The 57,671-nt window shown below is 51.2% G+C and carries 49 protein-coding genes and 2 pseudogenes (2 of these 51 only partly in view); 18 read left to right on the top strand and 33 right to left on the bottom strand.

What is annotated here, in order from left to right:
- Positions 1–21, bottom strand: the 5' portion of a protein-coding gene (locus IPG31_09580; protein ID MBK6618587.1) for a CreA family protein. Its footprint begins 498 nt before the window's first position; the window shows 21 of its 519 coding nt (coding positions 1–21); its start codon is at positions 19–21; the stop codon falls past the left edge of the window.
- Positions 22–186: 165 nt separating this feature from the next.
- On the opposite strand from IPG31_09580, the gene IPG31_09575 reads away from it, so the two are divergent.
- The 6 genes from IPG31_09575 to dacB are packed head-to-tail and all read left to right on the top strand — an operon-like array spanning position 187 to position 8,549.
- Positions 187–975 carry an aldolase gene (locus IPG31_09575; protein ID MBK6618586.1) on the top strand — a complete coding sequence of 263 codons (789 nt, stop codon included), beginning with the start codon at positions 187–189 and terminating at the stop codon, positions 973–975.
- A gap of 2 nt (positions 976–977) precedes the next feature.
- Positions 978–4,655, top strand: coding sequence for a response regulator (locus tag IPG31_09570; GenBank protein MBK6618585.1), 3,678 nt, complete (start codon positions 978–980; stop codon positions 4,653–4,655).
- Positions 4,652–5,845, top strand: a complete 1,194-nt coding sequence (gene sucC, locus IPG31_09565; protein ID MBK6618584.1) for an ADP-forming succinate--CoA ligase subunit beta — start codon at positions 4,652–4,654, stop codon at positions 5,843–5,845. The genes IPG31_09570 and sucC overlap by 4 nt, the downstream gene beginning before the upstream one ends.
- A complete protein-coding gene (gene sucD, locus IPG31_09560; protein ID MBK6618583.1) occupies positions 5,845–6,720 on the top strand; it encodes a succinate--CoA ligase subunit alpha in 876 nt (291 codons plus the stop codon). The genes sucC and sucD overlap by 1 nt, the downstream gene beginning before the upstream one ends.
- Positions 6,721–6,751: 31 nt before the next feature.
- Positions 6,752–7,081, top strand: a complete 330-nt coding sequence (locus IPG31_09555; protein MBK6618582.1) for a hypothetical protein — start codon at positions 6,752–6,754, stop codon at positions 7,079–7,081.
- Positions 7,082–7,112: 31 nt separating this feature from the next.
- On the top strand, positions 7,113–8,549 hold the full coding sequence (gene dacB, locus IPG31_09550; GenBank protein MBK6618581.1) for a D-alanyl-D-alanine carboxypeptidase/D-alanyl-D-alanine-endopeptidase: 1,437 nt from the start codon (positions 7,113–7,115) through the stop codon (positions 8,547–8,549).
- Positions 8,550–8,982: 433 nt separating this feature from the next.
- Here the strand turns inward: dacB and IPG31_09545 are convergent, their stop codons facing one another.
- Complete coding sequence (locus IPG31_09545; protein MBK6618580.1) at positions 8,983–9,279, bottom strand: type II toxin-antitoxin system RelE/ParE family toxin; 297 nt, start codon at positions 9,277–9,279, stop codon at positions 8,983–8,985.
- Complete coding sequence (locus tag IPG31_09540) at positions 9,264–9,497, bottom strand: addiction module protein (protein ID MBK6618579.1); 234 nt, start codon at positions 9,495–9,497, stop codon at positions 9,264–9,266. Before IPG31_09540 ends, IPG31_09545 begins: the two co-directional genes overlap by 16 nt.
- 137 nt (positions 9,498–9,634) lie before the next feature.
- Here IPG31_09540 and IPG31_09535 point away from each other — a divergent pair.
- Positions 9,635–9,790, top strand: a pseudogene (locus IPG31_09535) (IS91 family transposase).
- Positions 9,791–10,016: 226 nt separating this feature from the next.
- Here IPG31_09535 and IPG31_09530 read toward each other — a convergent pair.
- From IPG31_09530 to argH, 6 genes are all read right to left on the bottom strand, one after another.
- The gene (locus IPG31_09530) at positions 10,017–10,283 is read right to left on the bottom strand and encodes a DUF2442 domain-containing protein (GenBank protein MBK6618578.1); all 267 of its coding nucleotides are present in this window, start codon (positions 10,281–10,283) and stop codon (positions 10,017–10,019) included.
- Positions 10,243–10,482, bottom strand: a complete 240-nt coding sequence (locus IPG31_09525; GenBank protein MBK6618577.1) for a DUF4160 domain-containing protein — start codon at positions 10,480–10,482, stop codon at positions 10,243–10,245. The genes IPG31_09530 and IPG31_09525 overlap by 41 nt, the downstream gene beginning before the upstream one ends.
- A 97-nt stretch (positions 10,483–10,579) precedes the next feature.
- Positions 10,580–11,086, bottom strand: coding sequence for a hypothetical protein (locus IPG31_09520; GenBank protein ID MBK6618576.1), 507 nt, complete (start codon positions 11,084–11,086; stop codon positions 10,580–10,582).
- Positions 11,087–11,315: 229 nt separating this feature from the next.
- A complete protein-coding gene (locus IPG31_09515; GenBank protein MBK6618575.1) occupies positions 11,316–12,764 on the bottom strand; it encodes a dynamin family protein in 1,449 nt (482 codons plus the stop codon).
- A gap of 92 nt (positions 12,765–12,856) precedes the next feature.
- Positions 12,857–13,762, bottom strand: coding sequence for a fructosamine kinase family protein (locus tag IPG31_09510; protein MBK6618574.1), 906 nt, complete (start codon positions 13,760–13,762; stop codon positions 12,857–12,859).
- 7 nt (positions 13,763–13,769) lie between these two features.
- The gene (gene argH, locus IPG31_09505) at positions 13,770–15,155 is read right to left on the bottom strand and encodes an argininosuccinate lyase (protein MBK6618573.1); all 1,386 of its coding nucleotides are present in this window, start codon (positions 15,153–15,155) and stop codon (positions 13,770–13,772) included.
- Positions 15,156–15,356: 201 nt separating this feature from the next.
- Between argH and IPG31_09500 the strand changes: the two genes are divergently transcribed.
- A complete protein-coding gene (locus IPG31_09500) occupies positions 15,357–16,022 on the top strand; it encodes a hypothetical protein (GenBank protein ID MBK6618572.1) in 666 nt (221 codons plus the stop codon).
- Positions 16,023–16,093: 71 nt separating this feature from the next.
- Here the strand turns inward: IPG31_09500 and murA are convergent, their stop codons facing one another.
- The gene (gene murA, locus IPG31_09495) at positions 16,094–17,353 is read right to left on the bottom strand and encodes a UDP-N-acetylglucosamine 1-carboxyvinyltransferase (protein ID MBK6618571.1); all 1,260 of its coding nucleotides are present in this window, start codon (positions 17,351–17,353) and stop codon (positions 16,094–16,096) included.
- An 84-nt stretch (positions 17,354–17,437) separates the two neighbouring features.
- Between murA and IPG31_09490 the strand changes: the two genes are divergently transcribed.
- Together IPG31_09490 and recG are read left to right on the top strand one after the other, a co-directional pair.
- The gene (locus IPG31_09490) at positions 17,438–17,836 is read left to right on the top strand and encodes a RidA family protein (protein ID MBK6618570.1); all 399 of its coding nucleotides are present in this window, start codon (positions 17,438–17,440) and stop codon (positions 17,834–17,836) included.
- Positions 17,837–17,872: 36 nt separating this feature from the next.
- Positions 17,873–19,939 (top strand): ATP-dependent DNA helicase RecG, encoded by a 2,067-nt coding sequence (gene recG, locus IPG31_09485; GenBank protein MBK6618569.1) that lies wholly within the window; start codon positions 17,873–17,875, stop codon positions 19,937–19,939.
- On the opposite strand, the gene rapZ is transcribed toward recG, so the two are convergent.
- The 7 genes from rapZ to IPG31_09450 all read right to left on the bottom strand — a co-directional run bounded on the left by rapZ (position 19,924) and on the right by IPG31_09450 (position 26,204).
- On the bottom strand, positions 19,924–20,793 hold the full coding sequence (rapZ, locus tag IPG31_09480; protein ID MBK6618568.1) for an RNase adapter RapZ: 870 nt from the start codon (positions 20,791–20,793) through the stop codon (positions 19,924–19,926). The genes recG and rapZ overlap by 16 nt on opposite strands.
- Before the next feature lie 104 nt (positions 20,794–20,897).
- Positions 20,898–21,665, bottom strand: a complete 768-nt coding sequence (locus tag IPG31_09475; GenBank protein ID MBK6618567.1) for a hydrogenase maturation protease — start codon at positions 21,663–21,665, stop codon at positions 20,898–20,900.
- Positions 21,656–22,969, bottom strand: a complete 1,314-nt coding sequence (locus IPG31_09470) for a Ni/Fe hydrogenase subunit alpha (GenBank protein ID MBK6618566.1) — start codon at positions 22,967–22,969, stop codon at positions 21,656–21,658. Before IPG31_09470 ends, IPG31_09475 begins: the two co-directional genes overlap by 10 nt.
- Positions 22,962–23,735, bottom strand: a complete 774-nt coding sequence (locus IPG31_09465) for an oxidoreductase (GenBank protein ID MBK6618565.1) — start codon at positions 23,733–23,735, stop codon at positions 22,962–22,964. The genes IPG31_09470 and IPG31_09465 overlap by 8 nt, the downstream gene beginning before the upstream one ends.
- Positions 23,732–24,559 (bottom strand): FAD/NAD(P)-binding protein, encoded by an 828-nt coding sequence (locus IPG31_09460; GenBank protein MBK6618564.1) that lies wholly within the window; start codon positions 24,557–24,559, stop codon positions 23,732–23,734. The genes IPG31_09465 and IPG31_09460 overlap by 4 nt, the downstream gene beginning before the upstream one ends.
- 5 nt (positions 24,560–24,564) lie before the next feature.
- Positions 24,565–25,026, bottom strand: a complete 462-nt coding sequence (locus tag IPG31_09455; protein MBK6618563.1) for a cyclic nucleotide-binding domain-containing protein — start codon at positions 25,024–25,026, stop codon at positions 24,565–24,567.
- A complete protein-coding gene (locus IPG31_09450; protein MBK6618562.1) occupies positions 25,023–26,204 on the bottom strand; it encodes a 4Fe-4S dicluster domain-containing protein in 1,182 nt (393 codons plus the stop codon). The genes IPG31_09455 and IPG31_09450 overlap by 4 nt, the downstream gene beginning before the upstream one ends.
- A 450-nt stretch (positions 26,205–26,654) precedes the next feature.
- Here IPG31_09450 and IPG31_09445 point away from each other — a divergent pair, with 450 nt between their 5' ends.
- On the top strand, positions 26,655–28,295 hold the full coding sequence (locus IPG31_09445) for a hypothetical protein (protein ID MBK6618561.1): 1,641 nt from the start codon (positions 26,655–26,657) through the stop codon (positions 28,293–28,295).
- A 190-nt stretch (positions 28,296–28,485) separates the two neighbouring features.
- On the opposite strand, the gene IPG31_09440 is transcribed toward IPG31_09445, so the two are convergent.
- The gene (locus tag IPG31_09440; GenBank protein MBK6618560.1) at positions 28,486–30,201 is read right to left on the bottom strand and encodes a proline--tRNA ligase; all 1,716 of its coding nucleotides are present in this window, start codon (positions 30,199–30,201) and stop codon (positions 28,486–28,488) included.
- Between the two features lie 240 nt (positions 30,202–30,441).
- Here IPG31_09440 and IPG31_09435 point away from each other — a divergent pair, with 240 nt between their 5' ends.
- From IPG31_09435 to IPG31_09425, 3 genes are all read left to right on the top strand, one after another.
- A complete protein-coding gene (locus tag IPG31_09435; GenBank protein ID MBK6618559.1) occupies positions 30,442–31,002 on the top strand; it encodes an RNA pyrophosphohydrolase in 561 nt (186 codons plus the stop codon).
- Positions 31,003–31,077: 75 nt separating this feature from the next.
- Entirely contained in the window at positions 31,078–32,070 is a 993-nt protein-coding gene (locus IPG31_09430) for a cytochrome-c peroxidase (protein ID MBK6618558.1), read from the top strand.
- 353 nt (positions 32,071–32,423) lie between these two features.
- On the top strand, positions 32,424–33,290 hold the full coding sequence (locus IPG31_09425; protein ID MBK6618557.1) for an HDOD domain-containing protein: 867 nt from the start codon (positions 32,424–32,426) through the stop codon (positions 33,288–33,290).
- Here IPG31_09425 and ubiE read toward each other — a convergent pair.
- The 9 genes from ubiE to IPG31_09380 all read right to left on the bottom strand — a co-directional run bounded on the left by ubiE (position 33,287) and on the right by IPG31_09380 (position 41,645).
- Positions 33,287–34,021, bottom strand: coding sequence for a bifunctional demethylmenaquinone methyltransferase/2-methoxy-6-polyprenyl-1,4-benzoquinol methylase UbiE (gene ubiE / locus IPG31_09420; protein ID MBK6618556.1), 735 nt, complete (start codon positions 34,019–34,021; stop codon positions 33,287–33,289). The two genes, IPG31_09425 and ubiE, sit on opposite strands and share 4 nt — an antisense overlap.
- Positions 34,022–34,035: 14 nt before the next feature.
- Positions 34,036–34,416, bottom strand: coding sequence for a DUF971 domain-containing protein (locus tag IPG31_09415; protein ID MBK6618555.1), 381 nt, complete (start codon positions 34,414–34,416; stop codon positions 34,036–34,038).
- Positions 34,417–34,418: 2 nt separating this feature from the next.
- Positions 34,419–35,021 (bottom strand): DedA family protein, encoded by a 603-nt coding sequence (locus tag IPG31_09410; GenBank protein ID MBK6618554.1) that lies wholly within the window; start codon positions 35,019–35,021, stop codon positions 34,419–34,421.
- A gap of 30 nt (positions 35,022–35,051) precedes the next feature.
- A complete protein-coding gene (gene secF, locus IPG31_09405) occupies positions 35,052–35,984 on the bottom strand; it encodes a protein translocase subunit SecF (protein MBK6618553.1) in 933 nt (310 codons plus the stop codon).
- A gap of 20 nt (positions 35,985–36,004) precedes the next feature.
- Positions 36,005–37,849, bottom strand: coding sequence for a protein translocase subunit SecD (secD, locus tag IPG31_09400; protein ID MBK6618552.1), 1,845 nt, complete (start codon positions 37,847–37,849; stop codon positions 36,005–36,007).
- A gap of 79 nt (positions 37,850–37,928) precedes the next feature.
- Positions 37,929–38,435: a preprotein translocase subunit YajC gene (gene yajC, locus IPG31_09395; protein ID MBK6618551.1), complete on the bottom strand. Its 507-nt coding sequence runs from the start codon at positions 38,433–38,435 to the stop codon at positions 37,929–37,931.
- 77 nt (positions 38,436–38,512) lie between these two features.
- Complete coding sequence (tgt, locus tag IPG31_09390; protein MBK6618550.1) at positions 38,513–39,601, bottom strand: tRNA guanosine(34) transglycosylase Tgt; 1,089 nt, start codon at positions 39,599–39,601, stop codon at positions 38,513–38,515.
- Positions 39,598–40,632 (bottom strand): tRNA preQ1(34) S-adenosylmethionine ribosyltransferase-isomerase QueA, encoded by a 1,035-nt coding sequence (queA, locus tag IPG31_09385; protein MBK6618549.1) that lies wholly within the window; start codon positions 40,630–40,632, stop codon positions 39,598–39,600. The genes tgt and queA overlap by 4 nt, the downstream gene beginning before the upstream one ends.
- A 98-nt stretch (positions 40,633–40,730) precedes the next feature.
- Positions 40,731–41,645 carry an FAD:protein FMN transferase gene (locus IPG31_09380; GenBank protein ID MBK6618548.1) on the bottom strand — a complete coding sequence of 305 codons (915 nt, stop codon included), beginning with the start codon at positions 41,643–41,645 and terminating at the stop codon, positions 40,731–40,733.
- Between the two features lie 204 nt (positions 41,646–41,849).
- On the opposite strand from IPG31_09380, the pseudogene IPG31_09375 reads away from it, so the two are divergent.
- A pseudogene (locus IPG31_09375) lies at positions 41,850–42,783 on the top strand (AAA family ATPase).
- A gap of 96 nt (positions 42,784–42,879) precedes the next feature.
- On the opposite strand, the gene IPG31_09370 reads toward IPG31_09375, so the two are convergent.
- The 6 genes from IPG31_09370 to IPG31_09345 form a co-directional block, all read right to left on the bottom strand.
- Positions 42,880–43,665: a hypothetical protein gene (locus tag IPG31_09370; GenBank protein ID MBK6618547.1), complete on the bottom strand. Its 786-nt coding sequence runs from the start codon at positions 43,663–43,665 to the stop codon at positions 42,880–42,882.
- A 279-nt stretch (positions 43,666–43,944) separates the two neighbouring features.
- Complete coding sequence (locus IPG31_09365; protein ID MBK6618546.1) at positions 43,945–44,559, bottom strand: hypothetical protein; 615 nt, start codon at positions 44,557–44,559, stop codon at positions 43,945–43,947.
- A 78-nt stretch (positions 44,560–44,637) separates the two neighbouring features.
- Positions 44,638–45,099 (bottom strand): hypothetical protein, encoded by a 462-nt coding sequence (locus IPG31_09360; protein ID MBK6618545.1) that lies wholly within the window; start codon positions 45,097–45,099, stop codon positions 44,638–44,640.
- A gap of 147 nt (positions 45,100–45,246) precedes the next feature.
- A complete protein-coding gene (locus IPG31_09355; GenBank protein ID MBK6618544.1) occupies positions 45,247–45,852 on the bottom strand; it encodes a HEAT repeat domain-containing protein in 606 nt (201 codons plus the stop codon).
- Positions 45,853–46,106: 254 nt separating this feature from the next.
- Positions 46,107–46,874 carry a hypothetical protein gene (locus tag IPG31_09350; protein MBK6618543.1) on the bottom strand — a complete coding sequence of 256 codons (768 nt, stop codon included), beginning with the start codon at positions 46,872–46,874 and terminating at the stop codon, positions 46,107–46,109.
- A 297-nt stretch (positions 46,875–47,171) separates the two neighbouring features.
- Positions 47,172–49,655 carry a TonB-dependent receptor gene (locus tag IPG31_09345; GenBank protein ID MBK6618542.1) on the bottom strand — a complete coding sequence of 828 codons (2,484 nt, stop codon included), beginning with the start codon at positions 49,653–49,655 and terminating at the stop codon, positions 47,172–47,174.
- Between the two features lie 317 nt (positions 49,656–49,972).
- Here IPG31_09345 and IPG31_09340 point away from each other — a divergent pair, with 317 nt between their 5' ends.
- The 3 genes from IPG31_09340 to IPG31_09330 all read left to right on the top strand — a co-directional run.
- Entirely contained in the window at positions 49,973–55,867 is a 5,895-nt protein-coding gene (locus tag IPG31_09340) for an SDR family NAD(P)-dependent oxidoreductase (GenBank protein MBK6618541.1), read from the top strand.
- A gap of 117 nt (positions 55,868–55,984) precedes the next feature.
- On the top strand, positions 55,985–56,440 hold the full coding sequence (locus IPG31_09335) for an acyl carrier protein (protein ID MBK6618540.1): 456 nt from the start codon (positions 55,985–55,987) through the stop codon (positions 56,438–56,440).
- Positions 56,433–57,671, top strand: the 5' portion of a protein-coding gene (locus IPG31_09330) for an aminotransferase class I/II-fold pyridoxal phosphate-dependent enzyme (protein ID MBK6618539.1). 99 nt of this gene lie beyond the right edge of the window; only the first 1,239 of its 1,338 coding nucleotides appear in the window; its start codon is at positions 56,433–56,435; its stop codon lies off the right edge, out of view. Before IPG31_09335 ends, IPG31_09330 begins: the two co-directional genes overlap by 8 nt.

Genomic DNA, 57,671 nt, shown 5'->3' with positions numbered 1-57,671 from the left:
TTTGAAATATTGATATTTCATGGAAGTACTCCTGTATTTGTGGTAGAAAAGGGAACAATGTATCTGCGGGATGGCAAGCTGTGCTGGATTCTACCATTACAGATAGGGGCGTAATACACTTTGCCAGGTACTGATTTACCTTGCTGACAGGTTGAAATTATCACCAAAATAACGGAGAACCTCGCCATGGCTGAAGATACCTTCCATCTTAACAAACAACAACTGATGCAACGCAGCATCGAGCAGATGGCCGATGCAATGCCAGCTGCAAATTTTACAACCGTTGAGAAAGTAGCGTTGACTTGTCGCATCCTATTCGACAATGGACATGATTCAGGATTGGCTGGGCAGATTACCGCGCGCGGTGATCTGCCAGGTACATTTGTCACACAGCGACTTGGGTTGGGGTTTGATGAAACGGGTGTCAGCAATCTGCTGCTGGTTGATGAAAACTTACGGGTTCTGCAGGGTGATGGAATGCCTAACCCAGCCAACCGGTTTCATGCATGGGTATACCGTGCGCGACCGGATGTCAGCTGTATCATTCATACCCATGCCGCCCATACGGCAGCACTTAGTATGCTCGAAGTACCGCTGGTAATTTCACATATGGATAACTGCGTACTCTATGACGACGTGGCTTTTTTGGCCGAGTGGCCGGGAGTACCCGTCGGCAACGAAGAAGGGGAGCGAATTGCTCAGGCGTTGGGAACAAAGCGCGCTTTGCTGCTGGCGCATCATGGATTACTGGTCGCATGCAGCGGCGTCGAGGAAGCTTGTCTGCTGGCGCTCGCATTCGAACGAACGGCACGCCTGCAATTACTGGCGAGCGCGGCGGGTAATATCAAACCAATCCAGCCAGAATTAGGACATGAGGCACATGATTGGATTTTACAGGCGCAACGCACCGCGAGCGCATTTGCCTATTATGCAAGACGTTCATTGAAACATCATGCAGACTGTTTGCGCAAATGAAAATCAACATTACTTCGCTCACGCATCGCTTTGCTATCTGGTTTGCGCTGGTTGCCTTACTGCCGATTGCACTGGTTGGCTATGGACTGTTGCACTACTCTGAAAAAGCGGTGCAGCAGTCAACGGTTCTGAAAATTTCAGCTATCGCTGACAAAAAGGTTGAACAAATTGATGCCTATTTGCAAGGCCGCATTCTTGACGCCAATATTATTCAGGCGTCAGGAACCACCCACGAGGCTATTGGCAGACTTAGTGAAGCTTTCAAGCAGGAAGGCGTTGATTCAGAGAATTACCAAAAAATGGACGGACGTTACCGTAGTCATTTCACCCGCTTTCTCGAGAATGCCGGTTACTATGATCTCTTTCTGATCTCTCTCGATGGCTGGCTGGTTTTTACGGTCAGCCATGAGGCGGATTTTGCCACCAATCTGATTGATGGCCCTTATCGCGATACGGGTCTCGGGCAAGCATTTCGTAAAACGCTGGAAACGCAGGAAAACAGCTTGTCAGATTTTGAGTATTACACCCCGTCTCATGGTGCGATTGCCGCTTTTATTGCGGTGCCGATCATTGTTGAGGACAAGCTGCAGGGTGTGCTGGCATTACAGATATTCAGCGAACATGTGTTCAGCGTGTTGACAAACAATGTCGGATTGGGTCAAAGCGGTGAGACAGTGGTAGTTCGCAAGCAGGATGCCCAATCCGTACTGGTCATGGCTCCATTGCGAGCTGATCCAGAAGCTGCCCTGAAAAAAACCATTTCGCTGGATGAGCCTTCATTTTCTTTGGCGATACAAAACAGTCTGCAGAATTTGCCAGGGCAGGGTCTCGTTGCTGATTATCGGGGGGTGCCCGTTGTGGCGGCGTGGCGGCATTTACCACGCATGGACTGGGGTGTAGTGGTCAAAATGGATGCAAAAGAAGCCTTTACTTCCCTGGCGCAAATGCACGTCATCGGCCTGACGGCGCTCGGCCTGACATTCTTGTTGGCAGTGATGGGCGCATTGCTATTTAACCGGCGGGTGGTAATGCCACTGAAGACATTGAATGCCTGCGCGCAGGAAGTCGCTGCTGGCAATCTGCGCCATCATGTTCCCAGCGAAGGCTGGAACGAAATCGGACATCTCGCCCATGCCTTCAATGCGATGAGCGAACGGCTGAATATCAGTTATCAGCATCTGGAAGCGCGCGTGGCGGAACGAACGGCCAGGCTGGAGGAAGTCAATGCCGAGCTGGCGATCAAGGAAGAGGAAACCCGCTCAGTCGTCGAACATATGGTGGACTGTGTGGTAACAACCGATGAGCGGGGCGTGATGCTGTCAGTCAATCCCGTCATAAAAAAACTGTTTGGATATGACCCTTCAGAGGTAATCGGACAAAATGTTTCCATCTTCGTGCCTGAGCCAGACGGCAGCAAACATGAATTCTATATGCAACGTTATTGCGAAACCGGGCATGGGCAGCAGTACGTGGGACAGCATTTTCAGCCAGAGAGGCACAGCGTCGGCCTCGGGCGTGAAGTGGTTGGCGTGCATAAGGATGGCACATTGATTCCCACTTATCTGGCAGTGAGCGAATATTTTGTCTCAGGCAAACGGCATTTTACTGGGGTGATGCGCGATATCCGTAAACATGTAAAAATCCGGCAGGATCTGGAGCAGGCAAAACTGGAAGCAGAACAGGCCAATCAGGCCAAATCGGCTTTTCTCGCTGCCATGAGTCACGAAATACGCACGCCGATGAATGGCGTTATTGGCATGATCGATGTGTTGAGTCAGACCAGTCTGAGCGGTTATCAGAAAGAGATGACCGATCTTATTCGTGAATCAGCTTTTGCCTTGCTTGAAATTATTGAAGATATCCTTGATTTTTCCAAGATTGAGGCTGGCAGGCTGGAAGTCGAGCAGGTGCCAATATCCCTGGTTACGGTAGTGGAACGTGCCTGTGGCATGCTCGAGCATCTGGCGGTTGTCAAGGAAGTGGAATTGACGCTGTTCATTGATCCCGGTGTCCCCGGGAATGTGCTGGGAGATGCCTTGCGTCTGCGGCAAGTGCTGGTCAACCTCATCAACAATGCCATCAAATTTTCCAGTGGATTACCGCGCAGGGGGCATGTTGCGGTACGGGTGACAGTGGCTGAGTCTGCTGGGGATACCGTAACGGTTTCGTTTCAAATAACCGATAACGGTATCGGCATGGATGAAACAACCCAACAACATTTATTCACCCCTTTTTCCCAGGGAGATGCCTCCACAACACGCCGTTTTGGCGGAACGGGGCTAGGTTTAACCATTTGCCAGCGCCTCGTGACCTTAATGCAAGGCAAAATACGGGTAGATAGCGAACCTGAAAAAGGTTCGGTATTTACTTTGTTGCTACCTCTCAAGGTGTTGCAGGAAAAATCCGAACGTGATCAGACACGTGCGGTTGATCTGACCGGCCTGTCCTGCCTGGTATTGAGCTCTGAAGATGGACTGGGACAGGATTTGGCACTGTATTTACGATATGCAGGCGCATCGGTCAAATTGCTGACAGATTTTTCAGCCGCGCCCGAACATATCAAAGCGCTTTCGGACGGCCCATGGCTGCTGGTTATTGACGCAGGCGATGGAGAACCACCGTTTGAAACATTTCGTGCGCAACTCGATCACGATTTAGGCCATGGTCTCAATTTTGTAGTGGTACGGCGTGGACGGCGCCACCGTGGGCGGCTGGAAAATAACGGCGTAGTCACGCTCGATGGCAATATTCTCTATCGCCAGGCGTTTCTACATGCCGTGGCGGCGGCGGCTGGACGTGAAAAACTGGAGCGGGACCAATCGATCGTTGTCGGCGAGCTTGAAAAAGTGGTGCCACTGACACGTGATGAGGCAATCCGTCAGGGGAACATGATCCTGGTTGCTGAAGATAATGAAATCAACCAGAAAGTCATCCGCCAACAGCTTGCCTTGCTCGGCTATGCAGTCGATATTGCCACTAATGGACGTGAGGCGTTGCGGCGCTGGGAGAGCGGGGTGTATGCGCTGATACTGACAGATTTGCATATGCCGGAGATGGATGGCTATGAATTGACAAAAATCATTCGCGCCAATAAGTCAGACGGCAATCGTATTCCGATCATCGCTCTAACGGCCAATGCACTCAAGGGAGAGTCTGATAAATGTCGTGCGCTGGGCATGAATGATTATCTGACCAAGCCCGTGCAGCTCGAACAGCTCAAAACGGTATTGGAGAACTGGCTCGGTAAACCGTCACATCCGATTGTTGTCAGCGCAACCGAAGGGCAGCTTCACACCCACACGAACCAGACTGCCGTGCTGGACATTGAAGTACTAAAAAAACTGATTGGTGATGATCCGGCGATGATTGCCGAGTTTTTGCAGGATTTTCGCCTGAGTGCTGCTGCAATAGCCGAGCAAATCACTCCTGCCCTCAGAAATGGTCAGTTTGAGGCAGTGCAGGCAGCGGCACATAAACTTAAATCCTCGGCACGCTCAGTCGGTGCGCTGGTGCTGGGTGATTGCTGTGCGGCTATGGAATCAGCCGCCAAAGAAAGAGACGCAAACAGGTTGAATGAGCTGTTGCTCAGTTTTACTGCGACATTGGCTGAGGTAAAAACCCGTATTGCAGCCATGCTGGAAATCCATTCAGCTAACAACTTCCAGAAGGAGGCAAAATGAAAATTCATGAGTATCAGGCCAAGCAGATTTTAGGGCGATATGGTGTGGCTGTCCCGTCAGGAGTAGCTTGCTTCAGCGCTGATGAAGCGGTTGCTGCTTCCCGGGAACTGGGTGGCAATCAGTGGGTGATCAAGGCGCAGATTTATGCTGGTGGACGCGGCAAAGGGGGTGGGGTGAAACTGGCAACCACATACGCAGATGTTCAAGAAATTGCCACTGCGATGCTCAATCATACCCTGGTGACGCCACAAACCGGACCAGATGGCCAGATGGTTAAGCGGTTGTATGTGGAACAGGGTGTCGAGATTGCGCATGAGTATTATGTGGCGCTGGTGGTGGATCGCGCAATGCAATGTATCAGTCTCATTGCCAGTGATGCAGGGGGGATGAATATCGAGCAGGTTGCCGCACAAACTCCAGAAAAAATTCACAAATTGGCCATCAATCCGCTGATTGGAGTAAACACTGAGGCCATCAAAGGGATAGCTCAGGAACTTCACCTGCCGCAAGCGAGCTGGCCAGATTTTGCTCGATTGATCGCACAACTTTACCGGGCATTCGATGAAAATGATGCATCATTACTGGAGATCAACCCCTTGGTCATTACAGATAATGACCAGTTACTGGCGCTCGATGCCAAACTCAATTTTGATGACAATGCCCTGTTTCGTCATCCGGAGATTGTGGCGTTGCGAGATCTGAACGAGGAAGATCCGCTCGAAGTCGAGGCAGCCAGGCATGAATTGTCCTACATCGCGCTTGACGGTAATATTGGCTGTCTGGTCAATGGTGCGGGACTTGCGATGGCAACGATGGATATCATTAAGTTATATGGCGGCAATCCGGCGAATTTTCTTGATGTCGGTGGTGGCGCAACGGCAGAAAAAGTAACCGAAGCTTTCAAGATCATGTTACGCCATCCAAACGTTGCAGCTATTCTGGTCAATATTTTTGGCGGCATCATGCGATGTGATGTTATCGCCGAAGGAATCGTGCAAGCAGCTCGAGAGGTGAAGCTGGCCGTCCCACTGATTGTTCGCCTGGCAGGTACTAACGCCGAAATGGGTAAACAAATTTTGGCACAATCTGGTCTTTCGGTAATTTCTGTCGGCAACATGGCAGATGCAGCCAGGCAAGCAGTAGAGTTGACCGCAAGCTCAAGCTCGACACAACTGGGGAATATAAACTGATGGCTATTCTGATCGATCGTAATACACGCGTCATGACACAGGGTATGACCGGCAAGACGGGGCAGTTTCATACCCAGCAGTGTCTGCAGTATGCTTATGGGAGGGACGGTTTCGTCGCGGGAGTGAACCCCAAAAAAGCTGGAGAAAAATTTGAAGGTATTCCGGTGTTTGCAACTGTACAGGCCGCTAAACAGGCAACGGGTGCGACCGTATCGGTCATCTATGTACCCGCTCCTTTTGCGGCGAGTGCAATCGATGAAGCGGTAGAAGCCGGGCTTGATCTCGTGATCTGCATCACGGAAGGCATTCCGGTGAAAGACATGCTACGGACACGCGCACGCATGCTGGGCAGAAAAACCCTGCTGGTTGGACCCAATTGTCCGGGCATCATCACACCGGATGAATTGAAGATTGGCATCATGCCGGGGGCGATTCACCGGAAAGGCCGGATTGGTGTGGTATCCCGATCCGGCACGCTGACATACGAAGCTGTTGCACAATTGAGTGAACTTGGTTTGGGGCAATCGACCTGTGTCGGCATTGGCGGTGATGCCATTAACGGATTAAAGCATCTCGATGTACTGCGGTTGTTCAATGATGATGATGAAACCGAAGGTGTCCTGATGGTGGGTGAAATTGGCGGATCGGATGAGGAAGATTGCGCGCGCTGGGTGAAGCAGCACATGCGTAAGCCGGTGGTAGGATTCATTGCGGGTGTGACCGCACCCGCAGGTAAACGCATGGGGCATGCAGGTGCGATCATAGCGGGCGGCAAGGGGACAGCACAGGAAAAAATTGCAGTGATGGAAGCATGCGGTATTCGTGTCACGCGCAATCCAGCTGAAATGGGTAAATTAATGCAATCTGTACTGTAGCGAGAATTTGATGGGGACTCCAAATGTGGTGGTGTTACGTATTTTTTTTGGCGCAGCAATGCTGCTTCTCACCGGGTGTGTCACTCGACCCTATCCTGATCCGAAAGCGGATTATCCAGTTCATAAACCATCCACGGATCCGGCTGCTGTTCAACGCCCTGCCGGCCCCTTGCCACCGAGCGCTCGTCCGGTCTATAACCTGACGGGTTATCCGGCGGCGACCCAGGAAGGATACATAGATGGTTGTGAAACAGCCAAACAAAGCGCATACGCTTATAAAGATGCCAAGCGGTATAAGGCTGACGGACAATACCGCATGGGGTGGGATGATGGATTTTCGATCTGTCGCAAAACGCGTTAGCGTAAAACAGCAAGCCAAGAGGTATGGAAAATTGACAAGAATTCTGAAAATCGCCTTTGTTGCCACGATAGCTGCTCTGCTGTCACCGGCACACGCAAGCAATTTACCCGCATCTATCAGTCAGCTGTTGCAGAAAGCTGGAATACCGGAGGATGCCATTTCAGTTTTTGTCCAGCCAGTCGATGCCAGCCAACCCTCACTGACAGTCAATGCCGATAAAGCCATGAATCCTGCTTCGGTGATGAAGCTGGTCACCACCTATGCCGGCCTCGAATTACTTGGCTCTGGTTATACCTGGCGGACGGAGGTTTATACACAAGGCAATATCCGGGATGACCGACTGCAGGGCGACCTGATTATTAAAGGTTATGGCGATCCCAGTTTGAATCTGGAAAATTTCTGGCAGTTAGTGCGCCAGATTCGCCAGACGGGTCTACGTGAAATCAGCGGCGATCTGGTATTGGATTACAGCCATTACAACCTGGCGCCTGCCAGCCCCGCCGCCTTTGATGGTGAGCGCTACAAACCATATAACGTTTTACCGGAAGCGCTGCTGGTTAATTATCGGACTTCCGCTTTACATATCATGCCGGATGGACAGCGTGACCAGATTAGAATTGTTGAGGATCCCGAACTACAGTTAATGGATTTGCATAATCAGATGCAATCAACCAGAAAAAATTGTGGAAACTGGCGTCATCACATCCGGACAGAAATTTTGGAAAACGGAGTTGGAAGCAAGCGTCCTTCCGTGAAATTCAACGGCAACTATTCACTTCATTGTGGACATAACACCTATTATCTAAGCCTGCACGACAGCGAGCATTATATTCATGGCTTATTCAAGAGTTTCTGGCAGCAATCTGGTGGCAGTTTTAACGGCAGAGTCAGACGGGAAAAGATTCCTGGTGGGACAATGCCGATCAGGACTTTTCACTCCCCGCCACTCGCCGACGTGATTCGGGGCATCAACAAATTCAGCAATAATGTGGCAGCAAGGCAGCTGTATCTGTCTCTGGGAGAGAAACAGACAAATGGCAATCAGTCGCTCTCAATGGATCTTGCGCACGCGGCAATACGACAGTGGTTATTCACCAAGCGCCTAAACTTTCCTGAACTGGTGATAGAAAATGGATCGGGCCTGTCACGTAAGGAAAGAATCAGCGCGCGTCATTTGGGAAAATTACTGGTAGACGCATTTCATTCCCCGGTCATGCCTGAATTCATGTCGTCATTGGCAGTGATGGGTATCGATGGAACAACACGAAATCGTCTCAAGAAAACAGGGGTTGTCGGCAGGTCTCATCTAAAAACAGGCTCATTAAGAGATGTCTCAGCCATTGCCGGTTATGTGCTGGATAATAAAAACCGGCGTCACGTCTTTGTTTTTGTGGTTAATCACCCCAAGGCAGCCAGCGCCAGGGCCGCCATGGACACCTTCATTAAGTGGATCCACGTCAGCAGCTAGTTGCACTTTTCCTGAATTATCAGGAGCCGTGAAGAAATAAGGGTAGCAATTAGGCGCGTCTGGCGGGATGCAAGGCGAAAGGGGGCGTCATAGCCTGGCTATGGCGACGACGAACAACACCACAGTGCGCCCACCGGACGCGATCTAAGTATTGCCGTTAATTCAAGTATTACAGTTAATTGAACGAAGCCGCTATCGCGGAGAAACACCCCTCAGCAACCAGTTTTAATAAGCCAAGTGTATTTAGCAAACTGTCACCGTAATTTCACCGTAATTTCCGAATGTGAGAGCAATGGCAATAGCAATGGCGCTCAGGATTTCTTTGTAAGGCACGATTCCCATGCTATTGATCGCCTAACGTAGCATTAACCGGCGCTGCGCGGCTTTATCGCGCAGCGCCCAGCGACTGAAAGAAGCGAGGTTCAGCGCCATGTTAGCGGTTTTTTGACCAACGTTTCGGATCACGAGCATCATGTAACACAGCGAAAATATGTATGAGATTGCCCCGTACCGCATAAAACAAACCGTAAGGGAATCGCGGCAGGAGAGCTCGGCGAACATCAGGAATTACCTCAGCATAAAGCAGAGGTGCTTGTTCTAGCCGCTTTAGCTGTAACTCCATTGCGGCGATGAACTCTTCACCGAGACCAGGGCTTTGCAATTCATACCACTCTTGAGCTTCGCCAATTTCACGCAACGCCCGCGAAGAAAATTTTAGGCGGAACGCCATGAGCCATCTTTAAGGCAGGATTTCACCTGCTCCCAAGAATAACCAGCTTCCGGGTTTGCCTCAAACTCTGCCATTCGTGCTTCGAGCTCAATCTTCAGTTCAGGCGAAACCTTCACGGCTTCAGGCACAGCTGCAACGCTGTCCCAAATAAGCTCAACAAGACGAATACGCTCCTGTATAGGAAGCTCAAGAATATCGGAAATAGAAATATTGTTCATGTCGGGCATTGTATCCCTTTTCAGCCCGCGTAGCTCCGATTACGCTAACGCTAATCGGACCCACGGCCCTGCCCACTCCGACGCATACTCGCCCTGGTGTTCTCGCAATAGTCGGACAGCGCGTTCCCGTACTTCCGGTACCACTGGCGCAACTGATCAAACGTGTCGTGCTCCCTCCACCGCAACCACGCTCGATGAGTCGCTGCAAATGTTGTGACGGGGTGATGAAGATTGTCCGTACCCAACCTGCCGGACTTGGCAGGCTGGGGCGCACTCGCCCTGCGAAAGGGTGAAATCAGGTGAAAACGCATCAAGAATGGCAGGTTGCGCAGAACAGGTTGCTGCAATGGCAACTTTTAGCGGTGAAATTTTGGGTATGACGCGGAATAGAACCCGATAGCGCCGCACCGGTCAGAGAGATATTTCCATAACAAGCAGAATCATGACAGCCCCACCGGGCTTGTCCAACAATCGGTTCAGATTGTGGCTCGCTTCGCGATCACAATCTAACCTTACTCGTTATGTGCTCTTTGCTTTATTTGGGAACCGTTCTGGATGTTCAATAATTTCTTCCGTGAGGTCCACATCGATATCAGGCCAATAAAAGTGACCGGGTGAGGGTTCCTCAACATTCATAATTACCTTTACTGGTTGATTCTTGAACCAAGTAAATTCATCGTACGGCAAGAATAGCTCTCGGTCATGAACCAACAACCAGATTCCGTGACTGGAAATATTTGTTACTTCAACCGCCGAAGTAATGTTTCCATGCGCCGATAAGCTCATGATAGTGTTCCTCGATAAGTGACTCTATTTCTTCCAACTGCTGCCGATTGTAACGATAGTTTTTCGCAAGCAGGAGTTCCGGCTCAAGCCAGAACTTCGCTTCGCCATCCCCGGACACCACATGCACGTGCATCCGTGATTCCTCACGCGAGAAAAAGAAGAACCTATATCCCTTCTCTCTGAATACCGTAGGACTCATCTATTTTCCTTGCACATAACTACTGGCATGTGGGGCTGGCAACCGCAAAGCGAAGCGGCGCGGTTGCCAGCCCCACACGATGCCATTGTTAGGTACTTTAATTCACTCTCTTCATTTGGTGACGCAGTTCTGACGGCACATCCTGAATCAAAACAATAGATATACTTCCATCAGTTGTATTATTGTTGTGAGCTACTTTTTCATCCAAGGTTGATGTTATCTGTTCAGGGGATAGCGTATACATCGCACCATTTAGTGGATCAACGATAAACCAACCGATGAGTCCCCCAAAAATAAAGTTTCCACCAATGTACCATCCGTTTGCACGGGCAGTGATTGGGATCACTTGCTTTTCATAACCTGCTTTAGTAATTTCTACAGTAAAGCTCTTTTTGCCCCAGTAACTGCCATCACTTTTTTGTAGCGTAACACTTGTTGGTGTTAAGCCCTTAAATACTTGAATCCCTTTTTCATCAGTAATGAGTATCGTTGCATCACTTGGGGTGCTGGATATTGGAACAAGTTGAATTTTGTCCCCAACAATTGTTGCACAACCGCCAAGCAGCGTTGCTGACAGTATTAATATAAATACCGATTTTTTCATATTTTTTCCCAATGTCTTGTCCTTTTTTCTTCGGTTAAGTGCCGGACGAACACCTAACGCAGTAATAACGGGCGGCGACGTCCCGTGGAACTACTCGTTATAAACGCCCCCTGACGCATGAGCCGGACAAATATCCAAATCATGCACCAAGGAGTCTGCACAGCAGATTGCGCCAACCATTATCACCAGAAGATCCATCGTATCAAAGACATTTAATGGCAGCGTGATATCAACGATCCTGCTGATGTCCAGATGGGTCGGTAAATTGATCATTCAGGAGCTGGATATAATCGTTGGCATCATCTTTTACCTGCGCCAGTACCCGCCGATTATCGGAATTCCAGCCAGCCGGCTTCTGTAAAAACAGGGGCCGATAGCCTGCGGTACTCTTGCTAAAAGCCTGACTGAATTGTTTGATAGCGTTATGGTCGTGCCCAAATTCATTGGGTATTTTTTTCAGCATGCTGCCTGCCACCCTGCCACGGATTGTGAAATGGATATAACCGGCGAAGATGAGTGAAAGTCCGGCCATCAGTACCGAGGAAGTTTCACCGGCGGTCAGGCCATTTACGCAATCCCTCACGAGATGCCAGCTATCTGTCAGGGTCAGCGCCGTGCCAGCCAGCACCAGCAGTAAGCCGAAGATAATCCCATCAAACAGGAACACCTTGCTTTTCCATTGATCCAGCATGGCTTTCAACTTACCGACCGTCTGATTTTCGATGGTATCAGCAGTCTGTTCGAGCATGGCAGCAATACGATAAGAACGTTCGATTTCAATTTGTTGCATTCGTGCGTAGATGTCGGTCATATCTTCCTCACGTTTTTTCTCAAAACGCTCGCGTACTTGAAGGTCTTCGATTGGCATCGCGGCTTCTTTATCATAAATCCGGTAAAAACGCCCCGCCAGCAATCCGGACTGCGCCAGTGAACGCTGCCAGGCCGAGACCACTTCCTCAGGATTATCTTCTCTGGCGGTGACGTCGATCTGATTGAGAATATAAAGAAATTTGTTGGCATCCGGGCGATTGATGGTCGAAGTAACCAGATATTCCAGGGTGTCATGCATGGCACCAGGCTCCGGATGGCGCGCATCAAAGAACACCAGCACCAGATCAGAAAGATCGATAATGTGCTGCGTCAACCGCAGGGTAGAAGAACGTTGACTGTCCGCATCAAACCCTGGCGAATCAATCAGAATTTTGCCACGAATTTTTTCTGATGGGCAGGTCTTGAGTTGTATGTAGGCATCAATACGCTGCGGACCAGCCTCGGCAATTTCATCAATACTGCGGCTAATCTGGTAGAACGGAAAGCGCGGATCCGCATCCAGTGCCACACCGGGCAAGGTCTTGATTTCATCATGACGGCTATAGCATACGACCGTAAACTTGTCATCGACGGCCTGATTGCCGGTTCGTTGCAGATGCAGGTCCAGATAAGAATTGATGAAGGTTGATTTTCCGGATGAAAAAGTGCCGAGTACCGCAATCATTGGCCACCAGGTCACTGAAGTTGCATAGGTTTCATCCCGGTTCAACAGACCAAGATCCTGTGCGACCTGATCCAGTTTTCTGAAACTGTGAACAGCCTTGGCCAGCACCGGATTATCCGGATGCTCTTCAGCCAGGTGTTTCTCAAGATTGGCAAGATGCCTGATGACATTGGCTTCGCTCATATTTAACGTTCCTTATAGGTTAGTTGACAGAAAATCCGCAATTCTGCACCTTTTTGAAGATTGCGGTGTTCTTGTTGTCGGATGACGAGAGATCAGTGTATTTCGGCCAGCAACTCGCTCATGGTCACTTCTGCCTGATGCAGATAATGCCCTCCAAATAAATTGAGGTGATTGAGGATATGATACAGATTATAGAGTTGCTTGCGCACGCGATAACCACCATCCAAAGGCCAGGCCGCCTGGTAGGCAGCATAAAAATCGGCTGAAAACCCTCCAAACAGTTCGGTCATGGCCAGATCAGCTTCACGATCACCGTAATAAACGGCAGGGTCGAATACTACCGGCTGACCCCCATCGTCAAAAGCATAGTTACCGCTCCATAAATCACCATGCAGCAGGGAGGCAACTGGTGTCGTATCAAAGAAATCCGCCACATCCTGCATTAACCGTTCCCCGAGTCGCTGCAGATGACCACCATAGCCATTTTTTTGAGCCAGTCTGAGCTGAAAATTCAGGCGATGCTCTCGCCAGAATGCAATCCAGTCAAGAGACGGGGTATTTTTCTGCAAGGTTGCGCCAATCGTATTGTCATGCTTCCAGCCAAACTGGTCGGCAGTGTGGCGGTGCATGCTGGCAAGCGCAGTGCCCAGTGTTATCTGATTTCCATGATTTTGTAACGGAATAAATTCAAGCGCAAACCAGGCATGATCCCGCTCAATACCATAACATAATGGTCGTGGCACGCGCAGCGTTGCGGATTGCCTGATTTCATCCAACCCCGCGCTTTCGCTGGAAAACAGGGGCAGGCAATTGGCGGAGTTAACTTTGATAAAGAAACGTTGCTGACTACCCTCAAAACAGAAGGCTTGACTGATACACCCCCCACCAATAGATACGATGCGTTTAGCTAAAAATTCCGGTTCAACTTCTTCTGCCAGCCGGGCCGCAATCCCTGGCCAGGGGGGCTCCGTTAATGAAAGACTCGGCGCGCGCGGCATGGCAACATCATTCGGCCACCAGTTTTCTTGCCTGCATGATTGCCTGGCGAACCTGGTCAGGTGCCGTGCCGCCTGGATGATTGCGGCTCTGCAGCGAACCTTCCAGAGTCAGAATGGCAAAAACGTCAGCTTCGATGATGGCCGAGAATTGTTTTAACTCCGGCAATGAAAGCGTACTGAGGTCACACTGTTTGCTTTCAGCGGCACGAACCACGTTTGCCACGATTTCGTGCGCATCACGAAACGGCATGCCTTTTCTGACCAGATAATCGGCAAGATCGGTTGCCGTGGCGTGCCCACGTAACGCCGCCTGACGCATTGCGGCCTGATTGACCTGTACGCCTGTCATCATGTCAGCGTAAATACGCAAGGTATCCCTCAGCGTATCGACAGTATCAAACAGCGGCTCCTTGTCCTCCTGATTATCCTTGTTATACGCCAATGGCTGCGATTTCATCAATGTCAGTAATGCCACCAGATGGCCATTGATCCGACCGGTTTTACCCCGAACCAGCTCCGGCACATCAGGGTTTTTCTTCTGCGGCATGATCGATGAACCGGTGCAGAAACGGTCAGCCAGTTCAATGAAGCCAAATGAAGGGCTCATCCACAGGATCAGCTCTTCCGAGAAACGTGACAAATGCGTCATGATAAGCGCAGCGCAGGCACAAAATTCAATGGCAAAATCCCGGTCAGAAACCGCATCAAGCGAATTCCGGCATATTCCGTCAAACCCGAGTTCCCGCGCAACGGCTTCGCGATCGATCGGATAACTGGTACCCGCAAGCGCCGCCGCCCCCAGTGGCAGCTGGTTGATACGCCGTCTGCTGTCCTGCAGACGCTGCACATCGCGTTGCAGCATTTCAAAATATGCCAGCAGATGGTGACCAAAAGTAACAGGTTGCGCAACCTGCAGATGGGTAAAACCCGGCATGATGGTGTCAGCGTGCTGTTCGGCCAGCTCCAGCAACGCCCGTTGTAATACCCGTATCAGACTGATAATTTCATCGCTGGCGGCACGCAGATACAAGCGAATATCGGTTGCGACCTGATCGTTGCGCGAGCGGGCAGTATGCAGCCTCTTGCCAGCATCACCCACCAGCGCAGTAAGTCGATGTTCGATATTGAGGTGCACGTCCTCGCGCTCAATCTGCCAGTCAAACTGATGGTTGCGGATTTCATCACGAATCTGCTCCAGGCCGCGCTCAATAGCGGCAAGATCATTACTGCCAATAATGCCAGCCGCAGCCAGCATATGCGCATGGGCAAGCGACCCATGGATATCGTATTCAGCCAGCTTGTAATCAAACCCTACCGAAGCAGTGTATCTCGCCACCAATTCTGAAACGGGTTCGTTGAAGCGACCTGACCATTTTTTTTTGTCTTGTTCCACTGCGCGTTGTCTTTTAGATAAAAGACCGCTATTTTACCGGGAAAGTTATTCTCTTCCGGACACAATTTGCTGAATATGCAACACTTGTTACAAGAAATTCCCTGAATGTTTATTACCATGCTTTCCCTTTGAAAGGGAATGATGGATAATTAGCCGTTTTCACTTGTGGCACTCATTCATTTATTTAAGGAGCTAAATTTTATGTCAGATCAATACACGCAAAATGGGGGCGATCAGTCCAAGGATAAGATTGAATGGAGCAAGCCTGCTTCGCTATGGAATATTCTGACCAAGAAATGCGCACCTCTCGCCGAACTCCAACAAAAACAATTGCCCTCCTGGTCACTTCTGGCATTTGTAGCAGTGCTGTTACTCATGTTTATCTGGAAACAGATTGCCGTCAATCAAGCTGATTCTCGTTTGGAAAAAGGACAAGCCCAGCTTGCTCAACAGCTTGAGCTGGAACGTAACGATTTGATGAAAAAAGCTCGTGAATATGCTGATAGTCAATACAAGAATGAAGAAGAGCGCTTCGGACAAGTACTTGCCTGGGCAGTACGCGGTGAATTGCTACGCAATAACCTGGATCAAATTGATCAATACCTGACCGAACTCGTCAAAACCAAGGATACAGAACGGGTTGTGCTGATCAGTGAAGAAGGCAAACTGCTGGTATCAACCGATAAAAGACTGGAAGATGAAGCCGCCGCAAAAACATATCCAAAAGAAGTGCTGAATCAACGCAAAGTCACCATGACATCAGATAGCAAAGGTAGAAAAATGCTGGTCGTACCGGTGATGGGACTAAATTCCCGCTTGGGAACCGTGGTAATAACCTACAACCCCCCTTCATTGCTGAAAGACTGACTGGTTTAATTACCTGAAAGCCTCCGGCTTAACCGGGGGCTTTTTTCATCCTCAACCTTTTATTACTCCCTTCATCCTTCCCTTATACGAGTAATATTTGCGCCAAGTCGCTCCAGTTTGGTTTCAATCTGCTCATAACCGCGATCCAAATGATAAATTCGGCTGATCTCGGTTTCTCCTGACGCAATCAGGCCCGCAATCACCAGGCAGGCAGATGCACGCAGGTCGGTTGCCATCACCTTGGCGCCACCCAGTCCAGCAACTCCGGAAACAATGGCGGTATTACCTTCGACATGAATATTGGCATTAAGTCGTTGCAACTCCTGGACATGCATGAAACGATTCTCGAAAATAGTTTCTGTTATTACAGCTGTCCCTTCAGCAATCGTATTCATCGCCATGAATTGCGCCTGCATATCAGTAGGAAAGGCGGGGTACGGAGCCGTGCGCAGACTGACGGCGCGCGGCCGACGACTCATGCTGAGATGAATCCAGTTCTCACCAGCATCAATACTGGCACCCGCTTCAACAAGTTTATCCAGAACGGCATCCAGCAAATTAGCGCGGGTATGCATCAGGTGAACTTCACCACCACAAGCCGTTACTGCAGTCAGGAAGGTTCCCGTTTCGATCCGATCAGGCATAACCACATGCAATCCGCCGTGCAGTCTTTCCACGCCTTCAATGGTGATAATGTCACTACCCGCACCTTGTATTTTTGCACCCATGCTGATCAGGCAATTGGCAAGGTCGATCACTTCTGGTTCACGCGCGGCATTTTCGAGGATCGTTATGCCGTGCGCCAGGGTAGCCGCCATCATCAAATTCTCTGTGCCCGTAACAGTAACAATATCCATAATGATACGCGCACCTGTCAGACGATCAGCGCGCGCTTGGATGTATCCCTGTTCAATGCTGATTTCAGCTCCCATCGCCTGCAATCCCTTGATATGCTGGTCTACCGGACGCAAGCCAATTGCGCAACCACCCGGTAGTGAGATGTGCGCCTGTCCAGTGCGCGCCAACAGGGGACCCAACACCAGAATAGCCGCCCGCATGGTTTTAACCATCTCATAAGGTGCGGTTGGATTGATAACCGTAGTGGCCGAAAATGCGATATCACCCTCATCATTTGCTAGAATACGCACACCAATCTGCTCAAGCAGCGCCATCATGGTTGCCACGTCCTGCAGATTAGGGATATTTTGCAATACCATGGTTTCGCCAGTCAGCAGTGACGCACACATTGCGGGCAGAGCCGCATTTTTAGCGCCGGAAATACGGATCTCTCCACAAAGCTCCTGTCCTCCCTGGATAATGAGTTTTTGCATGAATTCTGAGTTGAAATTTATATAGGCAGAAAAACCAGCAGCGGTAAGTAGTTGACATTCTATCGTAATATTTGGGAGATAAGCATGCGCAAAACAATTGTAACCACCAGCGAAGCGCCACAGGCTATCGGAACTTATTCGCAGGCAGTAAAGGTGATGGGTGGCGAAACAGTCTACCTCTCTGGTCAGATTGGACTTGATCCGGCTCAGATGAAAATGGTATCCGGGATCGATGCGCAAATCGAACAGGTAATCGCTAATCTCAAGGCTGTTGCCGTGGCAAGCGGTGGGAGCTTAAGTGATGTGGTCAAGCTTAACGTCTATCTCATTGACTTGACAGATTTTGCAAAAGTCAATGAAGCCATGAGCAGGCATTTTAGTCAGCCCTACCCTGCGCGGGCTGCAATCGGCGTATTGGCGCTACCACGCGATGCGCTGGTGGAAATGGATGCAATCATGGTATTAAACAACGATCAGGTCTAACGGATTTACCATTAATTTTTTATTGCTTATTGCTTTGTGACATCCTCAGCTTTTTTGTTCGATACGCTCAATAAAGGATTAAAGCAAAAGCTGAGCAAACTTGGGTTGGTTAGCAATCTCGATCTGGCACTGCACTTGCCGCTGCGATACGAGGACGAAACGCGGTTGCTGCCGATTGCCCGGCTGGTAGCAGAACAAATCGCACAGATTGAAGGTGTAGTCACTGCGCAGGAAATTCAGTCCCGCCCCAGACGACAGCTGGTCTGCCAGTTGCAGGATACAAGCGGCGCTATCACCATCCGTTTTTTTAGTTTTTATTCGGGGCAAGTTACCAGCTGGGCGATCGGCAAACGTTTAAGGGTATTGGGTGAAGTACGCGCCGGATATGGCGGGCTGGAAATCATTCATCCAAAATATCGGGTAGCGCAGGACAAACTGGCCCTTCCCACCACACTCACACCAGTTTATCCGGTGACGACCGGACTGGCGCAGCAAACGCTGTCCAGGCTTATCTCACAAGCGCTGACTGACGTCAGACGAAATGAATTATTGGTAGAAATTCTGCCATCAGTCATTCTGAAAGCACATCAATTGCCAAAACTGGCAGAAAGCATCATATTTCTGCACCATCCTCCTGCCGCCACGCCGCTGGATGCATTGCAATCCCGCACTCATCCCGCCTGGAAACGTATTAAATTCGATGAATTGCTCGCCCAGCAATTATCAATGCGCCAGCATTATCATCAACGCCGCAGTCACCGTGCGCCAACCCTGTCACCGCATCCCGCATTACAGCAGAAACTGCTCAACTTACTGGCGTTTACCTTGACTGCTGCGCAACAAAATGTCGTGAATGAGATCTGTAGCGACCTCGCCCAGTCATTTCCAATGCAACGTTTATTGCAGGGAGATGTGGGAAGTGGCAAGACCATAGTAGCGGCCATTGCTGCATTGCAATCCATCGCCAATGGTTATCAGGTAGCGGTGATGGCACCTACGGAAATTCTCGCTGAGCAGCACCTGCAGAAATTTATGGGTTGGTTCAAACCATTGGAAATAGAAATTGCATGGCTATCCGGAAGTCTGAAAAAGCAGCGGCGTGAGGCAGCCCTGCAAAAAATTGAACAAGGAATTGCCGGATTGATAGTTGGAACGCATGCCATATTTCAGTCACCCGTTCAATTCAAACGTTTGGGACTGGTCATCATCGATGAGCAACACCGTTTTGGTGTGAATCAGCGTCTGGCTTTGCGTCTGAAAGGCAGCAACGATACCGAAGGCGTACCTCATCAGCTCATGATGAGCGCAACCCCGATTCCACGTACCTTATCAATGAGTTATTTTGCCGATCTGGATGTATCGGTGATCAACCAGTTGCCGCCAGGTCGATCACCCGTAGCAACCAAATTGATCGATAGCAGCCGACGAGATGAGGTCCTTGCGCGCGTTCGTGAAGCCTGTCATGCAGGACGTCAGGCTTACTGGGTCTGCCCACTGATAGAAGAATCGGAAGTGTTACAGCTCAAAACCGCGATGCAAACTTTGGCGACACTACGTGAAACCCTCCCGGAACTGGAAGTAGCACTGATACACGGCAGACTCGACAGCACAGAAAAATCAGCCATCATGACTGACTTTAGCCAGGGAACCATACAGCTGCTGGTCGCCACGACAGTCATCGAAGTTGGCGTGGATGTGCCTAATGCCTCCCTGATGGTAATTGAGCATGCGGAACGCATGGGGCTGTCGCAGTTGCATCAGTTACGTGGCCGCATTGGCCGTGGTACAGATGCGGGTGTATGTATCCTGCTATTTCAGCGCCCGTTGTCCGAGCTTGCACGCAAACGTTTACAGGTTATTTATAAATATACCGATGGATTTGAGATCGCACGTCAGGATTTATTGCTGCGCGGTCCAGGTGAATTTCTCGGCACTCGTCAAAGCGGGGTACCGCTGCTGCGATTTGCCGATCTGGAAGCCGATGGTGGTCTACTCGATATTGCCCGGGAAACGGCGGATATCCTGCTGCGGGATTATCCGCAGGCAGCGCAGACACATCTGGATCGCTGGTTAGGTGAGAAAAAGGATTATTTACGAGTGTGAGCGGTAGCCGCCTCAGTCAGACTGCGATGGCGTATCAACACATGCGTGAGATCACGAAAGTAAGCCGCCAGAGTTTCAGCAAAATAGACGGATCGATGCTGACCGCCGGTACAGCCGATTGCGACTGTCAGATAAACACGATTATCACGCATGTATACCGGCAACCAGGTATCGAGAAAATGACGAATATCGATCACCATTTTAGGAACCTCCGGTTGTGCCTCCAGAAAACGAATAACTTCGGGAGACTGACCAGTCAAATCCCGCAGGCGGGGATCATAATGCGGATTGGGAATACAGCGCACATCAAACACCAGATCGGCATCGAGTGGAATACCGTACTTAAAGCCAAATGATTCAAACAGTAGCGTCAGCTGTGCAGTTGGATTGCTGTCGGTGATGAATTCCTTGACAAAGATACGCAGCGTATTAGGTTGCAGTGAACTGGTATCAATATGGTGACCCAGTGCCCCCAATGATGCCAATGCCTCACGTTCACGCCGAATTGCCTCATCAAGCGTAATATTTTCATCCGTCAGCGGATGTCTGCGCCGCGTTTCGGAAAAACGTTGAATGAGGATGTCGGTTCGCGCATTAAAAAAAACGAGCTTGGTTTCAATCGACTGACGTTCGAGCACATCAATCTGACGGGGCAAAGCGGTAATGCTGTCACCGCTACGAATATCGACCGCTACGGCGATATGCGCATAGCCCTGTTGTTGCAACAAAGACACCAGATCAACCAGCATGGGTGCCGGTAAATTATCAACACAGTAATACCCCGCATCTTCCAGCACGTTGAGCGCAACGCTTTTACCCGAACCAGACAAACCGCTGATGATGACAATCTTCATCTATTACTCCAGAGAGCCGCTACGCGGGGAAGGGTAATTGAAATACTGAAATGCTTCCACGTTGCCTCCAGCAGCTTCTCCTGTTTTGTCATTTGTAACAACACCTAGTGAGCGCGGCAGTTGTCACGATCTTGCACTTCGAGGCTATCGAGGATGATTTCCTGCGCATGGGGATCGCTGGTATCGGTCAATTCCTCGACATCAAGGCGCGCGCCTCCGGCCACGGTTCCCTTGATGGCAATCTCGAAGTGTTCGCGGAAGTGCGCGGCGCTGATGTGTGACAGCGCACCCAGTTTGACGCGGATAGCGGTGATAGCAATTTTCTCCTGGCCACCCGCTTCCTGTGCGATGCGTTCGATTTTACGCAGTAAATCGGCCATCAGTGAAAATTCATGCATGGATGGGGCTCCCTGGTTTTCATAATGATTATCGCGTAAATCCGTGACGATGGTGATGAGTATCGTATCGAGCTGTTGCGCTATGGTATCCGATACCGGAGCGCCAGAATCGAAAGTCTGGGCCTCAATACCGTAGAACACGAGTTTTTTCGGCAATGTGCCCATTGCTCGCGAAAGTTCGACGGCTTCCGTAATACCAAATGCATGGGTGGAGCAGTGAAAAAAGGTTTGTGGCAAGCGTTCGCTGACCAGATCAAGCTTGATAAGTGTGCCGGGTTGCCTGCCGGAGCGAACGGCATCCAGGAGGATGACCTCATCACAGCCCGCCCACTGCGCCATTAGGGAAGCCGGTTCCCCATCGTGGGTGATGATGCGATATTCCGGGTTACGCTGCTCTCCGAGTCGTTCGGCCAGGATGCAGCCGATGGCATCATCGCCACGGTGGCGGTTGCCAATGCCGACGATCAGCCGCAAGCCGTTACCCGTTTCACATCGAGTTTCAGAAAGTGCGTTGCACATGAAATGCAGGGGTCATAGTTACGAATGGCCTGTTCGCACTGCCATTGCAGATGTTCATCGTCAAGATACAGGTATTTTGCAACGAAATGCTGCAAATCAACTTCGATTGTTTTCTGGTTCTGCGAGGTCGGCGGGATAATCACGGCATCAAGAATATCGCCGTTGTCATCGAGAGTATAGCGGTGATACAACAGCCCGCGAGGTGCTTCGGTGCAGCCGTAGCCCGTTCCGGCACGGGGCGCGACAGGTGCGAAAGGAACAGCGGGTGGTTCATAGGCATCAATAATGCGCAGCGCTTCATCACAGGCGTACAGCACTTCTACTGCTCGAACGATGATGCTTTTGAACGGGTTGGAACAGATCGTTCCCAGCCCCGCTGCCTGGGCGGCTTCTTGTGCAAGGGGGGACAAACGATCATGGTTGAGGGCATAGCGCGCCATCGGGCCGACGAAATAGTTGCGTTTGTCCTGTTTCATGACCGAATGCAGCGCGTTGCTGTAGGCGACATGCTCTTCTTCAAACGTATCATCGAACGCGGAGATGGGGATATCCAGTCCTTGATTCGACACAATGCGGCCTTCGTTGAACGGATATTCGTGCGGGTGACGAAGCGCGACAAAGCAATAATCCTGCTCGAAATCGGGGAAATCCAGGGTTGAAGTCCAACGCACGGTTTCCAGCGCCAGCTCGCGCGCCTTAAGTAAAGGTTCGCGCAGCGCGTTGAGCTCCGTTTTTGCTGGAACCCGATAAAACCCGCCGACACGCACGTTGATCGGATGCACTTCGCGCCCGCCGACCAACTGCATGATTTCGTTGCCAGCCTTTTTCAGCTGCAATCCGCGTTCGACGATGGCCTTGTGATCTTTTGCCATGTGGATCGCGCTCGGATAACCGAGAAAATCCGGCGCATGCAGCAGGTAGATATGCAGCGTATGGCTGGAAATCCATTCGCCACAATACAAAAGCCGCCGCAATTCGCGCAATGCGCCGTCGATCTCGATGCCCAGCGAATTTTCCATTGCATGCACGGCGCTCATCTGGTAGGCAACCGGGCAAATGCCGCAGATGCGCGCGGTAATGTCGGGGGCATCGGTAAAGCGTCTGCCGCGCAGCAGTGCCTCGAAAAACCGGGGGGGTTCGAAAATTTTCAGCTTGACGTCTTCAAGACGGCCATCACGAATTTTGATGTAGAGCGCGCCCTCCCCTTCTACCCTGGCAAGGTAATCGACCTTGATGATTCGTGTTTTTTCATCACTCATGGCGATCTCCCGCTTTTCTGAATGCCGGCGCGGCTGCGTTGTAACTTCTAAACAATCTGGCAATATCTGGTGCGGCAACATCCAGTTTTTCGAGCCACGCGCTCAACGACTCGGTATTGGGTGATTCCATCGGACCATAACAACCGTAACAGCCGCGATTGTATGATGGGCAAATCGCGCCACATCCGGCATGCGTTACCGGTCCCAGACACGCTATTTTCTGAGTGACCATGATGCAGGGATTGCCACGCAGTTTGCATTCGATGCACACGCTGTGCGCACTGATTGCCGGGCGGCGGCGATGCAAGAAAGCAATAATAACTTCCAGCAGCTGATGTTTGTTGATCGGGCAGCCGCGCAGCTCAAAATCCACCCGCACATGATCGGCAATCGGCGTCGAGGTGGCAAGTGTGCTGATATAGTGGGGTGAGGCATAAACAATCGCCATGAATTCTTTGACATCCTGAAAATTGCGCAGCGCCTGGATACCGCCTGCGGTGGCGCAGGCGCCGATCGTCACCAGATATTTGGACATTCGCCGCACCTCTTGAATGCGTTCGGCATCATGCACAGTCGTAATCGACCCCTCCACCAGTGACAGATCGTAGGGGCCGGGCAGGATATCCCGGCTGGCTTCCGCGAAATTGGCAATATCAATTGCCCCGGCGACCGCAAGCAGTTCATCCTCGCAATCGAGCAGACTCAACTGGCAGCCATCGCAAGAAGCAAATTTCCACACGGCAAGCCTGGGGCGGGTCATGGTCATACCTCCCGTATTCTGAATAAATGCGCAACTTGCGGCAGGGCAAATACCGGCCCATCCTTGCAGATGAAATAGGATCCGTACTGACAGTGGCCGCAAAATCCGACCGCACATTTCATGTTGCGCTCCATCGAAACATAAATATTGCCAGGCTGCACGCCCTGTTTCACGAGCTCGGCGGCTGAAAAACGCATCATCATTTCTGGCCCGCAAATGAGCGCAATCGTGTTGTTGGCGTCAAAGCGCCTGCCTTCGAGCAATGTCGTCACAACGCCCACATGCCCGTGCCAGTCGCGCCCGGCGCTGTCTACCGTGACCCCGGTTTCGAGATCGCCACGTTGCTGCCAAAGGGTAAATTCCTCTGCATACAACCTGTCCTGCGGGGTGCGCGTACCATAGAAAAGCGTGATCCGTCCATACGCATCACGATGATTCAGCAGATGGTAAATGACCGGGCGCAACGGTGCAAGACCCAGCCCGCCTGCCATCAGCACGACATCCTTGCCCCGCATTCTGTCAACCGGCCAGGCGCGCCCAAAAGGCCCGCGCAGTCCCAGTTGGTCGCCTGGTTTCATCCCGGCCACTGCCCGGGTAACGCTCCCCACCGCGCGGACGGTGTGGCGCACACAATCGGTTTCATCGATGTCGCCACTGATCGAAATCGCCACCTCTCCTTGTCCCAAGGCATACAACATGTTGAACTGTCCGGGTTGGCATGCGGGTAGTTTGCTGTTGGATACCGGCACCAGATCCAGCGTGGCGGTATCGGGCAGATCCTGCGAAACGCGTACCACTTTGTAAACAGCGGGCAGCATCGGATCGATCATGACGCTCAACTTCCCTTGCGATAAACGTCGAGCATCTGCAGACGGGTTGCCTGCAAGCGCTGCAACATCACCTGCGCGAACCGCTGCATCAATTGATAACCCAGTTCATGGTCGGATTCCGTCTTGCTCCGCAGGCACTCGCCATCGAGCTGCACGGCGCTCACCGGTTCGATGGCACGTACATCGAATGCGACACGATACGGCGGAAACAGCCAAGAATAGCCGACCACCCCATGATGATTGACCTGAGTGACGATCTGGTGCCCGAACCCCGGTGTGTAGGCTTCCACCACTACCTTGCCACTACGGATGACATAGAAGGTATGAGCATCTTCCCCTTCTTTCATCAGAAAATCACCCGTATCAAAATGGATATTTTTGCCGCAGCCAGCAAGCAGGTTGATATAGGCGGGCGACAATCCCGCAAAAAAAGGGTGGTCATGCAAGAGATCAGCGATCAATTTCATAGATCACTCCTTTGCGTGTTGCCGTTGCCTGCGCTGTCGTTCTCGCGCATCAACCGCACTTCCTCGGTAATGTCGATTCCAACCGGACACCAGGTAACACAGCGCCCGCAGCCGACGCAGCCGGAGGCACCGAACTGGTCGATCCAGCTTGCCAGTTTGTGCGTCATCCATTGTCGATAACGCGCCTTGGTGGAAGATCGTACCGGCCCGCCGTGCAGGTAGGAAAAATCCAGCGTGAAGCACGAATCCCAGCGCCGCCAGCGTTCTGCATGGCTGCCGGTGAGATCGGTCGTGTCCTCCACGCTCGAACAGAAACAGGTGGGGCAGACCATGGTGCAATTGGCGCAGCTCAGGCAGCGCTGGGCAATGTCCTCCCAGCGGGGATTGTCGGCATTACGATACAGCAGGCTCTGAATATCAGTCGTATCCAGCCGTCGCCCCATCTGCGCAGTGGCATTGGCCACGCACTGCGCGGCGGCTTGCACTTCAGTGGATTCAGCGGAGCGTTGCGTAATCAGGCCGAGCATGGCTTCCCCGGATGAGCTGCCTGCCTGAGCGATAAAATAATGCGCATCAGCAGCAATGACTTCAGTAAGTGCAATGTCGAAGCCATCGCTGACAGCCGGGCCGGTGTTCATCGAGGTACAAAAACAGGTTGCCGCTGCCTGGCTGCAATTGACTGCAACGATAAATGCATGCTCGCGTATTCGGCAATAATGAGGATCGCGATGATTATCACCAGAGAATACCTTGTCCTGGATCTGTATCGCATGAAGCTCACAGGCCCGGACGCCGATGAACGCGTATTTTGGGGGGGTGGATTGATCAGCCTCGCTAAATGCGAGACCCGTATCGGTGATTCTGGCTTGCCACAGTTTCTGGCGGGGTGGAAACAGATATTTTTTCCAGGAATGCGGCCCGAGATTATAGCCAAACAGCGCGGTATCTTCTCTGTCGATCAACTGGTATGTCCCCGCTTCCTGGCGATCACCCTTCCCAACCGGCAGATCCTGCGTGCCGGTCAACTCATCATAAACAATGGCACAATCCCTGACCGTTGGCCCCACGAGCGTGTAACCCCGATCTTTCAGTACAGCGAACAGCTGGTCAAGACCGGAGCGGTCAATGCGGAACGATTGGGCTGGCAAATTGGTATGGTCGGTCTGGTTGCTGGTCATGTTTGACACCTCTTGCGAGTCGATGCCTCTGTTGGAATCCCTATATTTACAACACGACTGTTTTATTGTATCTGTATTTTAGCTTCAGGCCTGTTTGTCACAACTACCATCGCACTCCATCAGACCACGAATGCGCGCAGCGTATAGCCGCCTTCGCGGCACGGCCATTAAATTAGTTCTGGGTTTTTGAGAATAGCGTGGCAAAAATGCTATATTTCTGCCTCAAGAAATGCTGACTTATATGCCATCATGAAAACAAAAGGATGCTGGCAACAATAAAGTCATAAACATGTCAAACTAGCACGAGAAAAGGCCAGTAAACTTTGGGCGTCTGCAGAAGACTTACTCAATAATCTCTCCAAAAATTCAGAGTGGTGGCAAAACTTGGATTTTTAGAGATGTCCTTAAATAAATCTCGGAAATTTTTTCTGGTAAAAGGATCCAATTGTGATGAATCAGTCTAATTTGCTTAAACAAACCGCTATTTATCTGGCTATTCTAGGCGGTACAATATTTTATAATTCAGCCGTCGTAGCCAGTGCCCAATATAATCCTGGCGACAACACTGTTGATATTGCCGCAGTAGATGTGCCAAATGGAAGAACCCACGTTAATGCAGATACCTACAGTGCCAAATTAAGAGTGATCGATGCGGGTAACGGCAATCTTGAGCTGGAATTGCTGGATGCAGTCTCGATTTCCACACCTGATTCAGAACGTTCTCATTATGACGTTGTTTTCGGACAGGTCTATGTTCCTAATGTAGATATTGGTGGCACAAAATATAACGCCATTCTGCAATTGATACCGGAATCTGATCCATTGCGTTTTCAGGTAAAGCATTATCATGAAGTTGCATTTACGGGTTGCCCTGCTTTTGCTCAGCCCATAACAGATGTTCCCAATGCATGCATTATTGGAGGTCACATCAACCAGGATATCATGCTGACCAATGATATTAGATGGATACTGGATGGCGGGGTTACTGTCGGTGGCGATAATATTAATAGCGCCACACTTTCCATCGAGCCCGACACACATCTCTCTGGCCGCTCGGGTCTGGATTTTTTGCAGGTACGTCGGGGTTCTAAAATTTATGCAATTGGTACGCCACAACATCCGGTTGTGATGACTGGGGCAAATGAAGTGGCCCCCGGAGAATGGGGTGGGTTGCTACTGGCCGGAAACGCGCCTGTGAACGGCTGCTCAGAGGGTGCGCCCGTCTGTGAGCAGATTAATGAAGCAATTTTTTTAGAAAAATTTGGGGGTAACAACCCTACGGATAGTAGCGGCGTGCTCAAGTATACCTCCATTCGTTTTGCTGGCCTTGAAGTTCGCCCGAATGAGGAGCTGAATTGTTTAACACTGCTGGGTGTTGGCTCAGGAACGACAATCGATTTCGTTCAATGCCACCGGGGCCTGGATGATGGATTTGAAATGTTTGGCGGCACAGTTAATCTGACCCACCTGATTGCTACCGGCAACAATGATGATGCTTTTGACTGGCAAACGGGTTGGGATGGTAAGGCTCAGTTCGTTCTTGTGATGGGAACCTCGGATACGGGTGATGCTGGAATCGAGGCGGATAACAATCAATCCAATCACAATAGCCTGCCACGTTCACGCGGGCAACTGGCCAACTTTACCATGCGGGGCTCCCAAACCGGGGGGGATGGCCACGGAATAGTATTGCGACGTGGCACGGCAGCCAATATTTATAATTCAGTCATCACCGGTTATGGCAAAAGCTGCCTGACCATTGATGACGCTGCCACCTATGGAGTTTCGGGACCTCCGGGCAATTTAACGGGTCTACTGACTATCGAAAATTCGTATGTGCAATGTAATAAGGCATTTAATGACCAGGCTGGATTACCTTTCAATGTCAGTAATTGGTTCGATATGCAACCGGGTAATGTTGCGGGAGATCCTCAACTGAATAATTATCTACCTGCTTTCGGTTCACCACTGACTGACAGCCCCCCTCCTTCCACCGATGATTCGTTCTTCGTGAAAACTGATTATATTGGTGCTTTCAAGAATGAAGATGATGACTGGACAAAAGGGGGCTGGGCAGTCGGGTTAGAATAGTCGTGAATTAACCTGCAGATAACACCCCTGAACCAGAATCTTCAATTTGGAGATTCTGGTTTTTTTATACGTACATTGATAGGTTATTGGAAAAAGCTGATACAGCTATCCAGCGTTAATACCAGCCATTACCCGGAACCACATATACAAAATTTGTATTTGTCAGTATTAATTCATTTGTCTTGCAGGTTCATTGCTGTTGGTTGATCATGCCAGCGATGAATGCCAAGGCTTCCGTCAGTGGCAGCAGGCGGGAGCATTCATCCCGGCGTCCCTGGTATTCCAGTTTGTACTCACGCAGACTGCGTTCACCAACCACAACACGGTGTGGAATACCGATTAATTCCTGGTCGGAAAACATGACTCCAGGGCGTTCTTCACGGTCATCCAGCAACGCATCGATTCCCGCTTCCAGGCAGGATTGATAAAACTTATCTGCTTCAATCCGAACCCGTTCACTTTTATGATAGTTGACGGGGATGATGGCAAGCTGGAAAGGCGCGATGGCCAGTGGAAAAATAATGCCGCGTTCATCGTGATTCTGCTCAATTGCAGCAGCGACGATACGCGATACGCCAATACCATAGCAACCCATTTCCATCGGCAGTGATTGCCCGGATTCATCGAGAAAAGTTGCTCTCATTTTTTCTGCGTAGCGCGTGCGGAGCTGGAAAACGTGCCCAACTTCGATGCCACGGCATATTTCCAGCGTTCCTTTGCCGTCAGGAGACAGGTCGCCGGCTACCACGTTGCGGATATCGAATACCTTGGACGGCAGTGCAAGATCACGTCCGAAATTGACTGATGTGAAATGATGGCCTTCTTCGTTAGCACCGCAGGTAAAATTCTGCATCACCGTTACAGCAGAATCAGCAATAATTTCAACACCAACATTGATCGGGCCGAGGTACCCCGGCGGACAACCCAGTTCCTGAATAATGCGTTCATCGCTGGCAAATTCGAAATCCGCGAGAAAAGGCAGCTTGCGTATCTTGATTTCATTGAGCTGATGATCGCCGCGCAGCAGTAGCAAATAAAATTTGCCACCAGCAATAATCGCCAGCGATTTGAGCGTTTGCGCAACAGAAACTGTTAGAAATTGTGCAACATCTGTGCAGGATTTACGATTGGGCGTTGCTACTTTCTGCATGTGCCCAGTGACGGCAGGCTGACGAAAAGGTTGTGGGGGCAGTGCAGCTGCCAACTCGATATTGGCTGCATAGTCGGAATCCGGGCAATAGGCGATTGCATCCTCGCCTGAATCTGCCAGCACATGGTATTCATGCGAAGCGCTGCCACCCATTGCGCCTGTGTCTGCTGCAACCACCCTGAACTTCAAACCAAGCCGGGTAAAAATCTGACTATAGGTGGCTTGCATGAGTGCGTAAGTTTGCTCAAGACTGGCAAAATCCGCGTGAAAGGAGTAGGCATCTTTCATGATAAATTCGCGTGCGCGCATAACGCCAAAACGCGGACGGATTTCATCGCGGAATTTCGTTTGTATCTGATAAAAATTGCGCGGTAATTGACGGTAGCTTTTAATCTCACGACGCGCAATATCCACAATCACTTCTTCATGGGTTGGTCCGAAACAAAAGTCATGTTGGTGTCGATCCTGCATTTTCAGCATCTGCGGACCAAAAACATCCCAACGTCCACTTTCTTGCCACAGCTCTGCAGGTTGGACTGCTGGCATCAGCAACTCCAGTGCGCCGCTACGATTCATTTCTTCACGAATAATTTGCTCGATCTTGCGCAAAATTCTCAGCCCAAGTGGCATCCATGTGTATAAGCCACTGCCCAGCCGCTTGATCAGGCCGGCACGCAACATATAATTGTGGCTGATTAGTTCCGCCTCGGCTGGTGCTTCCTTGAGAGTTGAAAGAAAGAATTGCGAAACACGCATGACAGGATTCCATTATCATAGTAGAAAGAATGTGATTTTACAGCGAAACAACCCATATCAACGCGCATTCACCTGGTTCTCCGGGGCAATTTTCCATATTTCCTTCGATTTCAGGGTTAACCACAGGCTGGGCCATGAATCGGCGTGCGGATAGAGAGGGGCGGAATGTGAGGTAATTGATATAATGGTATAAAATCACAGATAAAAATATTATCTGATATAGGATATCGGGTGAACAAAATGATAGACCGTAACGGATATAGAGCAAATGTTGGCATCGTTCTGCTAAATAAAGAAAATCAGGTTTTTTGGGGAAAACGCATCCGGCATGAATCCTGGCAGTTTCCACAGGGTGGTATCAAATCAGGCGAAACGCCGACGCAGGCCATGTACCGCGAGCTGGCCGAAGAAACGGGCTTGCAACCGCCGCATGTAAAGGTTTTGGGCAGAACACGCGAGTGGCTCCGTTACGAAGTACCTTCTTGCTGGACACGTCGGGACTGGCGCACCAATTACAAGGGACAGAAACAAATTTGGTTTTTGTTACGCTTACTGGGATGCGATAGCGATGTATCACTCCGTACTTGTGCTCACCCCGAGTTCGATGCCTGGCGCTGGAATCAGTACTGGGTAGAGCTTGATTCTGTAGTCGAATTCAAACGACAGGTTTACCGTGAAGCGCTGATAGAACTATCGCGTCTGTTGGGAGATGGGGTCGTCCTTGGAAATGATGCTGCCTATAGAGATTTTGATAAGCAGAGTCCTGATTATTCAATAAACCCTATCAAAACCAGCAGGTAAGTTGTAAGTTTTGTTCTTGCAAAGCGTGACCGGCTGCGCCATAACAGCCGATATAACTAGACTAGGAGAGAAATTATGATAAAACAGATGTTAACCATGTCATTACTTGCAGGTGTAATGCTTGTACCAGCTTATGTATCCGCTGCCAACGAACCCATTCAACCCATCAAGGCGGTAGTGCCAGAAAAACCGGAAATTGCAGAACTCGGCAAAATGCTGTTTTTTGATCCAAGACTTTCCAAATCAGGGTTTATTTCCTGTAATTCCTGCCATAACCTGGGTATGGGTGGAACGGATAATATTAAAACTTCAATCGGTCACAAGTGGCAGCAGGGTCCGATAAATGCACCAACCGTCCTGAATTCAAGCATGAATCTTGCTCAGTTCTGGGATGGACGCGCCAAAGATTTAAAAGAACAGGCAGGTGGACCCATTGCCAACCCGGGAGAAATGGCATCCACTCATGAAATAGCCGTAAAAGTGGTTGCGTCAATGCCGCAATACGTAGCTCAATTCAAACAGGCGTTTGGAACGGATGTGGTTAATATTGACCGAATTACCACCGCCATTGCTGCATTTGAAGAAACGCTGGTCACTCCTGGCTCCAGATTTGATCAATGGCTGGAAGGCGATAAAAGCGCATTGAATCAGCAGGAACTCGAAGGTTATGAACTATTTAAAAGTAGTGGCTGCACCCAATGTCATAGTGGACCAGCAGTTGGCGGAACTTCTTATCAAAAAATGGGGGTAATTCATCCTTACATAACCAAGAATCCAGCAGTTGGGCGGATGGATGTAACTGGCAAGGAACAGGACAAATACGTATTTAAAGTTCCTACCTTACGCAACGTTGAGCTGACTTATCCGTATTTCCACGACGGCGAAGCAGCTACGCTGGAAAAAGCAGTTGAGATCATGGGTAAAATTCAACTTGATCGTGATTTTAACCAGAAAGAAATTGCGAGCATTGTTGCGTTCCTGAAAACCTTGACGGGCAAACAACCAGAGTTTAATTTGCCAATTCTGCCGCCATCCAATAACGCAACACCGCAACCACAACCTTTCTGAAGTTAATCAGAAATCGGACGATCAAAAAAGACAATCCGGCATCAACCAGCCGGATTGTCTTTCGCAGATAACATCTGCAGCTTTAATCTATTTATATCGGATTATTGGAATAATTTAAGCGTGATTACCCTGCCATATTAAGGACATCTCTAAAAATTCAGGGGGTTAAACAAGACGAGGCAAGAGCAAAAAATATTGACGCAGCATAGAGTTGATAGGTAAGGAGATATTTTTTATAAATCACGATGTGCTGGAAATACCGATTTTTAGAGATGCCCTTAAACTATTCTAGCAACCTGCCGAAACAGTCTGCATGACACTTTCACCTAATACTTAATAACTACAGGTAAATTATGCAAACCAGTCTGCCCGCTAATCTTACGCAGTGGGTTGAGTTTCTTGGCCACGCCGATATTCCCGTATTACGAAGAACCAGCAATCATCTGGCTCGGTTACGCAGTGAGAATATCTGTCCCGGCGCACGTGCTGTTGCTCAGATCATCAAGCAGGATCCACTGATGACGGTTAAGCTATTGCGGCATTTACAACAACATAAGCATCAGCGTCAAGCCCATGAGGTTATGCAGGCTGAGCAGGCGCTAATCATGCTGGGGGTGGAAAATGCGCTCGATCAGATTGCTACCGAATCACAAGTAGAAATTTTACTCCATGCCCATTCCAGCGCGCTGGTGAAGCTTTTGCACCGCACGCACCGTGCTCATGTCGCCGCTAATTATGCTTTCGAATGGGCAGTGCGGTTGCACGACATTCATTTCGAGGAAATTCGTACAGCAGCCTTGCTCCATGATGTGACCGAGCTATTGCTGTGGTGTTACGCTCCCGACAAAATGCTTGCAATTACGGCATTACAGCAACAGGATGAAACCTTGCGCAGTCACCACGCGCAGGAAAAAGTACTGGGGTTTGCGATTAATGAGCTGCAATCGAAGCTTGTCATTGCATGGCAATTACCCGAACTGCTGGTTACTTTGTTAAATGACTCCTGTTCCGGCCATTCACGTGTGCGTAATGTATTGCTGGCGGTTAATCTCGCACGTCACGCAGCTCATGGCTGGGATAATGCGGCATTGCCGGATGACTATCGTGCAATCGGTGAACTACTGCGCCTGTCAACCGATAATGTTATGAAACTACTGGAAGTAGACAATACGCTGACTACACCGCCACTGCCTGAAAACAACCATCAGCAAGCTAACTAAAATTTATAACCACGATGCAGCGCCACCACACCTGCAGTGAGATTGAAGTATTCCACCCGTTCAAAGCCTGCCTGCTGCATCATCTCCTTCAATTCTTCCTGCGTGGGGTGCATACGAATGGACTCCGCCAGATAACGATAGCTGCCATCATCACTGGCAACCAGCTTGCCCATAACGGGCAATGCCTTGAATGAATACGTATCATAAAGTGGCTGCAACGGTTTCCAGATTTTGGAGAATTCCAGCACACTTAATGAGCCACCTGGCGATAAAACCCGATACATTTCCCGGAGAGCCCGGTCTTTGTGCGTCATGTTTCTCAGACCAAATGCCACACAGACTCGATCGAAATGGTTATCGGGAAAAGGCAGTTTCTCCGCGTTACACTGTGCAACCGGCACTTCCTGACCTTCATTGAGCAGGCGGTCACGGCCAATTGACAACATGGAGTTGTTAATATCCGTCAACCAGACCTCCCCGCACTCTCCTACTTTATCCAGGAAAAGTTTAGTTAAATCAGCTGTGCCACCCGCAATATCCAGCACCTTATCGCCTTCTCTTACTCCACTGGCTTCAATAGCAAATCGCTTCCACAATCGATGCATACCCATCGACATAAGATCATTCATCAGATTGTAACGTGAAGCAACCGAATCAAAGACTTGCGCCACCTTGCGCACCTTCTCGGTTTCATTGATGGTAGTAAAGCCAAAATGGGTGGTATGAGTCATCCGTAATGTCCTGTTCAGATCGTTATGCTTCGGCTACCGCCGGATAATTCAATACGTTGCAGATAGTGCTGCCACATTGCCTCCTGTTTCAGCCCATAGTCATAGAGCAGATCCCAGGAATAAAGGCCAGTGTTATGGCCATCAGAAAAATCGAGACGAACTGCATAGTTTCCAACTGGCTCGATGTGCACAATAGAGACATCCTTTTTGCCGAGTTGTAGAACTTCCTGCCCTGGTCCATGGCCTCGCACCTCTGCCGATGGCGAGTATACACGCAGAAACTCACAGGAAAAACTGAAAGCCTTGCCATCGTTGAAGGTCACATCCAGTATTCCAGAGCGACGATGTAATTTGAATGCTGTCGGAATAGGTGTTTGGGAATTCAGTCCAGCCATGTTCAGTATTTTTTTCTGTGATTGAAATACCAGTAAGCAACCAGCCCCAATACGCAGGCCAGTAACAAATAAAGCACGATTTCCCGCAAATAAGTTTTGACCATGGCTTCATTGCCGCCAATGTAATAACCGAGCACCGCCAGAATCAACACCCAGATACCGGCTCCCAGACTCGTATAAAAACAGAACAGCGGCAGATTCATTCGCGCCAGACCAGCAGGAAGCGAAATATATTGACGCACACCGGGAATCAAGCGCCCAGTAAAAGTCGAGATATGGCCATGGCGTACAAAAAAATGTTCCATTTTCTGCAGAGAAGATTCGTTGAACATAACATATTGTCCGTAACGCAACAGCAATGGCCGTCCCATTCTGACAGCTAAATAGTAATTGAATAATGCCCCTGCCAGGCTGCCAAGTATTCCGAATATAACAACAACCGCTAAATTCATTTCGCCTTGATAAGCCAGATATCCAGCTGGCACCATTACCACTTCACTTGGAAATGGAAAAAAACTGGACTCCAGAAACATCAGAACGAAAATACCGGGGTAGCCAAGACTACCCACGATTTGAACGATCCAGCTCAACAGATCAGCAAACATCACAAACCCAGAACGTCATCATCATGCTGTTCAGGGAACGGCCTCTTCCTGCTGCTTGCGTTCTGGCTTGATCAGATCTTCACGTTTTACGCCCAGCAGAATCAGAATAGGACTCGCCACCATGAGTGAGGAGTAAATACCAAACAGAATACCGATAGTGAGCGCCAGCGCAAAATAGTACAGCACCTCGCCACCGAACAACAGCATCGAGACCACTACCATCTGCGTACTGCCATGGGTGATAATCGTACGTGACATGGTCAGAGTGATCGCATTGTCGATCACTCGAGTGAGGTCAGCTTTACGCAATTTACGGAAATTTTCCCGGATACGGTCGAAAATAACCACGGACTCATTTACCGAATAACCCAGCACTGCCAACACCGCAGCCAGCACCGTCAGAGAAAACTCCCATTGAAAGAAGGCAAAACATCCGAGAATTACAATGACGTCATGCAGATTGGCCGTAATACCCGCTACACCAAATTTCCATTCAAAGCGCACGGCCAGATAAGCAACAATACCCAACGAAACAAACAATAGCGCCAGTGCGCCATTTTCCAGCAATTCCTGTCCCACTTGCGGACCAACAAACTCCACGCGCTGCATTTCCACAGTCGCATCATGCTGTTTCAACGCATTCATAACAACCTCAGATAGGTCGCCGCCCGAGAACTCATGCTTAACCGGCAATCTGATCAGAACATCACGCGAGGTACCAAAGTTTTGTACCGTTGCGTCCGTAATGCCTTTTTCAGCCAGTGTCTGGCGTATTTGCGCCAGATCAGCAGTCTTGTCATAGCTGATTTCCATGACGGTTCCACCTGTAAAATCCACACCCAGATTCAGTCCCTTGCTAACAATAAAATAAACCGACAGTATAGATATGACCAGTGACAATACCAGCGAAAACTTGCCCCAGCGCATGAAAGGAATATCACGCTCAAATCTGAAAAAATCCATAGTTACTCCAATACTAATATTTAACGCGGCTTGCGGCTTGGCTTCCAGATCGAGCCAATGGGTACTCTGTCGAGTTTGCGGTTGCCATAGAACAGATTAACCAGGCCACGTGAGACCATAACGGCGCTGAAAACTGATGTCAGAATCCCCAGACACAGCACTACCGCAAAACCTTTTACCGGCCCAGAACCGAACGAAAACAATGCAATACCAGCAATCAGCGTAGTAATGTTTGAATCCAGAATGGTGCCAATTGCGCGATCATAGCCGGCGTGAATAGCCGCCTGTGGTGGTGCGCCATTACGGATTTCATCCCGAATACGCTCATTGATCAGCACATTGGCATCAATCGCCATACCAACAGTTAACGCAATTGCCGCCATGCCAGGCAAAGTGAGCGTTGCCTGTAAAATTGACAACAATCCTATCAACAAAAGTAGATTAACTGACAGTGCCGTCACGGAAATCATTCCAAAAGCAAGGTAGTAAATCATGATGAACAACGCCACTGCAATAAAACCCCACAGGGTTGAATTGAACCCCCGTGCAATATTTTCAGCTCCCAGACTGGGGCCAACGGTGCGCTCCTCAATGATTTCCATTGGCGCAGCCAGCGCTCCAGCACGCAACAACAGTGAGACATCACGCGCCTCAACGCTGCTCATTCTGCCGCTGATCTGCACACGTCCTCCACCAATTTCTTCACGAATAACCGGCGCGGTAATTACCTCGTTCTGATTTTTCTCGACCAGCAGGATAGCCATACGCTTACCCACGTTATTGCGTGTCAAGTCCTTAAAAATGCGTGCACCATTATTATCCAGCGTGACATGCACAGCAGGCTGATTATCCTGATCAAAACCCGGCTGGGCATCGGTGATACGATCACCCGTCAGTAAAACCTGCTTCTTGACCAGTAATGGATCACCGCCTCGTTCCGTGAAGAGCTCGGTCCCTGCGGGCGGCTGCCCGGACAACACCGCAGCTTCGAGATTGCTGTCATCATCAACCATGCGGACTTCCAGCGTAGCGGTACGTCCGAGAATATCTTTTGCTTTGGCTGTGTCCTGCACTCCCGGCAGTTGCACAATGACCCGATCAACGCCCACCTGCTGAATAATCGGTTCCGCCACACCCAATTCATTGACACGATTGCGCAGGGTCGTAATATTTTGCTGTAACGCAAAACGCTGCATACGGGTATGCGCTTCAGGCTTAATGGTGGCCAGTAAACCCAGGCCACTCGCATGATCAATTTCACGTAACTCCAGATCAGTAAAATTTCTAGCCAGCTCGACCACAGCCTTTTCGCGCGCGGCAGCATCGCGGAATTTGATCAACAGGCGCGACTCCTCACGCTCCACGCCAGCGGAGGGAATACGTAATTCACGCAGGCTGTTGCGAATATCCGCGCTATATCGATCCAGAGATTTTGACAGCGCCCCCACCATGTCCACCTGCAGCATAAAGTGAACACCACCCCGCAAATCCAGGCCGAGATACATCGGTAAGGCGCCTAAACGACTCATCCATTGCGGTGAATTCGGTAATAGATTGAGCGCAACAATAAACTCCCTGCCCATTTCAGTTTCCAGCAAATCTCTGGCTTTCATCTGGGTGTCGGTATCGGCAAAACGGATTTTAATTCCACCGGGTTCCAGCAGACTGCCATTGAAAGCAAGTTGATGCTTGCCCAGTAATTGCTCGACTCGCTGTAACAGGGAGGCATCCAGCGTGGCACCCGCACGTAAGGGCGAAACCTGGATTGCGGGAGATTCCCCAAAAAAGTTGGGCAATGTATAGAGCAGCCCAAAAACGAGCGAAACAGCAATGATCAGATATTTCCAGAGGGGATAACGATTCATGGTAACCAGAGTATGAGCAAAAGTGAATCCTGCCGGTTATAAAGCGACAGGATCAGTATCACGAGGAATTTCAGTCAGCTTATTTTTTTTCGCTATCAGCAGCTGTTTCAGCAGCAGTATTATCGGTTCCAGGCGCTTTATCTATTGCTTCGGGCTGAGTGACGGCTTCCTGATCGTTTTCTGATGCTGTTTCTTCCTGACGCGATCCGTTTGCCTTTTGTTGTTTACCCTGTTTCAAAGCTCGACCAGTTTTTCCGGTATCGATATTTTTGAGTGTGCCCTTAGGCAGCAGCGTTTGTATCGAGGACTTGAGCACCGTTATTTCAATATTAGGCGCCAGTTCCATCGTAATGTAGTGTTCACCCACACTGATGACCCGCCCAAGCTCGCCTCCGCTGATAATAATTTCATCTCCTTTTTGCAAGGTATCCCGCATGACCTTTTGTTCCTTGGCGCGCTTGGCCTGCGGACGGATCAGCAAGAAGTAAAAAATAACCACAATGCCGATCAGTGGCAAGAAACTCATGAATGTGGGCTCTGCCTGGGCAGCACCGGCAGCTTGTGCGTAAGCTTCAGATATAAACATTAGGGGGCTCCTCAAAAATTAACCGTAACAGGCCGCATTCTAACATGTGACTTTCAGCAAAGCGCCACTTTGCCAGTTTACGTGGAGAGAAGTTGCTCTGCCAGAGTTGCAAAATTACCATCTTCAATCGACTGACGTATCGTTGCCATCAAATACTGGTAATAATGCAGATTGTGCAGCGAGTTCAGCCGCGCGCCCAGCATTTCATTGGTACGCTGCAGGTGATGCAGATAAGCACGGGTAAAATGTTGGCAGGTATAGCACCCACAGGTTTCATCCGGTGGCGAGGCATCCAGCCGGTATTGGCGGTTACGTAGCTTGAGTATGCCATGGCGGGTATAGAGCCAGCCATTACGCGCATTACGAGTGGGCAGAACACAGTCGAACATATCGATCCCTTGCGCAACGGCGTGGACGATATCTGCAGGCGTGCCAACGCCCATCAGATAACGCGGTTTGTCATCCGGCAATTGCGGGGCAGTATGCGCCAGGATGCGCATCATATCGTCCTTGGGTTCCCCGACTGAAAGTCCACCAATTGCGTAGCCATCGAAACCGATATCCCGCAGACCTCGCACAGACTGATCGCGCAAGGATTCGAACATACCACCCTGTACGATACCAAACAACGCATTTGGATTGCCCGCATGCGCGATTTTCGAGCGTTCTGCCCAGCGCAAGCTCAGCTGCATCGAGACTTGTGCAATGGGCAGATCAACCGGGTAGGGCGTACATTCATCGAATATCATGACAACATCGGCATTCAACACGCGCTGGATCTGCATCGACAGCTCCGGCGTCAGGAAACAGGCATCACCATTGACTGGCGAGCGAAAATGCACCCCCGCTTCGCTGATTTTACGCAGCTCCCCCAGGCTGAAAACCTGGAAACCACCGGAATCGGTCAGAATCGGTCCCTGCCATCCCATGAACCCATGCAGACCGCCGTGCGCCCCGATGACCTCCAGTCCAGGACGTAACCACAGATGAAACGTATTGCCGAGAATGATTTCGGCATGCAACGTTACCAGCTCTGCCGGAGAGAGTCCTTTGACAGCGCCATAAGTCCCAACCGGCATGAATGCGGGAGTTTCCACCTTGCCGTGAGCAAGAGTCAGCGTTCCCCGACGAGCACGCTGCTCTTGGCAATGCAGCTGAAAATTCACAGATTTTTCTCCAGCAGCATGGCATCGCCATAACTGAAGAAACGGTAGCGCGCAGCAATGGCGTGCTGATAAGCATGCCGGATCGCATCCATTCCGGCGAATGCGGAGACCAGCATCAACAGTGTCGAGCGCGGCAAATGGAAATTGGTCAGCAAGCGGTCGATTATCTGGAAATTAAATCCGGGGGTGATGAAAAGGCGGGTTTCTCCACTGCCCGCCCGCAATTCACCATGATTAGCCTGCGCGCAAGCTTCGAGTGTGCGAAGACACGTCGTGCCAACCGCCAGTATCCGCCCTCCGCGTGCGCGGCATTGTGCGATAGCATCGATAGTTTCTTCGGCAATATGATAGCGCTCGGCGTGCATCACATGTTCTTCAACCGTTTCGGTTTTCACTGGCTGAAATGTGCCCGCACCAACATGCAGGGTAACATAGGCAATGTGAATACCTTGTTGCCGCAAACCTGCCAGCATGGCTTCATCGAAGTGCAGCCCGGCTGTGGGAGCCGCCACTGCACCGTTCACGTGAGCAAATACAGTCTGATAACGATTCTCATCAATAGTATTTGCAGTCCGTTCGATATAGGGCGGCAGCGGCAGCTTGCCGTAGCGTTCGAGTAAATCATCAAGCAATTTGTCCTGTGGAAAGCTCAACACATATAGCGATTGCTGACGGGCATCCACTGCAACGGGGATTTCCTGCTCCAGCAACAGGGTCGAGCCAATGGCCGGCGCATGGCTGGCGCGAATCATCGCCAATACACGATGGTCATCCAGTATTCGTTCGATCATTACCTCCACTTTGCCGCCACTTTGTTTGACACCTTGCAAACGCGCCTTGATGACGCGCGTATCGTTGAGAATGAGCAAGTCGCCAGCACGCAGATAACCGGGAAGTTGAGCGAAATGATCGTCACGGATGATCGAACTGCCAGGATCAACGTAGAGCAGGCGGCTGGCAGCGCGTTCCTCCAAGGGAAACTGAGCAATCAGCCCGGCTGGCAGATGATAATCGAATTCAGTGGTTTGCATCGAAAGTGGTGTGTGCACGCTACGCCCCTGGGGAATAAAGCGCAAAACGCCCATTATACCGGAGGAGAATGCGGGCCTCGCTGTGCCTGTGTGCAGCGTTAATTTGTCTGGTCCAGGTCCTTCATCAAACTGCCGCCGGTTTCACCCTCAACAGTTACCCACAAATGCGGCAAACCAAGCTGTTGCAGCCATTTTTCGGCCTGATCTTCTTTTAGCATACCAATGGTGGAAGCGCTTCCGGCAACGACACAAAGCGCACCCAACACACTGACTGCAGCGATGCGTTTGACCGGCCAGCCGGTTTGGGGATTGAGGATATGACCGTAGCGCACGCCATTGAGGGTGAGGCAGCGTTCATAATCTCCGCTGCTCGCCAGTCCACCTTCATAAAGCTCCAGGGTTTGCAGCATTCTATCCTTGTGGCGAGGGTGACTGATGCCCACCCGCCACGGACGACCATCAGTGTGTGGGCCGACAATGCGGATATCGCCACCCAGATTGATCATGCCGTTGCGCAGGCCCGCTTCCCAGCAAATCGTGACCGCGCGATCCACCGCATACTCCTTGACAACTCCACCCAGATCGAGCTCCATGCCCGCAATCGGAAAAATCAGCACAGGGTTCTCCCAGCGAAGTTTATGCCAACCCACCTTTTTCAGCGCAGCGTTAATGGCCTCCTGAGTGGGGATCAGACCGGATTTAAAATTCCAAGTGTGACGCAAGATGCCAGAAGTGATATCAAATAACCCGCCACTTTCACGATGGCAGGTCGCCGCATAATCTAACAGGCTAGCGGTTTCCGGGTCAACCCGGATTTCCCCACTCAACAGGCCGACTTGATTGATTTTTGATAGATAACTGCCATCCAGATAGCGGGAATATTTTGCTTCCAGTCGTTCGATATCCTGAATAATCAACCTGGAAGTAGCTTTCGCCACGCTAACATGACGCGCATAAAGCTGCATGGAACAGGGCGTACCCATTGCCTTGAAGGCGTAATGGAAAAATCTCATTTCAGGATTGGTTCGCTCAGAAATAAAACGACTGTTCCATTCTACCTGTCAGCCAATAGCAAAATCCAATTAGATGAGATTTCGGTACAAACAAATAATCAATTTGATATTGTTGCACTAAATTGATAGCGCGCCTGAATAAAGGTAAAATCAACGCCATTTCTATATCCGATCTCAAACCAGCAACAATTAACACAAAGCGTCATGAAATCCATTTGTCTTTTTAATCACAAAGGCGGCGTAAGCAAGACCACAACATCATTTAATCTTGGATGGAGCCTTGCTGATCTTGGGCATAAAGTATTAATGGTCGACCTTGACTCTCAATGCAATTTAACAGGTCTTGTGCCAGGTTACAGCGCAGCTAATGAAGATGATATGGATGCGTTTTATAATAGTCGAGAAAATTTGACTATGAAGCCAGTTATAGAAGCATTGATAAACGGCAGATCACCTACAGATTTCAATAAACAAGAAACCGGATTAGTATTAAAAACATCTAATCAGAATCTATTTTTGTTACCAGGGCATTTAGATATCTCCGATCTTGATTCTCAGATCAGTCTATCACTCAAAATAGCATCCGGTGTTCCCGCAATGAAATCAATGCCGGGAAATTTGCCTGAAATGCTGCAAACAATCGCGAAGAGAGAGAACGTTGATTATATGATCTTTGATTTAAGCCCTAATGTTGGCGGGTTAAATGAGGTAATCTTAATGTCAAGCGATTATTTTATTGTACCCACATTTCCCGATTATTTCTGTCTACAAGCAGTCAGTTCACTTGAGAAAAATATTGCAAAATGGCACACAGAAATCAGAAGATTTAAATCTGATAATAATTTTGACACAAAAAATTATTCTATTAAGAATCAACCTATGTTTCTTGGCGCAGTTCAACAAAGATATAGACTTGGAAATGAATTGATATAATACGCAAAGCAATAAATGAGAAATTAGCGCCCTCTTTAGAGAAAATCGATTGTGTGATTCCAAAAGATAAAATAGGGCAGGCTCTTACAAAATCCGGATTGCAGCCATACGATCTTGCTCACATCCCAGACTTTAACTCCCTAATCGCAATTAGTCAGCAACTATCAAAACCCGTATTTGCAAGAAACGCTTAAAAAATTTCGGGGTGATGACCCACTATCAGGCTGCATCAAAAAGCAGGCGTTGCACCGGCTCCCTGATGCAGAAATTGAACAACAATCTGTCTTACTTGCTTAGCCTGTTATCTTGGCCAAACTTTCCTGCCCTTGCTGTTAACAATTGGCATATCACGATTGATCTGGGCGGCGGATGGACTCATGACAACCTCCTGCCAGGCATCACATGCACCAGGATTGGCTGCAAATTGCGGATTGGTAATGGTTAATGAGGCCGGGCCATTGTCTGCCGGGCCTTCACGATCATAAACCGTGGACTGACCGGCTCTCATCGGGCTGTCTGACGTATGCGTCCAGAGATCGGCCACACCCGCTTCGTGCAGTTTATTTTCTCTGGTCACTTTACAGACATCAACAATCTCAACATTCACCTTTACGCTTTTAGCACAGGAACCTTCAACAAAATTGACGGCGCTGGTTCTAAACGGAACGCGGGCATAAAAATTAGGTGGCATACCTTTACCACCCGCTGCCCAGAAACCAATGACATTCCCCAGGTCGTCCTGCTTTTCACCCATATCATCAAATACCGAGCGATCCATGAATGCCTGGTTGTTGTTACCCCAGTTTTCCAGAAAACTATCGATCGCTCCGTCATGCGGCGCACCATCCACCATGATGACGGAATCCTGTCCATCAGGGAAAACTACCGAGGTGCCGACAACCGGGTTGCTCCCACCCGATTCGTTACCGCAGCCATGGGTAATCACGACATAATTGTTTGTTCTCACGCCGGCAGGAGTAGAACTGACATCCAGCCGGGTATGAGCAACGGCGTTTTGTCCGATGGTCAGCAGCAACGCGGCTGCCATCGAGAATGAGAGAGCATTCAGTTTATTGACTTTTTTCATGTAAGGCTCCATTAAAAAAATATTGATTGATTATCCTGGCTCGCGCCACACCAAAATACACAAGATATACCGTGGCGATTACCAGACGCCTGCACACTTTTTATTGAGCAATCAGGCTCGCACAGCATCCGTCAAAAATAAAGCGATGTCAATGTGACAAATTGTCGCACCCCACTTGTAGCAAGGCTTTGCGCGATTTGATGTGCTGCAAATAATGTCATCTGCACGATCAGCCAGCGGGATGGCCGATCGCGCCATGAGAGCGGGAGAATTGCCCATTCAGGGTTGGGCGGTGCAGGTAAATTCGGCGGTGCCGATGTCCTCATCTGCAAAAACATCACAACGATGCAGCCTGCCGGGGCCACTTTCGGCAACGGTTACGATCCTGCAGATTTCATTAAAACATATCTCGTGCGTGCCCGGCGGCAATTCCACCTGCTGGAAGCCATTCCGGCCGCCATTAACGTCGAGTGGCAGCCCAGGGTTGGCCGGATCATTCGTCACGCGGATACCAAACTGCGCGTAGTCTTCCGTCCCGCCCTGTGTAGCAATTGTCTGCCCGTATACGCCACGACCGATGCTGATATATTTTTCGACTTCCCTATCCAGCAGTCCCGCTTTAACCTCAGCTTCAATCAGCGTAAACCGAAAACTGCCATCGGCATCCTGCTGCAGGACGGTACGATAGCGGAGGATATCTCCGGCAGGAATGCGCCCCGCATCATCCCCGATGACCACGAGCGGCATCACCACCTGCCCCGTCGCCGGGTTATAGATCACCTCGTTCTCGGCCCATGCGGGCGGCGTGAGCAGCAGAGCGGTCATAATGACGCCAATGCCGATCATCGTCCGGAATGATGCTCCGGCTGGATTGTTGATTGTATTGATATTCATTTTGCCCTTCTCCATGAAAAGACGGCAGGCCAGAAAATCTGGCCTGCCGTTACATCGTCAAACCCGGTCAGCCATCAATCACAGGTTTTGTCTGTTTACCGGACTATTTTGATCCAGGTGAACCCCACTAGCGTTTTCGCAATGGGCTTCAATCGTATAATTGTTGCCCGTTGCGCCAGATTGGCCTACGAATACGTTATAGGTGCCCGTTGCTTTAGGAACATTGGCCCACGGACTCCAGGTGTTACCCACATCGCTGGCAACTGCCGAGGTGGCGACACAGGGACTGGCTGCGGTACAACTGCTTGTTCCTTTCTGCACCACAGCGAAGACACGCGAAGTATTGCCAGAATTGTCCTGTATCCGGAAGCTAAGCCTGGCAGTCCCGGTCTGTGGGCAGGCGATCTGTAGAAAATCGGCCTTTGCCGCGCCGGCAGCGAGCGCGCCAGTAATAGTATGCGCCGACGCTGTCCCTGACAGACCTAGCGCCATCAATCCGACGGCTGCACCCAGACTGTTTCTTAAAATTATTTTTTTCATGCTGTACTCCTTTTTGATTAAAAACAAAGCGACTCATTAAGCGGCAAACCGGGCGCATCGCTGTCCCTGGCCTGCCAAACGACAACTCAACTGAAAAATGCGGAATCATTCAGTTGCGATCATTCCGGAGTAAACCGGAATTCATGGTCAACGAGGGGTGGATGCGGCCAGTTTCCCGGTCGCGAATTCACGCACAGCCTCATCATTATCCTGTTGCGCCTGCTCAAGCAGCAGGCGGCTCCATTCATTTTGATCCAGGCCATCGAGCACCATCAGACGAACTTGCAGCTCCGGGTCAGCAAGTGCCTGCTGCAGGACCGACAGATACTCAACATTGTCCTGCTTCGCCATGGCGTAGACTGCTTGCCCCCGCACGTAGGCATCGGGATCGTTCAGCGCCTGGTAGAGCAGGTCCTCCAGCAGCACGGGGTCGACCGGTGGCCGCTTGACCGAGAGCTGAGACAAGGCCTGCGTGCGTTCACTCGGTTTGTCCGAGGCAAGTTGCTGCATCACTTGCTCGGTAAATTCGGGATCGATTTTCACCTGCGGGAGTTCCCTATCGGCTGGCGCGCAGTCCTGTGCCGGCAAGGCGTTTTTATGAGCGCCAGCCTGGCCGGATTCGGTCGCCTGATCAGCCGAAACCGCACAGGTTGGCACTGCCAGCGCCGCAAGCAGAATGACCGCCCCTGCCGGGAGAATTGATCTTCCCTTTCTTGTCCGGCTAAAGGCTGGATATACGGATAGGTCATGCATGAAACACCTCCTTAAAGAAAGTTCGACTACGGATTACGGTGGATGCGGTGCAACACCTCAGGTTTGGGGAGCTTAGGTTGGGGTGAGACACGAACCCCAACACGACAACCGTTCAGCCATCAGCCATCAGCCAATCATAAAAAGCAAGACACTGCACCCCATCAAGCCATCAACAACCCGCAAAGGCCAGGCCAAAATGTTGGGGTTCGTGCCTCACCCCAACCTGCCGCCCTGAATATAGGGATAGGTCATGCTCAGGGCAGCGGCCAGATTTGCTGGCCATCCAGTTTGATGCGCAGATCACGGTTTAACTGTTCGGGGCTAGGAGAAACCAGAATTTCATCCCCTTCGCCGCAGTCCGTCGGCAAGGGCATTTCTTCCAAGTCTCTGGTCACCGTAATATTGCGAGTCCAATCATAGGCATGCCCGCCCTCTTCTCCATCAAAATCTGAACCCACTGCCGGCACCCAAAAACTCCAGTCCTGATCCGGCACACCCTCCGCCAAAGTCGTCTGATTACAGACATCGATTGCGGTTACCCGGTAAGTCACTTTGCTAACACACGATTCCTCCAGGAATTCGGCAGTAACATTGGGCCGAAAAGGCAGAGAGGCTACTGCTGTTGATGGAACCGCCGTACCGCCACCGGACCAGAATCCAACTGCATTGCCCAGCTCATCCCGGATGGGTACCTGCAAATCAAAGACGCTTTTGTCTATGACGACTGTCAGGGTTGCATTAGCGCTTGCCACTAAATCAGCCAGGGACTCCTCCGTCGCTTCACCGTTAACCTTCACAAGAGGAGAAAACCCCACGTCTGGCAGCACGATAATGGAGCCAATGACTGGATTGGAGCCGCAACCATGCTCTATGCTGTACTCTGCCGTCTGGCTCACCGCCGGATCGTATCTCAAGCCCGGATGCGCTAACACAAACGGTGAAACGGACAGCAACAACATTGCTGCCAGCCCTTGCGCACTCAAGCGGAATGTGCCCATGCTGTTCGGTTTATTTGATTTCATCACAAAAACTCCTTGAAAAATTTTCAGCAGCGCAACGGCCGCTGGAATACGGTTAAAAAATGATGCCTGACCACACTCAAATGTGCCAAACCTGAGAGTGATGAGCCACATTATGCGATTGATTATTCCGAATGGAAATGTGACAAATTGTCGCACTCTTGCTAACAATATGATTGTTATATCATATTCATGAGATTGGCTATTTTCATCGAACTGTGGTTGGGTTACGCCAGGGTTTCAGCCCGATTAACCCGGCGCCGCAACCCGGCCTTGACCCTGTAAAAACACGATTTTCCTTCAATAGCTGAACGCGGCTTCAACCAGATAAGTTCTTTGCGGGTAGGGGTGGAAAACAAACGCCTTATCGTTATTGATATTGGAGATGCCGAATGAAAACCGGCTTTTGACGCCTGATGCAAACTGATAGCGATAACTGGTTTTGAAATCCAGAAAGAAAAAGTCGCTTTGGGTACCAAATACATTGTTTACGGAATCCTTGTTATCCGGGTCATTAAAGGAGTCGCTGGTATAGCGCCCCGAGAATGAGATATCCCAGGCAGGGGTGGCATGGTAAGTGGTAAAGAAATTAGCGCGCCAATGCGGCATCCGTATACGCTGCAAACCAGTCTGGTTGAAATTTGCGGGGTTGCCGGTCGAATCGGTAAAGGCGACGATGCCTCCTTTCTCGATTTTGGCATTCATCCAGGTGCCGTTGAACATAAAATCAAAATTGGAGCCAAGAACATTGCGCTGGTCAAAAATCAACTCCACGCCGGTGGTGCTGGTCTCGCCGATATTCTGAAACCCGCTGCGCGTGATCGAGCCAGATACTGACCGCACGGACTGGATATCATTTTTGATGTCATCACGAAAGGCATTGACCCGGATATAGCCTTTGGGTATGCCGTATTCGATCATGAAATTATGATGCACGCCATTCTCGGGCTTGAGCAAAGCGTTGGCTTCGAGAATGCTGGTGGGGTTGTTGAGCGACTGGAACAGCTCGGCGATGACCGGGAAGCGATGGGCTCGCCCGAAGGAATAGCGGTATTTCCATCTGCCAGGCTCATATCCCAGCGAGACTTTGGGTGAGGTTCTGAACAGATTGCGATCCGGCACACCCACGCTGCCGACGACGCCATTGCTGGCTGTCCACCACTCCCAGCGCACACCGGCAGTCAAGTCCCAATCCGGCAGGAAGCGCAGCGCAGCCTGGGTAAAAAATGCGTGAGTCGTGACCCTGCCCTGATTGTTGCGATTTGCCTGCAGCGCGCCACGGGTATTTGAATCAAAATCAACCAGATCGTACTGCCGGAATTTCAGGTTTTTCTCATCAAAATGGTAACCACCGGTGATTCCCAGTTTATCGTTGCCATTAAAAGCGGGAGTAGAAAGTTTGATATCTGCATCCAGCCAGTCAAACTGCTTGAAATCCTGCAATTGTCCCGCGCCGGTATTGGCGGGATCTTTGTCGCTGAAAAAGGCGGTGGCGCGCTCGTCTTTCAGGACATTAAAATGACTGATGGCGGCATCGATATCCCACAGTGGTGTCAGCGCACCATTGATCCGCAAACCCAGATTCAGGGTCTCGCGGGTATCCTTGCTGCCGCCAAAACCACGCTGATCCACGTCAAAGCGGGTTCCATCGAAGCTGGCCACGCCAGGTGTCGCGCAGGTGGCCACGGAGTTACAGTTTGGCAGGCGATCGCCATAAAAGGCTTGTCCCAGGTCATCCTGCAGATAGGTTTTGTTCTTTTTCTGGTTACGACTGCGGTCTTCATAGGCCACGGTAAAGACCGCCTGCAGGTTTGACGTGATGTCGTATCCCAGTTTTCCTTTAAATAAATGGGTATTCACTTTTTCCGGGCCGGTGTCGCCATAAATGAGGCTTGGCGTGCCGCGCGAGTCACGCACTCGAATTCCGCCGGCGACTGGCGTACCTCCGGGTACGTCAAACAAACCGGAATTATCGATAAAATAAGACTGGGGATGCGACTGCGCTTCCAGGCGGTTATAGGCTGCAAACACGGTAAATTTGTCATTGATGCGGTTGCCGTAGGAAACATACTGACGGTCACCGACAAACGTACCTTTATCGGGCCCATATATTTTGTAGGGCTGAACGAACACGCTGCCTTCCACATAAAACTCCTGCCGTTGTGGCATGCGTGTGCGGATGTTGACGACGCCACCAATAGCGTTGCCGCTGTACTCAGCGGAAAATGGGCCATAGACGACATCAACCACATCGATTTCATTCGGCCCGACCATCGACCAGCGCGGCGCACCGTTGAAAGAGGCCTGCAGATGATTATGCAGTGGAATACCGTCCGCGAAGACCATATTGCGCCCGGTTGAGAACATGTCTGCGCCACGAATCCCCAGTACGCCATTGGGATCACCGACGTAACGCTGCCGGATTTGCAGGCTGGGCTGGTATTTGAGTACTTCTTCCGTTGTCTGGGCATTTTGACGTTCGATCATCTCACGTGTCACGCGCGTGGAGGGCGAGGTGTAATGCGAATCTTTTTCAATCTCTCCGGTAATCACCATCTCTTTGAACACCTTTGTGTTTCCACCTTCGGCGATCTTGATTGCCTGTTCCGCGTCAGCAGTTGACAGGTTCCCGGCTTCGTTTACCTGGATTGGTTTTACTGTGGATGGGGTGTCGGTCTGCGCAGGCGGTATCGCCTGTTGTTTTTTAAAGTCTGTGGCATGTCCTCCGGTGGATACGACGCCAGTCAGCAAGGCAAAAATGATGGTTTTTTTTGTTATCCGCATGGTTGATTACCTCTATTTATGAAACTGTCTTTCCCGATGCCTCCGGGCTAACCGCCAAGCCATACTGAACGCCTGGATGCGCCGCATTATGCGATTGTTTATTTCAAATTAAAATGTGGCAAATTGTCGCACCATAACTAATTAGCTGATTTTTAATTAATATTTTTTGGTGCGGCTATTAGAAATGTGTCTTGTGGTTTTTTTCACAGCTTTTCCCTGGTTCATTCCTTACCATCCATTTCATGCAGATCACATTTTTGCCCCGTGGCCTGAAATGGATCGCGAATGATTCGAGACGACTTCAAGGAGAAAAACAAATGAAATTTACCCTGCCTCATACCGATGCTGTTGAGCCCATTGCGCTGGTCGGCGTGGGTTGCCGTTTCCCCGGCGGGATCAACGAGGTTTCAAGTTTCTGGGAAAAATTGCTGAGTGGCGAAGATGCCATTGTTGCCGTACCGCCAGAGCGCTGGAACCCCCGGCGCTTTTATGACCCCGATCCCGGCAGGCCAGGGAAACTTTACATGCAGGCAGGCGGTTTTCTACAGCAGCCCGTTGACGTTCTGGATGCGGCCTTTTTTGGTATTGCCCCGCGTGAGGCCGAATGCATGGACCCCCAGCAACGCCTGCTGCTGGAAACCAGCTGGGAAGCGCTGGAAGATGCCGGTATCCCGCCGGATACGCTCGCGGGTTCGAGTACGGGTGTATTTATTGGCGCGTTTACGCTCGATCACAAGCTCACGCAGATGGGCAGCAGCAATCGTGACTTGATCAGTACGCATACCGCCATTGGATCGACTATGACGATTCTCTCCAATCGCATTTCCTACTTTCTGGATTTGCGTGGTCCGAGCATGAGTCTGGATACAGCCTGTTCCTCGTCGCTGGTGGCGACGCATCTGGCCTGCCAGTCAATCTGGCATGGGGAATGTACGCTCGCGCTGGCTGGCGGCGTCAATGTCATGACGCGTCCCGAATATCCGGTGGCAATGTGTAAGGGCGGCTTTCTTGCCAGGGACGGACGCAGCAAGAGCTTCGATGCGCGTGCCGATGGCTACGGGCGCGGCGAAGGCGCGGGGGTGGTTGTGCTCAAGCCTCTGCATGCCGCTGTGCGTGATGGAGATAACATTTATGCGCTGATATGCGGCAGTGGCGTCAATCAGGATGGCCGCACCAACGGCATCACGGTTCCCAACCCGGAATCACAGGCTGCACTGATCCGGCAGGTATGCAACACCTACGCGATCAATCCTGCCGATATTCAGTATATTGAAGCACATGGCACCGGTACGCCTGTTGGGGATCCACTGGAAGCAAAAGCACTGGGTAGCGTCATCGGTGCCGGTCGTCAGGCCGATGATCTCTGCCTGGTCGGGTCGATTAAATCCACTATTGGGCATACTGAAGCCGCAGCCGGGATTGCCGGGCTGATCAAGGCGGCGCTCTGTCTCTCACACCGTAAGGTGCCACCACAGGCCAATCTCGATACGCCGAATCCCGCCATTCCCTTTGCTGAACTGGGCTTGCGCCTGCCGCGCGTGGCAGAACCGCTGGCACCGAATGCGGACAAAGTGCTCGCCTGCGTCAATTCATTTGGCTATGGCGGCACCAACGCGCATGTGGTGCTGCAAAGTGCACCGCTGCCCGTGGAGGATCGGCAGTCACGTCATGATGAAGGGGAACGGGTCTATGTGTTACCGCTTTCCGCACGTAGCGAGCAGGCATTGCAGGCGCTGGCACAGTCGTGGCGACAGCTTTGTGCCGAAAATCCTGCAGCCAGCGCGGATGATCTCTGTTATTCCGCAGGCTGCCGCCGCAGCCACCATTCCCACCGGCTCGCCGTAACCGGCTCGTCGCTGGCTGAGCTGGATGAACAGCTTGCGCTCTATGCCGAACAAGGAACGGGGGAATGGATAGTCTCCGGTAAACTGCCGGAGACCATGGCGAACCGGCCTGTTTTTGTCTATACCGGCATGGGACCGCAATGGTGGGCGATGGGCAGAGAGCTGTACAACACCGAGCCGGTTTTCCGCGATATGGCGGAACGCTGCGATGCTATTTTTACCGGAATTGCAGGCTGGTCGATTCTGCAAGAGATGCTTGCCGATGAGTCCGCTTCACGCATGCAGGAAACCCTCATCGCCCAGCCTGCCAATTTTGTGCTGCAGGCTGCACTGACCGCACTGTGGCGCGCTCGCGGCATTGAGCCTGCCGCCGTTGTCGGCCATAGTGTCGGCGAGGTGACGGCTGCGTATGTCGCAGGCGTGCTGAGTCTCGAAGATGCGCTCCAGGTCAGCTATCACCGTAGCCAGATTCAGCAACAGGCTGCCGGCATGGGCAAGATGCTCGCAGTGGGTATGGGTGCCGAACGCGGCGTGGAGTTGCTGAAATCGACCCATGGCCTGGTTTCGATTGCCGCGATCAACAGCCCCGAAACGGTCACGCTGGCGGGAGAAGCTGCCAGTCTTGATACGATCACTGCTTATCTCACGTCGATTGGCGAATTCAACCGTATGCTGCAGGTGGAAGTGCCCTATCACAGCCATTACATGGAGCAATTGAAACCGGCGGTGAGAGAAGCCCTGGCCAGTCTCCGGCCAGGATTACCCGCCATGACGCTGTATTCGACGGTTACCGGCGAGCGCGTCGAGTCTGTCACGTATGATGCAGAATACTGGTGCGACAATATCCGCGAGCCGGTGTATTTCGCAAAAGCGATGCACAGCCTGCTGCGTGATGGTCATCGGGTTTTCCTCGAAATCGGACCGCATCCGGTGCTCTCGACTGCAATTCGGGAATGCTGCCGCGCGCAGGGGATCACGCCGCTGACATTTACCTCGATGAAGCGGGGCCAGCCGGAGCGGCGCACGTTTGCGCTGGCATTGGCGGAGCTTTATACCGCAGGGTGCGTCATCGACTGGCAAAAACAATATTCTCCGGTCGCGCGTTATATCAGGATCCCGCTCTATCCGTGGCAGAAGGAAGTCTACTGGCGTGAGGAAGCGGCATCCATGCACGAGCGTATCGGCACGCCGCTCCACCCGCTGCTGGATCAGCGTTTGTCCGATCCCCACCCAGCCTGGCAGTCGCGAATCAATGCGCAGTTCCTGCCTTATCTTACCGATCATCGCGTCGACGAGTTGGTGGTCATGCCCGGAGCAGCCTATGTCGAAGCCTGTCTGGCAGCGCAAGCGCAACTCGCCGGGGAGCAGCCCTGCGTAATTGAGCATTTGCGCTTTCAGCAGGCATTGATTATTGACCATGCCGAGGAACCCCTTGTCCACATCACGCTCGATCCTGAAAATGGAGAATACGCATTTTTCAGCAGGCAGCCGCAGGCACGCTTTGACTGGCAGCTACATGCCACGGGGAAATCCAGTGTGGGGATGGTTGATGGCGAGGATGCCGCATTACTGGAAAACAGTGCGGCACGTTGCCATGAGACAGTCGATGTCGATCTGCTCTATGCTGATCTGAAGCAGCGCGGACTCGATTATGGCCCGACATTTCGCACTATGACGAGCATTCAGCGCGGTCAACGTGAAATTCTGGCAAGAATTGAATTACATGATTCGCTTGCCGAGGATTTTGCAAGCTACCAGCTGCATCCGACCCTGCTGGATGGCTGCTTTCAGTCTTTGATCGCTTGCCTTGAGGATGATGACCGGTTTTACATGCCGGTTTCAATCGAGAAATTGGTGTGGCTGCGTCGCCCAACCCGCACGATCTGGTGCCATGGCCGCCTCGATGACATTACCGCAGACGGAGTTACCGGGCACTTGCACCTGTACGATGAAGCCGGGAAGCTTTGCGTCAGCATCGAGACCATTCGCTGCCGGGCACTCGCCTCTCAAAAAAATACCATAGCCGGTCACATCCCCGAACTGGGCTATGTCTGGGAATGGCAACGCGAGCCATTGCAACTGGGTGAGCCGAATCAGGGTGCGTGGCTGGTGTTCACTGGCGAAGACGAACTGTCCGTTCAGCTGTGTCAGCGGCTGGGAGCCGATGGCGCGCGTTCCGTCACCCAAATTGATACACGTTACATTTTCCAGCAGCAGGCCGCCACGATCACGACTCTTGATGCCAGACAGCTTGCGCGTGTCAAAACCCTGATGCAGCTGGCCAAGTCACAACGCTGCACCGGCATTGCTTACCTATGGGGAGGGCAGCATCCTGACCCTCAGTCTGATCCGGCTGGAATCGGACAAAGCTGTGCAGCTCTGCAGGTCATACAGTTGTTAAGTGACGTGTTTACCGAGCAGGCGCCACGGCTGTATTTCATCACGCAATCCCTCCACGCGGTGGAGGGCCATGATGCGGTCGGGCCCTTGGCGCAGGCGCCGCTTGCCGGGTTGGCGCGTGTGGCTCTGAACGAATATCCCGCTTTCCGCTGTACCTTGATCGATATGGAGCAGGGTGGCGCGGATGCCCCAATGGATTCTCTGCTGCTGGAGCTGCTTGCGAATACGGCGGAAGATGACGTCGCGCTGCGCGGAAATGCGCGCTACGTGCACCGGCTGGCGAGAATGGCGGCGGAGGTGTCTCAGGAAAACACGCCCGTCATGGCAACGACAAGCGGGACGGAAGTCGAGGCGTTTTATCTGGACTGGACCGAAGCTCCTGTATTTCATGAGGCCACGCGTAATACACCTTGCGAGCACGAAGTCGAAGTCGAGCTGGAATATGTGAACATGCCGGGATGGCACGCGCTCCGTTCAACGGATGAGCAGTCCGACGGTTACTTTGCCACCGGCAGGATTGTGAGCAGAGGCGAAAAGGTTGCCCATTGGCAGACCGGTGAGCGCGTTGTTCTGGCTGTCCAAGGATTACCGGCGTCGCACGTCTGCGTCGATGCTGCACAAGTATTTTCGCTGGCAGGTTTTGGCGATATTCCCTCTCAATGTATAGCGGGTCTGATCACTTCACTGGTTCCGGCCTATTACTCGCTCAATCACGTGATGCGCGTCCGTCCAGGAGAGACGATACTGATTGATGCCGATAGTGGAAATTGCGCGTTATCCTTTCATCATGCCGGGTTATGGCTCGGCGCGGTTCCGTTGCTGTACAGCAGCGATGATGCCCGCCTGGAGGGTCTGGAGTCACGCAGCGACATCACCGTGATCGATGCCAGACAGAGCGATCTGGCGGAAACACTCGCCACCGCGCTGGATGTGTTTGACGTGCGTGCCTGGATTCACGCTGGTCACACCGGTCATCCCGTCTTCAAGCAGCGCGCCCTGAAAAATAATGTGCATGAGATCGTGATCGATCAGGTTGACATGCACAACCCTGAAATCAGAGGGGCTTGCGGGAGTTGCTCGCATGTCTGCGTGCTGTCGCTGGCATTGACATCGCCCGTGCTGTTTGGCCGGATTTTGCAGGAGGTGGCGCAGTATCTGCGGCGCAACCCGCTACCGGCAATCGGCATGCAACTCTTCTCCGGTGAGGAATTCACCCAGATGGGTACAACGGCGACATCCCCCGCTGCCGATACCCTGATTCCCATTTTGTCGCTGGCCGACCGGAAGAAAATCCCGGTGCTTGCTCAAACCGATATTCCTGCCATTTTTGATGCTCAAGCCACTTATCTTATTACTGGGGGCTTTGGTGGATTTGGTCTGGAATTGGCCCACTGGCTCGCGAAACAGGGAGCGCGCCATTTGGCGCTGGCTGGTCGCCGTGGTGTCGCAGACAAATCAGCACGACAAGGTGTCGAGGTACTGCGCAGCAAAGGAGTGACCGTGATGACGGCTGCGGTGGATATAGCCGATGCCGATCAGGTGGCGGCGCTGCTGGTGCGTATAGATCACGTGATGCCACCGCTCAAAGGGGTGTGGCATGCGGCTGCGGTGCTTGATGATGCGCCGATTGCCGAACTGACGGAAGTACGCATGCGCAAGGTGATGCTTGCCAAGGCACTCGGTGCGTGGCATCTGCATCAATTGACGCAGTCCCGCCCACTCGACCATTTCGTACTGTTTTCATCGGTTTCTGCGTTGATCGGCAATGGCCGTCAGGCCAACTATGCGGCAGCCAATACTTTTCTTGATGCGCTTGCCTGGCGGCGCCGCGCCATGGGGTTACCCGCAACTGCGGTCAACTGGGGAGCCATCCAGACCGGCATGGCGGTCGACAATGAAATTGTCAGCAAGCATCTCGCGCTGATGGGTATGCACAGCCTTCCGACGAAGCGGGCGCTCGACTGCTGACGGTATCTTGCCAGTCAGCCCCAGACCCCGCCGCAATACGCATTGATGGAGGTCGACTGGCCAAGCTGGCGGGAATTCGAACCGACGGGCGGCCAGTCACCGCGCTTCCTGCATCTGATGAACACGGTCGCCGACGGGGAATCTGCTGCCAGCAACACGCTTATGCAAGCGCTTGGTGTCATGTCTGCGGATGAACAGGCTCGATGCGCTGAAGATCATTTATGCACGCTGTTTGCGCAGACCCTGCGCATGGATGCCGGCAAGATCGACCGACAACGCTCCCTTGCGCAGATGGGCATCGATTCATTGATGGCCGCCGAACTGCAGAGTGGAATTGGCCGCGTGTTCGGTGTTCGCATCTCTACGCTGGAACTGATGCGTGCGCAGAGTCTTTCAAATCTGGTCGCCCTGTTGCTGGAAAAAACCGAAATAACAATCGGCATGACAGCCGGTTCTGCGTCCCCGCCACCGGATCAAACCCCGGCATCTGAATTGCTTGCCCGGTTGTCCACGGAAGAGGTGGATGGATTACTGCAACAACTGATGAACGAAAAGGAGCCTAGCCATGCATGACGTTAAAGCCATGTCGGATACCGAGAAACGCCAGCTGCTCGCCAGACTGCTCGCACAGAGTGAAAGTCACGCCATCCGGCCAGAAGTGCCCATGGAATCTGTATCCCGTAATCAATCGATCCACTTCGAGGAATTTCCCGGCTATCGCGAGCTGCAGGAGCACGCCAGAATTTTCCAGACGCTGGGTGTCGATAATCCTTACTTTTGCGTACATGAAGGGGTAAGCGACCATGTTACCCGCTTTGCAAACAGGCGGTACATTAACTACTCCGGCTACAACTATCTGGGTTTGTCCGGTCACCCGGAGGTATCGGCCGCTGCAAAGCAAGCCATTGATGAATATGGCACTTCGGTGTCCGCCAGTCGAATCGTATCGGGAGAAATTCCGCTGCACGGTGAACTCGAAGCGGTACTGGCCAGAATTCACGACACCGAAGCGGCGCTTGCGCTGGTGAGTGGCTATGCAACCAACGTTTCCGTGATCAGCCACCTGTTTGGTCCGGAAGACCTCGTGATCCATGATGCGCTGATTCATAACAGTGTCATTGCCGGTTGCAAGCTGTCAGGCGCCAGGCGCATGACATTCCCGCATAATGACTGGCAGGCGCTCGACCGGATACTTGCGGAAAATCGCAGGCAGCATGCACGCACGCTGATCATCATAGAAGGTGTCTACAGCATGGATGGCGATATCGCCGATCTGCCACGTTTCATTGAGATCAAAAAACGGCATGATTGCTTGCTGATGGTCGATGAAGCGCATGCCGCCGGCGTCATCGGTCCACGCGGATTGGGCTCGCACGATCATTTTGGTATTTCCGGAAGTGCAGTCGATATCTGGATGGGTACGCTCAGCAAGGCCTTCGCCAGCTGTGGTGGTTATATCTGCGGTTCACGCGCATTGATCGACAATCTCAAGTACAACGCAGCGGGTTCGATCCTGTTCAGTGTGGGCATCTCGCCCGCCAATACCGCCGCCGCGCTTGCCGCTGCCCGCATCCTGCTGCGTGAACCGGAGCGCGCGGCCAGATTGCGCGCCAATTCGCGTCTGTTCCTCGATGAAGCAAAACGGTACGGTCTCGATACCGGGGATGCCGCAGGTACGGGCGTCATTCCGATTATTACCGGCAATTCGGTCGCCTGTCTGAAATTGGGGCAGCACCTTGCCAATGCGGGAATCTATGTGCATCCGATCCTGTACCCGGCGGTTTCCGAATCAGCCGCAAGGCTA

This window comes from Nitrosomonas sp. (genome assembly GCA_016703745.1).
In the GTDB taxonomy this organism is placed as follows: Bacteria; Pseudomonadota; Gammaproteobacteria; order Burkholderiales; family Nitrosomonadaceae; genus Nitrosomonas.
The sequence above is the reverse complement of the archived record's forward strand: the minus strand, read 5'-3'. Positions and strand labels throughout refer to the sequence as shown.

Coding starts and splice junctions, on each gene's coding strand:
- IPG31_09575 (MBK6618586.1), top strand. CDS start 187: ATGGCTGAAGATACCTTCCATCTTAACAAACAACAACTGATGCAACGC.
- sucC (MBK6618584.1), top strand. CDS start 4,652: ATGAAAATTCATGAGTATCAGGCCAAGCAGATTTTAGGGCGATATGGT.
- sucD (MBK6618583.1), top strand. CDS start 5,845: ATGGCTATTCTGATCGATCGTAATACACGCGTCATGACACAGGGTATG.
- IPG31_09545 (MBK6618580.1), bottom strand. CDS start 9,279: ATGGCGTTCCGCCTAAAATTTTCTTCGCGGGCGTTGCGTGAAATTGGC.
- IPG31_09540 (MBK6618579.1), bottom strand. CDS start 9,497: ATGAACAATATTTCTATTTCCGATATTCTTGAGCTTCCTATACAGGAG.
- IPG31_09530 (MBK6618578.1), bottom strand. CDS start 10,283: ATGAGCTTATCGGCGCATGGAAACATTACTTCGGCGGTTGAAGTAACA.
- IPG31_09525 (MBK6618577.1), bottom strand. CDS start 10,482: ATGAGTCCTACGGTATTCAGAGAGAAGGGATATAGGTTCTTCTTTTTC.
- IPG31_09520 (MBK6618576.1), bottom strand. CDS start 11,086: ATGAAAAAATCGGTATTTATATTAATACTGTCAGCAACGCTGCTTGGC.
- IPG31_09515 (MBK6618575.1), bottom strand. CDS start 12,764: ATGAGCGAAGCCAATGTCATCAGGCATCTTGCCAATCTTGAGAAACAC.
- IPG31_09510 (MBK6618574.1), bottom strand. CDS start 13,762: ATGCCGCGCGCGCCGAGTCTTTCATTAACGGAGCCCCCCTGGCCAGGG.
- IPG31_09500 (MBK6618572.1), top strand. CDS start 15,357: ATGTCAGATCAATACACGCAAAATGGGGGCGATCAGTCCAAGGATAAG.
- murA (MBK6618571.1), bottom strand. CDS start 17,353: ATGCAAAAACTCATTATCCAGGGAGGACAGGAGCTTTGTGGAGAGATC.
- IPG31_09490 (MBK6618570.1), top strand. CDS start 17,438: ATGCGCAAAACAATTGTAACCACCAGCGAAGCGCCACAGGCTATCGGA.
- rapZ (MBK6618568.1), bottom strand. CDS start 20,793: ATGAAGATTGTCATCATCAGCGGTTTGTCTGGTTCGGGTAAAAGCGTT.
- IPG31_09470 (MBK6618566.1), bottom strand. CDS start 22,969: ATGAGTGATGAAAAAACACGAATCATCAAGGTCGATTACCTTGCCAGG.
- IPG31_09465 (MBK6618565.1), bottom strand. CDS start 23,735: ATGACCATGACCCGCCCCAGGCTTGCCGTGTGGAAATTTGCTTCTTGC.
- IPG31_09460 (MBK6618564.1), bottom strand. CDS start 24,559: ATGATCGATCCGATGCTGCCCGCTGTTTACAAAGTGGTACGCGTTTCG.
- IPG31_09455 (MBK6618563.1), bottom strand. CDS start 25,026: ATGAAATTGATCGCTGATCTCTTGCATGACCACCCTTTTTTTGCGGGA.
- IPG31_09450 (MBK6618562.1), bottom strand. CDS start 26,204: ATGACCAGCAACCAGACCGACCATACCAATTTGCCAGCCCAATCGTTC.
- IPG31_09445 (MBK6618561.1), top strand. CDS start 26,655: ATGAATCAGTCTAATTTGCTTAAACAAACCGCTATTTATCTGGCTATT.
- IPG31_09440 (MBK6618560.1), bottom strand. CDS start 30,201: ATGCGTGTTTCGCAATTCTTTCTTTCAACTCTCAAGGAAGCACCAGCC.
- IPG31_09435 (MBK6618559.1), top strand. CDS start 30,442: ATGATAGACCGTAACGGATATAGAGCAAATGTTGGCATCGTTCTGCTA.
- IPG31_09430 (MBK6618558.1), top strand. CDS start 31,078: ATGATAAAACAGATGTTAACCATGTCATTACTTGCAGGTGTAATGCTT.
- IPG31_09425 (MBK6618557.1), top strand. CDS start 32,424: ATGCAAACCAGTCTGCCCGCTAATCTTACGCAGTGGGTTGAGTTTCTT.
- ubiE (MBK6618556.1), bottom strand. CDS start 34,021: ATGACTCATACCACCCATTTTGGCTTTACTACCATCAATGAAACCGAG.
- IPG31_09415 (MBK6618555.1), bottom strand. CDS start 34,416: ATGGCTGGACTGAATTCCCAAACACCTATTCCGACAGCATTCAAATTA.
- IPG31_09410 (MBK6618554.1), bottom strand. CDS start 35,021: ATGTTTGCTGATCTGTTGAGCTGGATCGTTCAAATCGTGGGTAGTCTT.
- secF (MBK6618553.1), bottom strand. CDS start 35,984: ATGGATTTTTTCAGATTTGAGCGTGATATTCCTTTCATGCGCTGGGGC.
- secD (MBK6618552.1), bottom strand. CDS start 37,849: ATGAATCGTTATCCCCTCTGGAAATATCTGATCATTGCTGTTTCGCTC.
- yajC (MBK6618551.1), bottom strand. CDS start 38,435: ATGTTTATATCTGAAGCTTACGCACAAGCTGCCGGTGCTGCCCAGGCA.
- queA (MBK6618549.1), bottom strand. CDS start 40,632: ATGCAAACCACTGAATTCGATTATCATCTGCCAGCCGGGCTGATTGCT.
- IPG31_09380 (MBK6618548.1), bottom strand. CDS start 41,645: ATGAGATTTTTCCATTACGCCTTCAAGGCAATGGGTACGCCCTGTTCC.
- IPG31_09370 (MBK6618547.1), bottom strand. CDS start 43,665: ATGAAAAAAGTCAATAAACTGAATGCTCTCTCATTCTCGATGGCAGCC.
- IPG31_09365 (MBK6618546.1), bottom strand. CDS start 44,559: ATGAATATCAATACAATCAACAATCCAGCCGGAGCATCATTCCGGACG.
- IPG31_09360 (MBK6618545.1), bottom strand. CDS start 45,099: ATGAAAAAAATAATTTTAAGAAACAGTCTGGGTGCAGCCGTCGGATTG.
- IPG31_09355 (MBK6618544.1), bottom strand. CDS start 45,852: ATGCATGACCTATCCGTATATCCAGCCTTTAGCCGGACAAGAAAGGGA.
- IPG31_09350 (MBK6618543.1), bottom strand. CDS start 46,874: ATGAAATCAAATAAACCGAACAGCATGGGCACATTCCGCTTGAGTGCG.
- IPG31_09345 (MBK6618542.1), bottom strand. CDS start 49,655: ATGCGGATAACAAAAAAAACCATCATTTTTGCCTTGCTGACTGGCGTC.
- IPG31_09340 (MBK6618541.1), top strand. CDS start 49,973: ATGAAATTTACCCTGCCTCATACCGATGCTGTTGAGCCCATTGCGCTG.
- IPG31_09335 (MBK6618540.1), top strand. CDS start 55,985: ATGAACACGGTCGCCGACGGGGAATCTGCTGCCAGCAACACGCTTATG.